The organism is Streptomyces sp. NPDC003042 (assembly GCF_053591315.1).
In genome coordinates this window covers 1-54,861 of the sequence record NZ_JBSFTP010000028.1, presented here as the reverse complement: position 1 = coordinate 54,861, position 54,861 = coordinate 1, and the positions used below count along the sequence as shown (strand labels likewise).

The following is a 54,861-nucleotide window of genomic DNA, read 5'->3' as shown; positions in this document are numbered from 1 at the left end:
CCCGCCGACAGGACGCCGATGAGGTTGCGGACGAGGCCGACGGTGTGCGCGTAGCCGGGGTCGCGGCTCATCGCGTACGTGACGACGGCGGGCAGGTTGAGGGTCATCGCGGCGGCGGCGGTGGCGACCGCGAGCCAAAGGCCGCGCTGGTGCGGGGAGCGCAGGGCGCCGGGGGCCCGCAGCAGGACCGCGATCCACAGGCACACCACGCTGGGGACGGCGAGCCAGTCGCCGATGGCCATGAGGTCAGCTGCCATCGCGCGGACCCCGCTCGTAGCCCATGGCCGACTCCAGCCGGGCGAGGGCGCCCCGGGGAGCGGTGGTGTGCCCGGAGCGGCCGGAGCCCGAGGTGCGGGTGCGGATCATGCTCGCGAGCATCTCCGCCTCCTGCTCCTGGCGGGTGCTGTAGTTGGTGCGGCCGAGGACGACGGGGGCCCGGCCGTCGATCTCCTCTCCTTCCAGCGAGTGGTGGCCGAAGAGGATGTGGCCGAGCTCGTGGAGCACGATGTGCTCCTGGTGCAGCGGGGTGGTCTGGGACTCGTAGAAGACGTAGTCGACGGTCGCGGTGCCGACCCACAGTCCGCAGACGCCGGATTCCGCCGCCTCCCGGGGCAGCGGATGCAGGCGTATGGGACGGGCCCGCTGGTCGGCCATCCGGGCGCACAGGCTGTCGAGGGAGAACGGATGCGGCAGATCCAGATGGCTGAGAATGATCTCGCATCGTTTGCGCAGGCTGAGATTCCGATAGGGCATGTGTTCCCTCTTCGGATCCTTTCTCGGGCAGCGTCGGTAGGCGTGCGTGGGCATCGACATAACGTCCTCTGCCTGGAGGCGGCCTCGGGAGTGCGGTCCCGGAGGGGAAATGCGGAAGCCCGTCCGCGCGTGACGAACGGGCGTTCCACCATCCCTACAGATCCTTTACGGGAGTTGGCAAGAGAAGTCCCCAGGTGGGGTGCCTATTCGGCCATTCCTGCCGACCCCGCTCACTACCGCTTGCGGCGCTCCTCGGGGCCGGTGAGACCGGCCCGGCGCAGGGCGTCGGCCATGGCGCTGTTGGCGGGCGCGGGGGCGCCGGAACGCTGCCCGCCCTGAGCCGGAGCACCTTGGCCGCCCTGCCCTCCCTGGCCTCCCTGCCGCTGTCCGCCGCCGGGCCGGCCCTGACCCTGGCCGCGCTGACCGCCCTCGCCACGCCGGCCGCCCTGACCGCTGCCCTGGCCGCCGCCCTGACCGCCCTGGGCCGCCGGGCCGCGCTGCTGCGGGGGCCGGCCGCCGCCCCGCCGCTCCTCCCGCTGCCTGGGGGCGCCGGCAACGGCACCGGCACCGCGCTCCGCCCCGGCCTCGTCCTCCAGCCGCAGCGTCAGCGAGATCCGCTTGCGCGGGATGTCCACCTCCATCACCTTGACCCGGACGATGTCGCCCGGCTTCACCACGTCCCTCGGGTCCTTGACGAAGGTCTTCGACAGGGCGGAGACGTGCGCCAGGCCGTCCTGGTGGACGCCGACGTCGATGAAGGCGCCGAAGGCGGCCACATTGGTGACGACACCTTCCAGGATCATCCCGGGGGCCAGGTCGCCGATCTTCTCCACGCCCTCCTTGAAGGTCGCGGTCTTGAAGGCGGGGCGCGGGTCCCGGCCGGGCTTCTCCAGCTCGCGCAGGATGTCCGTGACCGTCGGCAGGCCGAAGGCCTCGGTGACGAACTGCTCCGGCCGCAGGGAGCGCAGTACGGCGGTGTTCCCGACCAGGGACGCCACTTCGCCGCCCGCCGTCTTCCCCATCGCCCGGACCACCGGATAGGCCTCGGGGTGCACGGCCGAGGAGTCCAGCGGGTCGTCACCGTCACGGATCCGCAGGAAGCCCGCGCACTGCTCGTACGCCTTCGGACCCAGCCGGGCCACGTCCTTGAGCCCCTTGCGGCTGCGGAAGGGGCCGTTGGCGTCGCGGTGGGCCACGATGTTCTCGGCGAGCCCGCCGCTGATGCCCGACACCCGGGAGAGCAGCGGCGCGGAGGCCGTGTTGACGTCCACACCGACACCGTTCACGCAGTCCTCGACCACCGTGTCGAGCGAGCGGGACAGCTTCGTCTCGGAGAGGTCGTGCTGGTACTGGCCGACGCCGATCGACTTCGGGTCGATCTTGACGAGCTCGGCGAGCGGGTCCTGGAGGCGGCGGGCGATGGAGACGGCGCCGCGCAAGGACACGTCCATCTCCGGGAGTTCCTGCGAGGCGAAGGCGGAGGCGGAGTACACGGAGGCGCCCGCCTCCGAGACCATCACCTTGGTCAGGCCCAGGTCGGGGTGGCGGGTGATGAGGTCGGCGGCCAGCTTGTCGGTCTCGCGGGAGGCCGTGCCGTTGCCGATCGCGATCAGTTCGACCGCGTGCTCCTTGGACAGGCGGGCGAGCTTGGCGAGGGACTCGTCCCACTTGTTGGCGGGAACGTGCGGGTAGATCACGTCCGTGGCCACGACCTTGCCGGTCGCGTCGACGACCGCCACCTTGACGCCCGTACGGAAACCGGGGTCCAGGCCCAGCGTCGCGCGGGTGCCGGCGGGGGCCGCGAGCAGCAGGTCGCGCAGGTTCGCCGCGAAGACGCGTACGGCCTCCTCCTCGGCGGCGGCGCGCAGCCGGGTCCGCAGGTCGATGCCGAGGTGCACCTGGATCTTCGTACGCCAGGCCCAGCGGACGGTGTCGGCCAGCCACTTGTCGCCCGGACGGCCGCGGTCGCTGATGCCGAAACGGCGGGCGACCATCCCCTCGTAGGTGGAGGGGCCGGGGGTTGCCGTGTCTTCGCGGTCCTCCGGCTCCAGGGTGAGGTCGAGGACGTCCTCCTTCTCGCCGCGCAGCATGGCCAGGACGCGGTGCGAGGGCAGCGCGGTGAAGGCCTCGGCGAAGTCGAAGTAGTCGGCGAACTTGGCGCCCGCCTCCTCCTTGCCCTCGCGGACCTTCGCGGCGAGCCGGCCGCGGCCCCACATGCGCTCGCGCAGCTCGCCGATCAGGTCGGCGTCCTCGGCGAACTTCTCGGTGAGGATGGCGCGGGCGCCCTCCAGCGCGGCGGCCGGGTCGGCGACGCCCTTGCCGGCGTCCACGAACGCGGCCGCCGCCACGGCCGGTTCCACCGACGGATCGGCCAGCAGGCCCTCGGCGAGCGGCGCCAGGCCGGCCTCGCGGGCGATCTGGGCCTTGGTGCGGCGCTTGGGCTTGAAGGGCAGGTAGATGTCCTCCAGCCGGGCCTTGGTGTCGGCCGCGTTGATCCGGGCCTCCAGCTCGGCGTCGAGCTTGCCCTGCTCCCGTACGGAGTCGAGGATCGCCGCGCGCCGGTCCTCCAGCTCGCGCAGATACCGCAGCCGCTCCTCCAGGGTGCGCAGCTGGGCGTCGTCGAGCATCTCGGTCGCTTCCTTGCGGTAGCGCGCGATGAACGGGACGGTGGAACCGCCGTCGAGCAGCTCGACGGCGGCCTTGACCTGCCGCTCCCGTACGCCGAGCTCCTCGGCGATCCTGCCTTCGATGGACATCGTCACTGTGCGGTCCCGCCTGCCTTCGTTTGCGTGGAAGGCTGCCAATTGTGGCAGGTGACGGTGACGGACGTCGGGAACCGGTGCCCGTCACCGTCGGGTCCGGTGTCAGGCCCGGCGTCAGGCCCGGTGCCAGGCCCGGTGCCAGGCCCGGTGTCAGGCCTTGCCGAAGAGGTCGCGGGGGAAGGCCCCGGCGCCTATGGCCTTCTTGACGAAGGCGCCGCCCAGTTCGCCGAGCCGGGCCAGGCCCGCCGCACCGAGGTGTTCGTACGGGGCCGCGTCGAGGCGGTCGGTCTCGGCCTCCAGGTGCTCGCGTACGGCCCTGCCCTCATCGGTGAGCTCGCCGGCCGCGTCCAGGACGCCGCGGGCGCGGAGCCGGTCGGCGGCGGCGTCGAGGTCGCCCTGGTCCCAGCCGCGGATGGCCTTGACCCACTTCGGGGCCATGCCGCGGCCGGTGGCGGTGTGGCTGACCAGGGCTTCGAGCGGGTCGATGCCGGTGAGCAGCAGGGCGGCGAGGTGGCCGTCGCCACGGTGCTCGCGCAGCAGGGTGGCGGCGTGCCACAGCCGCAGGTGCGGCTCCTCGGGGACGGGGAGGTCGGCGTGGGCGGCGTAGAGGGGCCGGGCGTGCCGGGTGCAGCCCTCGGCCGCGCGGAGGGCCAGGTCGGCGGCTTCGGCCAGCTCCGGGGAGGCGATGGTCTCGGCCCCGAGCAGGCGGCGCAGGGTGGTGTCGACGGCGCGCAGCCGGGCGGCGAGGACCTGCTCGGGCGAGGCGGTGTCCCAGACGGCGGGGAGGTGCGCGGCGACCAGGTCGTGGCGGTAGTTGTAGAAGGTGGCGGTCACCGTGCCGGGGCCCACGGCGCCCATGGCGGCGGAGCGGGCGGCGAGGTTGACGGCGACGGGGTGCGTGATGCCGAGGCCGGCGAACTCCTTGGCGGTGTCCCGCGAGAAGTAGGCGGTCGAGTGCAGCGGGTTGATCGCGGCGTGCCAGCACTGCCGTGCGGCGAGCGGGGGAAGCGTCATGCGGGCCAGGTTACCGACTGCTCAGTATGTCGTGAAGGCGCGGCGGCCCGTGGGCGCGAGCGCCGCGTGCGGCACGGTCGTTCTCACGGGCGTTTTTCGGACGCGTGGCGATCATGTGTCGGCAGCGGCCATGGACATGACGTGGGGCGCCGCGCGTGAATACGGTCGACCGACGAGACCTTGAACCGACGTGTCTCCCCTATCACTTGGAGCCTTCGTGCACCGCAAAGTCATCGCCCCGAGCGTGCTCGCCGCTTCCCTGCTGCTGGTGATCCCGGCGTCGGCGGCGAGTTCCGGTCCGGGTGCCCCGGGTATCGGCGACCCCTATTACCCGGCCAGCGGCAATGGCGGATATGACGTGTCACATTACGATTTGCGCCTGAAGTACCAGCCCACCACCGACCTCCTCGAAGGCACCGCCACCCTCCTGGCCACCGCCCAGCAGGACCTGTCCCGCTTCAACCTCGACTTCGGGCTCAAGGTCAGCGAGATCCGGGTCAACGGGGCCACGGCGAAGTTCGCCACCTCCGGCACTCAGGAGCTGGAAGTGACCCCGGCCAAGCCGGTGGCACGCAACACGCCACTGACCGTGGTCGTCAAGTACGCGGGCAAGCCCTCGGAGTTGAAGGTGGACGGCTGGACGGCCTGGCACCGTACGCCCGACGGCGGCGTCGCCGCGCAGGAGCCGGATTCGGCCATCTGGTGGTTCCCGAGCAACGACCACCCGCTGGACAAGGCCACCTTCGACGTCTCCGTCAACGTGCCGGACGGCACCCAGGCGATCAGCAACGGCGTGCTCCAGTCGCAGACATCGCGCCTGGGCTGGACCCGGTACAACTGGCGGTCCAACAAGCCGCAGGCCACGTATCTCGCCACTCTGGCCGTCGGCAAGTTCGACATCACCACCGACAGGACGGCGAGCGGGCTGCCGGTCCTCAACGCGTACAGCAAGGACCTCGGCGACAACGCGGGCGCGGCGCGCGCCAGCGTCGAGCGGACGGCCGAGGTCGCCGAGTGGCTGGAGGGCCTCTACGGGCCGTACCCCTTCAACGCGCTGGGCGGCTACGTGCCGAACGTGAGCGCCGGCTTCGCGCTGGAGACGCAGACGCGGCCGTTCTACGGTCCGCGCCAGTTCCAGAACGGCGCCAACGTCTCCGTGGTCGTGCATGAGCTGGCCCACCAGTGGTACGGCGACAGCGTGTCCGTCGAGGGCTGGAAGGACATCTGGATCAATGAGGGCTTCGCCCGCTACAGCCAGTGGCTGTGGTCGGAGAAGGAGGGCGAGGGCACGGCGCGGGAACTGGCCGACTGGGCCTACTCCGTACGCCCGGCCGAGGACGCGTTCTGGCAGGTGAAGCCGGGTGACCCGGGCCCGGACAACCAGTTCCACCTGGCCGTCTACGACCGCGGCGCGCTCGCCGTGCAGGCGCTGCGCAACGAGATCGGCGACGAGAAGTTCTTCCGGATCCTGAAGGGCTGGCCGACCGAGCGGGCCTACGGCAACGCCGGGGTCGGGGACTTCGTCCGGTACGCGGAGAAGATCTCCGGCAAGCCGCTGGCCCAGCTGTTCGAGACCTGGCTCTACACCTCGGGCAAGCCGGAGGCTTCCGCGCTGAAGGGCGCGGCTGCGGATCCGACGGCCCGCTCGCTCCAGACGGCCCCGGCCCGGCCCGTCGAGCCGAAGTCCTGGAAGAAGATCGCCGAGACGAACACGGTCCACGACCACGGCCACGACGACGGCCACTGAGGTCTGAGGCCCGTCAGCGGGCGGCGGCGCGCCATCGGGCCCGCGCCGCCCGCGCGATCGGCAGGTACCGCAGCCGCTCCGGCAACAGCGGTACGAGGAGCCGTACGACCGTACTGAACCGCCGGAGCCTGCGCTCCTGGGCGGGGCTCCACTCCAGCCCGATCGCGGCGCGCGCCTCGGGCGGCATGTACCCGACGGTGACGAAGGCACGCAGGCGCAGGAACGCCGAGCGCAGTACCGGCCAGGTGAGCCGCAGCAGCAGCCGCACGGCCGGGGATCCGGCGTCGGGCCGGGGCAGGTCCACGTCGGTGGCGACGAGTTCACGGGCGACCTCGGTCGGCTCGATCTCCTCGGCCAGCATCCGGCGGTAGTACTCCCAGTACTCCTCGATGCTCCGCGGCATGTCCCGGTCGCGCAGCCCGAGGATCCGGCCGACCTGGAGCCACTCCTGGTAGAGCTGCCGTTCCTGGGCGGGGGTGAAGGGGCGCAGCAGGTAGCGCCCGGCGTAGAGGTAGACGGGGAAGCCGGTGGCGTGCACCCAGGCGTAGCAGGCGGGGTCGAGCGCGTGGTAGGGCCGTCCGCGGGTGTCGGTGCCCTGGATCCGCTGGTGGAGGCGGCGCACCCGGCGGCCCTCCTCGACGGCCTCGGTCCCGCCGTACACCCACAGCTGGACGGAGCGCAGTGAGCGTTCGCCGCGCCCCCAGGGGTCGGTGCGGAAGACCGAGTACTGGTCGACGCCGGCTCCGATGGCGGGGTGCGCGACCTGCATGGTGAAGGCGGCGGGCAGCATCAGCAGGGCGCGGACGTCTCCGGCGATCGTCCACAGCACGCCGCCGGGCGGCGGCGGCTCGGGATCGGTCCGCGGCTGCGCCTGCGCCTGCCCGCCGGGGCCGGCCCGCGTCGTCTTCTTCATGTCTCAAGTATGCGAGCGCGAGAAGTCCTCGGTCCCGACAGAAAGTCTTGTCCTGGGTGTTACCCGAAGGTAACCGCGGCTGCTTGGATGACGGAGCCGATCTTCCCCCCGCAGGAATGATGGAGACTCCATGCCGTACACCGAGTACCGCCGCCACCGTGCCGCCGCCGCGGCCGTCGCCGCGATCGCCGCCGGCGCCCTGGCGCTCACCACCGCGCCCGCCGCCACGGCCGCGGCCGGCGCAGCCACGGACAGTGCCGCCGCCCCGCGGCTCAGCGTCCTGTCGTACAACGTGTTCCTCATGAGCAAGAACCTCTACCCCAACTGGGGCCAGGACCACCGGGCGGCGCAGATCCCGCGGACCTCCTTCTACCAGGGCCACGACGTCGTCGTGATCCAGGAGGCCTTCGACAACGCCGCCTCGGACGCGCTGAAGGCCAACTCGGCCTCGCAGTACCCGCACCAGACCCCGGTCGTGGGCCGGAGCACGACGGGTTGGGACGCCACGGGCGGCGCGTACTCCTCCACCACCCCGGAGGACGGCGGCGTCACGATCCTGAGCAAGTGGCCGATCGTGCGCAAGGAGCAGGTCGTCTACAAGGACGCCTGTGGCGCCGACTGGTGGTCCAACAAGGGCTTCGCCTATGCCGTGCTGGACGTGAACGGCGCCAAGGTGCACGTCGTCGGCACGCACGCCCAGTCCACCGACCCGGGCTGCGGCGCGGGCGAGGCGGCCGAGATGCGCGCCCGCCAGTTCCGCTCCATCGACGCGTTCCTGGATGGGAAGAACATCCCGGCGGGCGAACAGGTCATCGTGGCGGGCGACATGAACGTCGACTCCCGCACCCCCGAGTACGCCTCCATGCTCGCGAACGCCGACCTGGCCGGCTCCGACACGCGCACGGGCCACCCGTACTCCTTCGACACGGCGATGAACTCGATAGCGTCCTACCGCTACCCGAGCGACCCGCGCGAGGACCTGGACTACGTCCTCTACCGCAAGGGCAACGCCCGCCCGGCGGGCTGGGAGAACAACGTGGTCAAGGAGCAGTCGGCCCCCTGGACGGTCTCCAGCTGGGGCACGTCCTACACCTACACGAACCTTTCGGACCACTACCCCGTCATCGGACGCTGACCTCGGGGCCAACTCGTCGCGACGGAGGTCAGCAGCACACCGCCCCCTTCCGCCTACGGGCGGGAGGGGGCCCTTTCGAGCGTCCGGGCCCGTGACTAGGCTGCATGCATGACGATTCGCGCTGTGGTTTTCGACGTCGGCGAGTGCCTCGTAGACGAGACACGGGAGTACGGCACGTGGGCCGACTGGCTCGGCGTCCCGCGTCACACCTTCGCCGCGATGTTCGGCGCGGTCGTAGCGCAGGGCCGCGACTACCGCGAGGTCTTCCAGGAGTTCCGGCCCAGCTTCGATCTGACCGAGCAGCGGGAGACTCGCGCGGCCGCCGGCCAGCCGGAGCACTTCGATGAGTCCGACCTCTACCCGGACGTCCGACCCGCCCTTGCGCAGCTGCGCGCCGACGGGCTGTGGCTCGGCATTGCCGGGAACCAGACCGTGCGCGCGGGCGGAATCCTGCGATCCCTCTTCACCAGGGACGTCGACCTGATTGGCACCTCGGACGACTGGGGGGCCAGCAAGCCCGACCCGGAGTTCTTCGTCCGCGTGGCCAAGGTCGTCCCGTTCGCGCCGGACGAAATCCTCTACGTCGGTGACCGCATCGACAACGACCTCCGCCCGGGAGCCGCTGCGGGCATGCACACCGCGCTGATCCGTCGGGGACCATGGGCCACCATCCAGTGGAACACCGAGGAGGCCCGAACGCTGCCGACATTCCGCATCGACAGCCTCGCCGAGCTGCCGGGCCTGATCTCCGAGTTCAATTCGCGAGCGCGCTGACCACCGCTCCCCACCCGTACAGCCGGTCATCGAGATTGCGGACGCACTCCTGGTGCTGCCACGGCACGAGGGCGCGCCGCACCTCGCGGACCCGCTCCAGGCCCGTGGCGTACCAGTGCCGCTCCAGCATCTCGAGTGCCCGAAGCGCGTACCCGGCGGCGGCTTCCGGCTGCCCTGCGGCGGCCTCGACCGTGCCGAGGTCGCCGAGGATGACCGTGCGCTGCTTGTCCGCGTCGGCCGGGAGTTCCTCCAGCACGCCGAGCAGCGTCGCACGGGCCTGCGGCAGATGCCCGGCGGCCAACTGGGTGTTGCCCTTGAACGCGGCCAGACGGACAGGGCTGAACCAGTCCATCCACTCCGGGTTCTGGTGCTCGCCGCCGGCCGCGAGAACGTCCTCTCCGTGCGTGATGAGGTTGAGCGCGGTGCGGGTGCTGCCGCACCGGGTCTCGCACTCGGCCTCGACCGCGTCCAGCCACGCCAGGAACTCGGGGCTCGCCGGGCCTCGCCGGGCGTACGTCCGGGCCGCGACCATCCGCTCAGCGGCGGCCTCACGCTGGCCAGCCCATCCGGGGATGAAGGCCATGTGCGCCAGGACGGCGGAACCGAGCAGCGCGTCGTCTGCCTCACCCGCGGCCTGGAGCGCCCGGACCCACGTGTCGCCCGCGCGGGACGGCTCGCGCAGGTCGAAGAATTCCACCCGCCCAGCCAGAAGCCACGACTCGGCGAGGGCGGCCGCGAGCATCTGTCGGGTCCGCCCGGCGGTGGCCGCCAACAGCTGCTCGCCCAGCGCCGCGTGTGCGCCGACTGCCGGGTGGAGTGTTGCCGGGGCGACAGTCCAGTACAGGCGCCGGTGTGCGCGGGTGACCGCAAGATAGTCGTCGGCCGCGCTGGCCGGCTGGGGCGCGTTCGAGGTCCGTACCGGACCGCGGTTGGCCGGGGCGAGGGAGCTGGCAGCGGTCCTGTGTTCGTGCTCACCGCCAGCCGCTGCTTCAAAGCCGAGCTGCTCGAGCGGCTGGCCGAGCAGGTCCGTGAGCGCGCGACGTACGTCCGGGTACGGAAGTGGCGGTGACGCTGATTCCCACCGGCCAACCTGCCGTCGGCCGACGACGATTCCACGGGCGCTCAGCGCGTCGATGAGATCCTGCTGCGAGCGGTAGCCAGCTGCGAGACGCGCGGCCCGCAGTTTCGGGTTGCCGGTCGGTCGCGGCATTCCAACCTCCTCATATCGGTGGGTAGATGTCCACTGTGACAGGAAGTCGCCTCGGCTGGGACTGTTCACCAAGACGGGCGCAAAGAAGTCCCATTCTGCGCCAGAGAAGTCTTGTCAGAAGTCCTCGCTTTGCGACTTCTTCGGGTACATGGTGTCCCTCACCACCCGCTAACGAAGGTCGGGAGTGACCCGTGACCAGCCGCATCGTGCACAGCTGCGCGCGCAACGTGCTCAGCATCGACACCCCGGACAGTGTCCGTTGGGGCGTCCTCACCGTGGGCGAGCCGAGTGCCGAGCTCCTCGACCGCGCGCTGGTCGGCTGGGAGCACTTCACCGGCGCCGACAGGAAGCCGTCCGATGGCTGAGGGGTACGCGTACGTACCCCACCGCCTGCTCCACAAGCGCGTCCGCGATATCGCGTCCGGCGCCGAGGGCGAGCTGATGGCCGTCGTCAACGAGAACGTCTCCGACAACGGCATCGAGCGCTGGATGGAACTGGCCTACATCCGCATCCCGTCCGGACGTGAGATCACGACCGTCGTTGACAACATCGAGCCGACGTGACCGAGCGACTCCGACAGCTTCTGTACGTCGTGATCCTGCTCGGCATCCTCGCCGTCATCGTCGTCGGCACTCGCTGAACCGCGCCTTCCTGCACACAACCAAGGGAGAAGCATGTCCAGTCCCAGTCCTCACCCCGTTCCCCCGCCGTGCAGCACCCGGCCCGGCAACCCGGTCCCTCCGTCCGCTCGCGGCCTCCTGTCCGACGCCCAGTTCAACGATGTCCGCGCCACCGTCCTCGACAACAACCAGGGCATGGAACCCGATATGGCCAGCCGTCTCGTGGTCGAGGCCCTGAAGTTCGTGACCGCGGCCTCCGTGTTCCCGACAGTTCGGATCGCCCCGACCCGCGAGGTCGACGAGGGCTGGCACGCTCTGATCCTGCACACCCATCTGTACGCGTCGCTGTGCAGCCGCCTTGGCCGCACCGTGCACCACTACCCGGAGCGACCCGACCAGTCCCGCCACGACCCGGACGTCCTGACCCGCACGGTCGCCCTGATCGAGCAGGCCGGGTACACCCCCGACGCCGAGCTGTGGACGGGCCCGGAGAAGGCACTCGTCACCGTGGCGGCGAACTGCTCGCACACCCCCGTCCCGGGCGGCTGCGGCCCGATCAACCCCGGGAACTGCGCAACGCACGGCGGCGGAGGCAAATAGGCTCACCGCACCCAACGAGAGGCGAGGACATGGACGGCAGCGAGGCCTGGCAGGTACACACCGCCATGAGGCAGTACGGAATCCCGGGGTTGGTAGCGCCTGAGACTCCGCAGAACCCGGAAGGCAGCTGGCGCGTGTACGACGTGGACGACCCTGATACCCGCCAGGACATCACCGCCTACGTCCTCGCCGAGGTCGCAACGGCGCGCGGGAGGCAGCCCGAGCGGGGCTTCGTCATCGCCCGCTGACACCGAGACCACCCCGGCCGGCCCCTTCCGGCCGGGGCTACTCCCTGACTGGTGCCGCTGGTCGAGTCTCACTACGTCTGGCTTGACCAGGTTTTCCAGTGGTTTCTACCGGACCACTACCCCGTGATCGGGCGCTGACCTCCGGCCGGTGCGGGTGCCCGCGCGGCGGGCACCCGGGCGGTCACGGGGCTTCGTACAGCCCTTCGATCAGTGCGCCGTACTTCTCCCGGACCACCCGGCGGCGCAGTTTCAGCGAGGGGGTGAGCTCTCCCGACTCCGGTCCCCACTCCTCGGCGAGGAGCCGGTAGCGCTTGATCTGCTCGGTGCGGTTGAGCCGGGCGTTCGCGGCGTCCACCGCGCGGGCTATCTCCTCCACGACGGCCGGGTGCTCGGCGAGGGCCGCCGGCGACGCGGCCTCGATGCCCCGGGCCGCGGCCCAGGCCGGGGCCAGCTCGGCGTCCAGGACCAGCAGGGCGACCAGGTAGGAGCGGCCGTCACCGTGCACCAGCGCCTGGCCGATCAGCGGGTGCTCCTTGACGGTGTTCTCCACCAGGGCCGGGGAGACGTTCTTGCCCGTGGAGGTGATGATCAGCTCCTTCTTGCGGTCGGTCAGCCAGAGGAAGCCGTCCTCGTCGAGCCGGCCTATGTCCCCGGTGGGGAACCAGCCCTCGGCGTCGGCCGCGCTCTCGACCGACCCGTCGGGCAGCAGGTAGCCGTCGAAGACGGTCGCGCCCCGGGTGAGGATCTCCCCGTCCTCGGCGAGTTTCAGCTCCAGCCCCTCGAGCGGACGGCCGACCGAGCCCAGCCGAAAGCCGTCCGGGCTGTTGATGGTGCACACGCCGCCGGTCTCGGTCAGCCCCCAGGCGTCCATGATGGTGATGCCCCAGCCCGCCCAGAAGCGGACCACGTCGATCGGCATCGGGGCGGTGGCGCTGGCCGTCCAGACGAGCCGGTCCAGCCCCGCCAGGCGCAGCAGCGGATCCAGCACCCGCTCCTTCGCCTCTGCGTACGAGGCTTCGAGCGCCGCCGGTATCTCTTCGCCGCGCTCCCGGTGCCCGGCCCGGGCGCGGGCCAGGTCCCCCGCGGCGTCGATGGCGCGCTGCTGCTCCTCGGGGAGCTGCGCCAGGACGGCCCGTACGGAGGCGGCGAGCTTCTCCCAGACCCGGGGCACCCCGAAGAACTGCACCGGGTGCAGCTCGCGGACCGCGCCCGACACGGCGGCGGGGTCGGCGCAGAGCCGCACGTGCGCCGCGCGCAGCAGGGGCAGGTAGATGCCGAGGATCCGCTCGGCGATGTGCGCGAAGGGCAGGTAGCAGATGTGCTCGGCGTGCTCGGGGAGTTGGACGTGCCGGTCGAGGCGGACGGCCTGGAGCATGATGTTGCGGTGGCTCAGCCGGACGCCCTTGGGGTCGCCGGTGGTACCGGAGGTGTAGACGACGGTCAGCGGGTCCTCGGGACGGCCCTCCCGCCAGGCCTTCTCGAAGGCGTCGGCGCTGTGCAGCCGGGCGCCGCTCGCGTACAGGGAGCCGTAGCTGCGGTGGGGTCCGGCCTGGGCGGCCTCGGCGACGACGAGGCGCTCCAGGGGGGCGGTGTCGTCGGCCAGCAGCGGTTCCCAGCGGGCCAGTTCGCGGGCGCCCTCGACGACGGCGACGCGGGCCCGGCTGTGGCGGGCGATGTGGGCGATCTGCTCGGGCGCGGAGGTCCCGTAGACGGTGACGGGGACGGCGCCGAGGTGGATGAGGGCGAGGTCGCTGAGCCAGTGCTCGGGGCGGTTGCCCATCATCAGCAGGACGTGCTCGCCGCGCTCGACGCCGAGGGCGGCGTAGCCCGAGGCGAGGATGGAGACCTGGCGGCGGACCTCGGTCCAGCTGAGGGTCTTCCAGTCCGGTGCGCCGGGGCCCGAGCGCCACGAGAGGGCGGGGAGGTCTCCGTACTCGGCGGCGTTGCGGGCGAGCAGGGCGGGCAGGGTGAGCTCTTCGGGTTGTCCGGGCAGTCGCAGGTTCGTGGTCATGGGCAGCTCCTGGCCGTTTCACATCGTTGGTGCGACAGCAATACTGTTGAACCCAAGCTGTGGAGCAGAGAGCGAGGCGCAGACGATGGCCGACCAGGCAACCGAGCCGATGCTCACCGTGGACGAGCTGGCGTCCAAGGCCGGTGTCACCGTCCGCACCGTACGGTTCTACAGCACGCGGGGGCTTTTGCCCCCTCCCGTGATCGGACCCCGTCGGGTGGGGCACTACGGCCGGGAGCATCTGTCGCGTCTGGCTCTGATCGAGGAGTTGCAGTACCAGGGCATGACCCTGTCGGCGATCCAGCGGTACCTGGACGCGCTGCCCGACGATCTGAGTGCGCACGATCTGGCGATCCACCGGGCGCTGGTGGCGACGTGGGCGCCCGACGCGGCGCAGGAGGTCTCGCGGGAGGAACTGGAGAAGCGGGCGGGGCGGAGCCTGTCGGACGCCGACGTCGAGCGGCTGACGGCGATGAACGTACTGGCCGCCGCCGGGGACGGGTTCCGGGTGGACGTGGGGCTGCTGCGGCTCGGGGTCGCGCTGCTCGACGTGCCGATCGCGTACGAGACGATCCTGGCGGCCCGGCGGATGCTGCTGGAGCACGCGCGGACGGCGGCGCACCAGCTGACGGAGCTGTTCCGGGACGAGGTGTGGAGCCCGTTCACGCGGGGCGAGAGCGATCCGGAGCGGGTGGAGTCGATGAAGGCGCTCTCGGCGCACATGCAGCCGATGGTGGTGCAGGCCTTGGTGACGGCTTTTCAGCGGTCGCTGAAGGAGGAGCTGCGGGCGGCGTTCAGCTCGCAGGCCCGGTAGGTTCACGGGACATGGCAGTCATTCACCGCACCACGATGTCCCCCGGCAAGCTCGAACTCCTCGCCGACTGGATGCCCTCGCGGCCCTGGTACCGGGGCGGCGCGGCCGTCCCGCGGCTCGCCGGGGCCGGCGGCTTCCGGCTCGACGACCCGGAGGGCGAGGTGGGCATCGAGTTCATGGTGGTCACCGACACCTCCGGGGCCGCGCCGGTCACCTACCAGGTGCCGCTGACCTACCGCGGAGCGCCGCTGGAGGGCGCCGACGACGGCCTGATCGGCACGTCCGAGCACGGTGTGCTGGGGAAGCGCTGGATCTACGACGGCGCCCACGACCCGGTCCTGGTCGGCCAGTTGCTGGCGCTGCTGGCGGGCCGGGTGACGGCGCAGGACCAGAGCGCGAGCGACACCCCGGACCCGACGGTCGAGGTGCGCACCGAGGGGGCCGGCGTAGGGGAGAACCTGATCGGCCCCGGCGCCGTGACGGACACCGCCGACGCCACCGTCCTCACCGTGGGCCCGGCCGGGCTTGAACGGCCGGTGCTGGCCCTGACCGTGTCCCGGGTGCTGCGCGCCAAGCCCGCCCCCGCCGGGGACGGTGTCCGGGGGCGGATGCTGGCACGGTGGTCCGCCCCGGACGGCGCCGAGGGGCGTGGGGTGTTCGCGCTCCTGCGCGACGGCGACCGGTAGGCACGAGGCGCCCCGGGCCCGCTCACGGGCGGGCCCGGGGCGGCCGTGCTCAGTCCGTGTACGTCTCGCCCCGCTCGGCCTTCGCGACCAGAGACGCCGGCGGGGTGAAGCGCTCGCCGTACTGCGCGGCCAGCTCACGGGCGCGGGCGACGAAGCCCGGCAGGCCGCCCTCGTAGCCGTTGATGTACTGGATCACGCCCCCGGTCCAGGCCGGGAAGCCGATGCCCAGGATGGAGCCGATGTTGGCGTCGGCGATCGAGGTGAGCACACCCTCGTCGAGGCAGCGGACGGTGTCCAGCGCCTCGGCGAAGAGCATCCGCTCCTTCATGTCGATGAACGGGATCTCGTAGCCCGGCTTGGCGAAGTGCTCCCGCAGGCCCGGCCACAGGCCGGTGCGCTTGCCGGACTCGTCGTACGCGTAGAAGCCGCCGCCGCCGCTGCGCCCCGGGCGGCCGAACTCGTCGACCATCCGGTCGATGACGGTGTCGGCGGGGTGCTCGGCCCACGTCCGGCCCTCGGCCTCGAAGGCCTTGCGGGTCTCGTCGCGGATCTTGCGCGGCAGGGTGAGGGTGAGCTCGTCCATCAGGGAGAGCACCTTGGCCGGGTACCCGGCCTGCGCCGCGGCCTGCTCGATCGAGGCGGGCTCGATGCCCTCGCCGACCATCGCGACGCCCTCGTTGATGAACTGGCCGATGACCCGCGAGGTGAAGAAGCCGCGCGAGTCGTTGACCACGATCGGGGTCTTGTTGATCTGGCGGACCAGGTCGAAGGCGCGGGCAATGGCCTCGTCGCCGGTCTGCTCGCCCTTGATGATCTCCACCAGCGGCATCTTGTCGACGGGCGAGAAGAAGTGCAGGCCGATGAAGTCGGCGGGGCGCTTCACACCCTCCGCGAGCCCGGAGATGGGCAGGGTGGAGGTGTTGGAGCAGAGCAGCGCGTCGGGCGCGATGACGTCCTGGACCTCCTGGAACACCTTGTGCTTGAGGGAGGTGTCCTCGAAGACCGCCTCGATGACGGCGTCGCAGCCGGCCAGGTCGGCCGGGTCGGCGGTCGGGGTGATCCGGGCGAGCAGTTCGGCACGCTTGGCCTCGGTCGTGCGGCCGCGCGCGAGCGCCTTGTCGAGGAGCTTCTCGGAGTACGCCTTGCCCTTCGCGGCGGCTTCGGCGGTGACGTCCTTGAGGACCACCTCGATGCCCGCGCGGGCGCAGGAGTAGGCGATGCCCGCGCCCATCATGCCCGCGCCGAGGACGGCGACCTTGCGAACCGTGCGGGGCTCCACGCCCTGCGGGCGGCTGCGGCCGGCGTTGACGGCCTGGAGGTCGAAGAAGAACGCCTGGATCATGTTCTTGGCGGTCTGCCCGGTGACCAGCTCGGTGAAGTACCGGGCCTCGATGGTCAGGGCGGTCTCGAAGTCCACCTGGGACCCCTCGACGGCGCAAGCCAGGATGTTGCGCGGGGCCGGGTACGGGGCTCCGTTGAGCTGCTTCTTCAGGTTGGCCGGGAAGGCCGGGAGGTTGGCGGCGAAGCGCGGGCTGGACGGCGTACCGCCCGGGATCTTGTAGCCGGGGACGTCCCAGGGCTGCTTCGACTCGGGGTTCGCGTCGATGAAGGCGCGGGCCTTGGCCAGCATCTCCTCGGGCGTCGCGGCCAGTTCGTGGACGAGCCCGTTCTCCAGGGCCCGCTCGGGGCTGTACTGGGTGCCCTGGAGCAGCACCTTGAGCAGCGCGTCGGCGATGCCCATCAGCCGCACGGTACGGGTGACACCGCCGCCGGCCGGCAGCAGGCCGAGGGTGACCTCGGGCAGGCCGATCTTGGAGCCGGGCGTGTCGAGGGCGACGCGGTGGTGGGAGGCCAGGCAGATCTCGTAACCGCCGCCCAGCGCCGCGCCGTTGATCGCGGCCACCACCGGCTTGCCGAGGGTCTCGATGCGGCGCAGCGAGCGCTTGATGGCGGTGCCGGCGTCGAAGGCGAGCCGCGCGTCCTCGGGTCGCAGCCGGATCATGTCCTTGAGGTCGCCGCCCGCGAAGAAGGTCTTCTTGGCGGAGGTGTAGATGATGCCGCGGATGGAGTCCTTCTCGGCCTCGGCGCGATCGGCGATCGCGGCGATGGAGTCCTTGAAGGCCTGGTTCATCGTGTTGGCGGACTGGTCGGGGTCGTCCAGGACCAGGGTGACGACGCCGGTCTCGTCCTGTTCCCAGCGGATGGTGGTGGACTCGCTCATGTCACTGCTTTCGTGTCGGTCCGTGTGGAGGAGGGTCTGGGGACAGGACGGTTCAGAGTCGCTCGACGATCGTGGCGACGCCCATGCCGCCGCCGACGCAGAGGGTGACGAGCCCGTAGCGCTTGTCCTGGCGCTCCAGTTCGTCGACGACGGTGCCGAGGATCATCGCGCCGGTGGCGCCGAGCGGGTGGCCGAGCGCGATGGCGCCGCCGTTGACGTTGACCTTGTCGAGGGAGACGCCCATGTCCTTGACGAAGCGCAGGACGACGCCGGCGAAGGCCTCGTTGATCTCGATCAGGTCGATGTCGTCGATGGTCAGACCGGCCTTGGCGAGGGCCTTGCGGGTCGCGGGGGCGGGGCCGGTGAGCATGATGGTGGGCTCGGAGCCGGAGACGGCGGCCGAGACGATCCGGGCGCGGGGCGTGAGGCCGCCCCGCTCCCCCGCCTCGCGGGAGCCGATGGCGACGAGCGAGGCGCCGTCGACGATGCCGGAGGAGTTGCCCGCGTGGTGGACGTGGTCGATCTTCTCGACCCAGTGGTACTTCTGCAGCGCGACGGCGTCGAAGCCGCCGAGGTCGCCGATGTCCGCGAAGGACGGCTTGAGCTTGGCCAGCGTGTCGGCCGTCGTCCCCGGGCGGATGAACTCGTCGTGGTCCAGGACGACCAGGCCGTTGCGGTCGGTGACGGGGACGACGGACTTGGCGAAGCGGCCCTCCTTCACGGCCGCTGCGGCGCGCTCCTGGGAGAGGGCGGCGTACTCGTCGACGTCGCGCCGGGAGAACCCCTCGATGGTCGCGATCAGGTCGGCGCCGATGCCCTGCGGGACGAAGCCGGTGTCCCAGTTGGTCATGGGGTCGGCGAACCAGGCGCCGCCGTCGGATGCCATCGGGACGCGGGACATCGATTCCACACCGCCCGCGAGGACGAGGTCCTCCCAGCCGGAGCGGACCTTGGCGGCGGCCATGTTGACGGCTTCCAGGCCCGACGCGCAGAAGCGGTTCTCCTGGACGCCCGCCACGGTGTCCGGGAGTCCGGCGGCGATGGCGGCGATCCGGGCGATGTCGGAGCCCTGGTCGCCGACCGGGCCGACGACGCCGAGCACGATGTCGTCGATGGTGGCGGGGTCCAGGCCGGGGTTGCGCTCGCGCAGGGCGTGGATGAGTCCGACGACGAGGTCGATCGGCTTGGTGCCGTGCAGGGCGCCGTTGGCCTTGCCTCGGCCGCGCGGCGTGCGGATCGCGTCGTACACGTAAGCTTCGGTGCTCACTGGTCAAGCCTTTCGCAGGTTCGGGTCGGAGGGGGAGCAGGAGAGGGAGGGGTTCAGCCGAGCAGGGAACGGCCGATGATCTCTTTCATGATTTCGGTCGTGCCGCCGTAGATGGTCTGGATGCGGCCGTCGGTGAAGGCCCGCGCGACCCGGTATTCGGTCATGTAGCCGTAGCCGCCGTGCAGTTGCAGGCATCGGTCGGCAACCCGCTTCTGGAGCTCGGTGGCCCACCACTTGGCCATCGAGGCGTGTACGTGGTCCAGCTCGCCGTTCGCGTGGTCGGTGATGCAGCGGTCGACGAAGGTGCGGGTGACGGCGCACTCGGTGGCCATCTCCGCCATCTCGAACCGGATGTGCTGGAGCTTGGAGAGCGGCCGGCCGAAGGCCTCGCGCTCCTTCACGTACTGCGTGGTGATCTCCACCAGGTGCTCGGCGGCGGCGATCCCGGCCATCGCGATGCCCATCCGTTCCTGCGCGAGATTGGTCATCAGGTGCACGAAGGCGCCGTTCGGCTCGCCGAGCAGGTTCTCCTTGGGGACGCGCACGTCGTGGAAGAAGAGTTCGGCGGTGTCCTGGGCCTTCTGGCCGATCTTGTCGAGGTTGCGGCCGCGCTCGAAGCCTTCGGTCCCGCGCTCGACGACCAGCAGGGACAGCCCGTGCGCCCCGCCCTCGGGGGTGGTCTTCGCGACGACGATCACCAGGTCGGCGAGGATGCCGTTGGAGATGAAGGTCTTGGAGCCGTTGAGCAGCCAGTGGTCGCCGCGGTCCTCGGCGCTGGTGCGGATCCCCTGGAGGTCGGAGCCCGCGCCCGGCTCGGTCATCGCGATGGCGGTGATCGTCTCGCCGGAGCAGAAGCCGGGCAGCCAGCGGCGTTTCTGTTCCTCGGTGGCCAGCGAGGTCAGGTAGGGGCCGATGATGTCGTTGTGCAGGCCGATGGCGAGGCCGGGGGCCCCGGCCCGGGTGAACTCCTCGGCGATCACGGCGGCGTAGCGGAAGTCTGGGTTCCCGCCGCCCCCCTGCTCCTCCGGCACCGCGAGGCCGAGCAGTCCCTGCCGGCCGGCGGCCCGCCATGCCTCGCGGCTGACGATGCCGTCCTTCTCCCACTGCTCGTAGTGCGGCAGCACCTCCTTGTTCAGGAAGGTGCGGACGGTCTCGCGGAACGCCTCGTGGTCGGCGTCGAAGATCTGGCGCTTCATCAGTGGGCTCCTGGGGCCGGTTCTTGACGGTTCCGGCCGGCCGGGTCGGCCGGGTCGGCCGGGTCGGCGTCGCCGGGCCGTGCGAGCAGGGCCGGCACGTCCCAGTCGGCGGCCACCGACTCGGTGTGGGCGCCCGGCTGCGCGGGGCCGCTGGTGACGGTGGCCGGGGTCGCGGAGAACCGGGGCGCGGGGGCGGGCTGGGTGATCCCGCCGAAGTCGGTGAAGGTGGCGCGGGCGGCGAGGTGCGGGTGGTGCGGCGCCTCGCGCAGGGACAGAACCGGTGCGACGCAGGCGTCGGTGCCCTCGAAGTGCGCCGTCCACTCCTCGCGCGTACGGGACTTGAAGCGGGCGGCGACGGCCTCGCGCAGTTCGCCCCAGCGGGCCAGGTCCTTGCGGGCGGGTGCCTGGTCGCTGATGCCGAGCAGGTCCACGAAGGTGTCGTAGAACTGCTGCTCCAGCGCGCCGACCGCCATGTACTGGCCGTCCGAGGTCTCGTAGGTGCCGTAGAAGGGGCAGCCGCCGTCGAGGAGGTTGGCTCCGCGCCGGTCCTGCCAGCCGCCGGCCGCGACCATGCCGTGGATCATGGCGGTGAGGTGGGCGGTGCCGTCGACGATCGCGGCGTCCACGACCTGTCCGGAGCCGCCGGGCGTGCGGGCGTGCTGGAGCGCGGCGAGGACGCCGATGACGAGGTAGAGCGAGCCGCCCGCGTAGTCGCCGACGAGGTTGGCCGGGACGGCCGGGGGCTCGCCCGGACTGCCGATCATGCCCAGCGCCCCGGTGACGGCGATGTACGCGATGTCGTGCCCGGCGGTGTGGGCGAGCGGTCCCTCCTGGCCCCAGCCCGTCATCCGGCCGTAGACCAGCTTCGGGTTGCGGGCGTGGCAGTCGGCCGGGCCGACGCCGAGCCGCTCGGCGACCCCGGGGCGGAACCCCTCGATGAGGACGTCGGCGCGTTCCACCAGGTCCAGCACCCGGGCGGGGCCCTCGGCGGACTTGAGGTCGAGCAGCACGGACCGCTTGTTGCGGTTGGTGACGTCATAGGCCGGGTCGACGGCGAGAGCGCCGCCGCCGGGCCGGTCCACGCGGACGACGTCCGCGCCGAGGTCGGCGAGGAGCATGGCGGCGAACGGGCCGGGGCCGATGCCCGCCAGTTCGACGACGCGCACTCCCGCGAGGGGGCCGCTCCGTGTCGCTGCCCCTGCCGTCGGCCCCGCCCCCGCCCCTGCCCCTGCCCCTGTCACTGCCATCGAGCCCCCAGCGTCCTGGTGCGAGTGTGTGACACAACTGATGTCACACCGGTGATGCTAGGAACGTGTTCCACTCAGCACAAGAGCAAGCGCTTAGCCGGTTTCCCCTTCGGCTCGTTCCGGGATGCGCTCGTCGAGTTCTCTGATGTGCCGCTTGAGCGCCACCGTCCGGTAGCTCTCCTCGACCCATTCGCACAGCACCTCGGCCGACGGCGCCCCCTTCTCCCCCAGCGGCACGGAGACCCAGCCCGCCTTGCCCAGGCCGTACCCGGTGGGCTCCGCCCCGGGGGCGGTCATGGCGTGGCCGTGCAGCGCCTCGTCCTTGAGCTTCACGGAGAGGCCCGGCGGCTCGGGACCGTCGGCGTTCCCCAGGAAGACGAAGATCTTCTTGTTGACCTTCACCACACCGTCCTCGGGCCCCCACGGATGCTCTTCCACCGCCTCCGGCAGGCTCAGCGCGAACTCCCGCACCTTCTCCCACTTGCGCACAGCAGCCTTCATCGACGCCTCCCAGTCACCGCAGGTCACACCTGCTCGCACGGACAGCCGTCTCCCACGCTAGCCTCAGCCACCGACATCAGCAGGGAGGAGCGGTTCATGAGCGAGCACGTCCGCCACGGCGGCCCGCAACGGGCTTACGACGTCGTACTCTTCGGCGCGACCGGGTTCGTCGGGGCGCTGACCGCTGAGTACCTCGCCACGCACGCTCCGGCCGGTTGCCGCTGGGCACTCGCCGGGCGCGATCCCGGCAAGCTGGAACGGCTGCGCGAACGGCTGGCCGCCATCGACCCGGCCTGCGCCGACCTGCCGCTGCTGCGGGCCGACGCCGGGGACCCGCGGGCGCTGCGCGAACTGGCCGCCGCGACACGGGTGCTGGCCACGACCGTCGGGCCGTACGTCTGGCACGGCGCGGAACTGGTCGCGGCCTGCGCCGAGGAGGGCACCGACTACGTGGACCTCACCGGCGAGCCCGAGTTCGTCGACCGGATGTACGTCGAGCACGACGCCCGCGCCCGGGAGACGGGCGCACGGCTGGTGCACGCGTGCGGCTTCGACTCGATCCCGGCCGACCTCGGCACGTACTTCACGGTGCACCGGCTACCCGCCGGGGTGCCCCTGCGCGTGGACGGCTTCATGCGGTCCAACGCCCTCGCCTCCGGCGGCACCGTCGCCTCCGCCCTCACCGCCCTGGGCCGGGGACCCCAGACCCTGGCCGCCGCGCACGCCCGCCGACTGCACGAGCCCCGCCTGCTGGGACGCCGCGTACGAAGCCCCCTGGGCGCCCCGCGCTACAGCCGCGAGACCGGGACCTGGGCCCTGCCGCTGCCCTCCCTGGACCCGCGGATCGTGACCCGGTCGGCGGCCGCGCTGGAGCGGTACGGGCCGGACTTCCGCTACCGGCACTACGCCTCGGTGCGGCACCTGCCGGTCGCGGTCGGCGGCACGGCCGCCCTGGGGGCGACGGTCGCGCTGGCGCAGGTCCCGGCGGCCCGGCGGTGGCTGATGAGCCGCTGGGAGCCGGGCCGGGGCCCGGACGCGGAGCGGCGGGCGCGCAGCTGGTTCACCGTCCGGTTCGTCGGCGAGGGCGGCGGCCGACGGGTGTTCACCGAGGTGTCGGGCGGCGACCCGGGGTACGGGGAGACGGCGAAGATGCTGGCCCAGTCCGCGCTGTGCCTGGCCTACGACGCCCTCCCGGAGGCCGCCGGCCAGCTCACCACGGCGGTGGCGATGGGCGACGCCCTGCTGGACCGGCTCCAGAAGGCGGGCATCCGCTTCCGGGTGGCGGCGGCCGACTGAAACCCCGCCGCCACCTACTGCGCCTCAGCCGGCCGCCTCGCGCAGGGCGCGCCGGCACAGCGAGTCGGCGTGCCGGGTGGTCTCGGGGATCCGGAAGCGGGGGCTCAGCGCGAGGGCGTGGGCGCAGGCGTTGTCCAGCGAGACGCGGTGGCCCACGGAGACGTACACGGGTTTGACGCCGTCCTGCGTACGCAGCGCCCGGCCGACGACGGCTCCGTCGGCCGCGAGCAGCGGGGCCGCGTCCCCGCGCCGGGTGCCCGGTTCCTCGTACGAGAAGGTGAACGGGTTCTTCGCGACGCCCATGCTCGGCAGGCCGGTGACCACCCCGAGGTGGCAGGCGAGGCCGAAGCCCCGGGGGTGGGCGAGACCGTAGCCGTCACAGACGACGAGGCCGGGGGTGACCGGGAGAGCGTCGAGGGCGGCGAGCACGGTCGGCAGCTCACGGAAGGCGAGCAGGCCCGGGACGTACGGGAAGCTGACACGGCCGACGGCGGTGGCCCGCGCCACCACGTCGAGGGTCGCCGCGTCGAGCACGACGGCGGCGGCCGCGACGAGGTCGCGCGCGTCGTCGTAGGCCACGTCCACTCCGGCGACGAGGCCGGCGCCGGGCGGGGGGCCGGTCTCGGTGAGCACGACCTGGTGGCGCAGTTCGTCCTGTATCGCGCGGGCTTCGGCCTCGTCTGCGGGGGTCTTCACACTCGTCATGAGGTGCGAGGGTAGCCTGGCGATCATGTTCGTCATGGAGCTCACCTACACCGCGCCCGTCGAAGCCGTCGAGGAAGAGATGGACGCGCACATCGCCTGGCTGGACGGCTACTACGCCTCCGGCGTGTTCCTCGCCTCCGGCCGCAAGGTCCCGCGCGACGGCGGCGTCATCCTGGCCGGCGGGGTCTCCCGCGCGGAGATCGAGAAGATCGCGGCCGAGGACCCCTTCACGGTGGCGGGCGTCTGCGCCTACCGCATCACCGAGTTCATCGCCACGAAGACCTCGGCGGACCTCGCGACGGTCCGCGAATCCCCGACCGTCTGACCCTGCCCGGGGGCTGGGCGCGGCGCCGCTTCAGCCCGGCCGCTGCTTGAGCCCCGGGGCCGTTTCCCGTGCCGCTTCAGCCCACCGGCGCTTGAGGCGCGAGTCCCGGGGCCGTCCGCCGCGCCACTTCAGCCTCACCGGCGCTTGAGGCGCGGGTCCGGGGCGCAGCCCCAAGGCCGCCTCCCGCGACCCTCCAGCCCCACCAGCGCTTGAGGCGCTGGTCCGGGGCGCAGCCCAGCCCCGAGGCCGTTCCCCGTACCCCTCCAGCCCCGCCGGCGCTTGAGGCGCTGGTCCGGGGCGCAGCCCCGAGGCCGTCTCCCGCGACCCTCCAGCCCCACCGGCGCTTGAGGCGCGGGGTCCGGGGCGGAGCCCCGGTTTCGGGAAGGGGCGGGGCGGGGGGAGGGCCCCGCGCAGCGGCCCACCCCCGGCCCGGACCCGGCGGCCACCGCCGCCCAGGCGGCCGACCCCGACAGACCGACCCGCATACCGGACCCCTTGGAGCACGCATGCACCGGCAGCCGCGCCCCGCAACCCCGGCCGACATCCCCGAACTGATACGCCTGCGCGCCGTCGCCCTCGCCTCCCTCGGCGTAGACCCCGGTCCCACGGACGCCCCCTGGCGGAACGTCGCCGCCGACTGGTTCCGCGAACGCCTCACCGAACGGCCCGACGTACATTGCCTGGTCGCCGGCGGCGAGCCCGGCGAGCCCCTGCTGGCCACCGGCATGGCCTGGGTGACGTACCACCTGCCCAGCCCCCGCTGGACCGACGGCCGGCGCGGCTACCTCGACGGCATCGTCACCGACGAGGCCGCGCGCGGCCGGGGCCACGGCCGCCGCATCGTCGACGGGCTCGTCGCCTGGCTGAACGGCACCGGCATCCACTACATCCAGCTGCACGCCAGCGCCGACGGTGAACCCGTCTACAAGGCCGCGGGGTTCGAGACGGGCGCCTACCCGGGCATGGACCTCTTCACCGAACCCGAGCCCGAACCCGCACCTGCGCCCCCGTCCCCGTCCCCCTCCGCGTCCTGATCAGCGCCGCTCCAGCCGGGCCACCCGCCCCTTCTCCCCCGCCGCCCAGCAGCCCCCGTCGGGCACGCAGTCGACGGTGTCGAAGGAGCCGGTCTCCAGGGTCCGCCAGGTACGCCCCGCGTCCGTGGTGACGTCCGTACCGGTCGGGCCCACCGCGAGGGCCGTCGAGCGGCCGTACGGGTACCAGGCCGCGCCCGAGCGGTAGGCGGGCGGCGGCGTCGCCGCCTGGCTCCAGCTGTGGCCGGCGTCCACCGAGCGGGCCGCCGCCTGCGGTGAGGCCTGGCCGGTGCGGTAGTCGCCGCCGACCGCGAGGCCCGTCGTACGGTCGCGGAAGGCCAGGGCGAACACCCCGCGCGCCGGGTCGCCGGCGGGGACGGTGGATTCGGCGACCCGCCAGGTCAGGCCCCGGTCGGCGGAGTGCAGCACCCGCGCGACCGGACCCCCGCCGGTGGCCAGCCAGACGTCGCGCGGGCCGGCGCCGACCAGGCACTGCCCGCTCGCGGCGAAGCCCGCCTCGCCCGGCAGCGCCTGCGGCATGCCCTCGCTCGGGAGCACCCGCCAGTTGCGTCCGCCGTCGTCCGTGGCGAGGATGCGGAACTTCCCGTCCACCGGGTCGCTCATGGCCACCCCGTGGCGGGAGTCGAAGAAGGTCAGGCAGTCGTAGAAGGCGCGCGGGTCGGGGTTGCGGAAGGTCTCGGTCCAGGTGGCGCCGCCGTCCTCGGTCCGCAGCACCCGGGATGCCTCGCCCTCGCCGATGGACAGGGCCACCGCCCGCCGCGCGTCGAAGGCCTCGATGTCGCGCAGCTCCAACTGCTCGGCGACCGCCCCCGGCGGGGAGACGTCCCGCCAGGTCCTGCCGCCGTCGGCCGTGCGCAGCACCGTTCCCTTGGAGCCGGCCACCCAGGCCGTGGTGCGGCTGACCGCCGCGAGCCCCCGGAAGCGGGAGTCCTTGCCGCTTTCCTTCAGGGCCCAGCCGATGTCCCGCAGGCCGCTCCCCGAACCGGCGCGGGCGGGGTCGGCGGCCTCGCCGGTCTCCGCCCGCACCGGCGCGGCCAGTACCCCCACCAGCAGGGCTGCCGCGCACATGCCAACTCCCAGAAGTCTCATGGCGCCGGAAGCTAACGCACCCCGCATGTCCCGTCCAGGGTGCGTCCCGGCCGCGGGTTCCTGTGCGGCGAACTGAGCGTGACGACCCCGGACGGCCGCGCGCCCGGCGCGATCCGCGCGGTGCTTCGCGCTGGTGGAGTAGCGGTAACCAGCCTTCTTGGGACCACTTCCGGGTCTGCGGCGGCGGCTGTGTCACCTGAGGCCGCACCATTTCACCGGTCACACTGTGCGATCACACAGCAAAGAACAAGCCAACCGGTGACACAGCTCACGTCACTTCGCATGCACTGATGTGCCGATTCCGGCGTCTATCCGGTTGCCGGGCTCCACCCCCCAACCCGGCAGCAGATCCGCCGCAAGGGAGTGAGCCTTGATCACTGTCATCGAGCAGGCCGTACAGGCCCGACTGGTCGCCACCGCGCCGAAGGTCGAGACCGTGCCCGTCACCCTCTGCTACGACCGGGCGGATCCCTTCGCCGTCCGCATGGCCTTCCCCGCGCTCGCCACGCTCGAGGGTGTCGAGGTCTCCTGGACCTTCGCGCGTGAGCTGCTGGTCTCCGGGATCCAGCACCCGGCCGGCTGCGGCGACGTACGCGTGCGCCCGTACGACGGGGACCGGACCACGATCGAGTTCCACGCGCCCGAGGGGGTCGCGATCGTGCTGGTGGCGACAGCCGAGTTGCAGCGGTTCCTGGAACGGGCCTCCACGGTCGTGCCACCAGGGCTGGAACACCTCTACCTCGACATGGACCACAGCCTGGCCGAGCTGATGCGCGACCCCCGCTGATTCTTATTCGATTGCGGGCGGCTCCGGCCGCCCGTAGCTTCGTAGACGCCCCATCGCCGTCGAAACGGAGCAGGACATTGCTCGTCTGAGGTTCGAGACACCGACCACCCTCACGACCACGACCACGTGAAGTCGGCTGTCTCCCCGCGTTGCACGCACCACTCACGCAACCTGGAGGCCTCCATGAGTCATGCCCCTTCTTTCGTCACCTGCTCCGCCCTGTCCTTCGACTGGCCCGACGGCACTCCCGTCTTCGACGGGTTCGACCTCGCCGTCGGCCCGGGCCGTACCGGCCTCATCGGACTCAACGGCTGTGGGAAGTCCACCCTGTTGAAACTGCTGGCAGGTGAACTGAGCCCCACCGGCGGCCGGATCACCATCGCCGGCACCATCGGCCACCTGCCGCAGAACGTCACCCTCGACACAACCCTGCGGGTGGACGAGGCTCTTGGCATCCACGCCACCCGCACGGCCCTGCACGCCATCGAGGCGGGCGAGGCCACCGAGGACCACTTCGCCGCCGTCGGCGACGACTGGGACGTGGAGGAACGCGCCCTGGCCACGCTCGACCAGCTGGGGCTCGCCCGCATCGGCCTGGACCGCACCGTCGGCGAGCTGTCGGGCGGCGAATGCGTCCTGCTGCGGCTTGCGGCCTTGCTGATCGCCCGCCCGGACGTCCTGCTGCTCGACGAGCCCACCAACAACCTGGACCTGCGCGCCCGGCGCCGCCTGTACGCGGCGGTCGAGTCCTGGTCCGGGGTGCTGGTGCTCGTGAGCCACGACCGCGAGCTGCTGGAGCGGGTCGACCAGATCGCCGACCTGCGGGACGGCGAAGTGCGGTGGTACGGAGGCGACTTCACCCACTACGAGGACACGCTCGCCGCCGAGCAGGAGTCAGCCGAACGGATGGTCCGGGTCGCGGAGGCCGACGTACAGCGCCAGAAGCGGGAACTGGCCGACGCCCACGTCAAATTGGCCCGGCGCAAGCGCTACGGGCAGAAGATGAACGACAACAAGCGCGAGCCGAAGATCGTCATGGGTGCCCGCAAACGCGCCGCCCAGGAATCGGCGGGCAAGCACCGCATCATGCACACGGAGAAGCTGGCGGACGCACGCGAGCGGCTGGACCAGGCGGTGGAGGCGGTGCGCGACGACGCCGAGATCCGGGTCGAGCTGCCCGCCACCCAGGTGCCGCGGGGCCGGCGCGTGCTCACCCTGAGCGATCTGCGGCTGCCCCACGGCGCGACGGTGGCGGGCGAGTGGGAGGTGCGCGGCCCGGAGCGGATCGCCCTGGTCGGCGGCAACGGCTCGGGCAAGACCACGCTGCTGCGGACGATCGCCGGGCTGATCCGGCCCCTCTCGGGGGAGGCCTTGACGCACGTGCCGACGCGCTTCCTGCCCCAGCGCCTCGACGTACTGGACGACGACCGATCGGTGGTGGAGAACGTCGCGCGGTTCGCCCCGCACGCCACGAACAACCTGATCCGGGCGCGGCTCGCGCACTTCCTGTTCCGGGGTGCGCGGGCGGAACGGGCGGCCGGCACCCTCTCGGGCGGTGAACGCTTCCGGGCGGCCCTCGCGGCGCTGCTGCTGGCGCAGCCGGCTCCCCAGCTGCTGATGCTGGACGAGCCGACGAACAACCTGGACCTGGCGAGCGTACGGCAGCTCACCGACGCCCTGGAGTCGTACGAGGGCGCCCTGCTGGTGGCCAGCCACGACGTGCCGTTCCTGGAGTCGATCGGCATCACGCGCTGGCTGCTGCTCGACGGCGACCTGCGGGCGACCACGGCGGAGGAGGTCCGGGAGTCGCTCTGGCACGAGTGACACTGCCACACGGTTGCGGGGGCATGACGGCGGGGAGCGGCGGGCATGACTGCGGGGGCGCCGGCGGCCCCGGCGCCCCCCTCGGCCGTCAAGCCGGGAGCCCCGGACCACCTTCCGGCGTGATTCTTGCCCCGCCTGCCCCGCTCCGCACCCCTTCAAACTGCATAGATAACCGGATGTAACCGGACACAAGCATGCCTGGGGCTTGGCTGGCGTTGATGTCGCGCTTAACCTACGACTCCGTAGGCTACGGAACCGTAGGTATTCGCTTTTCCCCCAGGAGCACCCGTGACGATCACCTCTCCCCACCTCGGCAGCTCACAGGCGTGGACTGACGCCAAGCTGCTGTTCGCGCTGGAAGAGGTGGTCGAAAAGGAACTAAACCGCCATCTGAAGGTCACCAAGGACTGGATGCCCCACGAGTACGTCCCGTGGAGCGACGGCCGGAACTTCCCCGGTTTCTTCGAGGACGGCGAAGCCTGGGACCCGCAGCAGTCCAAGGTCACCGACATCGGCAAGATCGCGCTGGTCGTCAACCTGCTGACCGAGGACAACCTCCCCAGCTACCACCACGAGATCGCGACGCTTTTCGGCCGCAACGGCGCGTGGGGCACCTGGGTGCACCGCTGGACCGCCGAGGAGGGCCGCCACGGCATCGTGATGCGCGACTACCTGCTGGCCTCGCGCGCCGTGGACCCGGACAAGCTGGAAGCGTTCCGCATGCAGCACATGTCGGAGGGGTTCGAGTCCGACAACAGCCACTCGATGCTGCACTCGATCGCGTACGTCGCCTTCCAGGAACTCGCGACCCGCATCTCGCACCGCAACACCGGTCACCAGTCCGGCGACCCCGTGTGCGACCGGATGCTCGCCCGCATCGCGCAGGACGAGAACCTGCACATGGTCTTCTACCGCAACCTGCTGGGCGCGGCCTTCGAGCTCGCCCCGGACCTGACGATGCAGGCCGTACGGGACGTCGTCGTCAACTTCCGGATGCCCGGCCACGGCATGCCCGGCTTCGAGCGGATGGCCGCGCAGATGGCGATCGGCGGGGTCTACAACCTGCGGATCCACCACGACGACGTACTGGCCCCCGTGATCCGGTTCCTCAAGATCATGGACATGGACGGGCTGGGCGCGGACGGGCTGAAGGCCCAGGAGGAGCTCGGGCTGTTCATGAACGGCCTGGACTCCGAGGCCCGCAAGTTCGACGAGCGCCTGGCCGCCCGCGCCGCGCGCCTCGCGGCCCGCCGGGCCTCCTGACCGCGATCCGCCCGCTCGACCGCCCTGGCAGAGCCCCGCTCCGCCAGGGCTTCGCGCGCTCCCGGTACCCCGCCCGCCTCGTCGGCCCCCCTCGGGAAGGCCGGCCCGGCGAGCCCGGACCGTCAGCCGCGGGGGCGCAGGGCCTGCCGCTCCGACTCCGAGAGGCCGCCCCAGACGCCGAAGCGCTCGTCGTTCGCGAGCGCGTACTCCAGGCACGCCGCCCGCCCCTCGCACGCCCCGCACAGCCGCTTCGCGTCGCGCAGCGAGGACCCCGGCTCGGGGAAGAAGAAGCTGGGGCCCGTCTGGGCGCACAGGGCGAGGTCGTACCAGGCGGGGGTGACAGTGGTGGTGGTGTTCATCGACATGCGCCGATCGTGACCCCCGCCGATGTACGTCCGATCAACGCCCGATCAACACGGGCAGCCTTAGTGAACGATCGTGCGTTCGGTAAGATGGCGACATGGCAGACGGACGCGTGGAGCGCGGAAACCAGACGCGGCGGGCGGTCCTCGACCGGACGATGGAGATCGCCTCGGTGGACGGCCTCGAAGGCCTGTCGCTGGGGAAGATCGCCACGGATCTGGGCCTGAGCAAGAGCGGGGTGTTCGCTCTGTTCGGGTCCAAGGAGGAACTCCAGCTCGCCACCGTCCGCGCGGCCGTCGAGGTGTTCGTCGAGCAGGTCGTGCGGCCCTTGCGCGCGGAGCCCGGCGGCGTGGCCAAGGTGTGGCTGCTGTGCGAGCGCTGGCTCGACTATTCCGGGCGCCGGATCTTCCCCGGCGGCTGCTTCTTCTACTCCGTCTCCGCCGAGTTCGACGCGCGCCCGGGCCCCGTCCGTGACGAGATCGCCAAGGCGCGGTCGGACTGGACGCGTTACGTGGAACGGCTCCTGGACGAGGCCCGGCTGGCGGGCGGGTTCCGCGAGGAGGTCGACGCCGCGGACGTGCCGCAACTGGCCTTCGAGTTCATCGCGTTGATGGAACTGGCCAACGCCCACTCCGTCCTGCACGAGGACCCCACGGTGTACGAGCGAGCCGGCCGGGGCATCCTCGACCGGCTGCGCGCGGCCGCGGCCGCCCCGGACGAGCTCCCGAAGCGGCCGCCTGCCGTCAACTACGCCGCCTGACCGGCCTCTTGCCCGGCCGGGGCCTGCACGCGCATCGACCAGCCCGCGACCGCCGCACCCAGCGCGGTCAGGGCCGCCAGCAGGAAGATCCCACGCCAGTGGTCGCCCCCGGCCCCGGCGCCTGTCAGCAGGGCGGCCGTGGCCGCGACCCCGAGCGCCCCGCCCAGTTGACGGGCCGTCATCAACAGGCCCGTACCCGCGGCGAACCGCTCCGGAGGAAGTGTCGCCGAGGCCGCCGCGGAGAGCGCGGTGAGCGCCACCCCGATACCAAGGCCTCCCAGCAGGCCTGCCGGCAGGAAGATCTGGGCGTACGAGGTCGAGTGCCCGGCCCAGCCCCACAGCAGCAGGGCGTTGGCGGCGAAGAGCAGGGATCCGACGGTGACGGCCGCCCATTGCAGCCGGGCCGGCACGCGTCGGCCCACGACCAGCGCACCCGCCGTCGCGAGAACGGCGCCCGGGGTGACTCCGAAACCGGCCTCCAGGACGGAGTAGTTCCACCGGGCGATGAGGTACGAGGGGCCGGTCAGCAGCCACGCGTACATGCCCGCCCCGAAGAGCAGCGCACTGATGTTGGCGCGGGCGAACACCGGATCACGCCACAGCTCCCGGTCGACGGCCGGGGCGGGATGGCGGCGCGAGCGGCGCAGCGCGACGGCGCCCAGCAGCAGACCGGCGCCCGCGAGGCCGAGCACGGTGGGGTCGGTCCAGCCCCGTTCCTCACCCTGGGAGAGGGCGGCCACCACGCCCCCGATGCCGAGCGCGAGCGCGATCGTACCGACGGCGTCGGGCAGTTGACGTGCCACGGGAGGCTGCCGGGGGACGGCCCGGCGGCCGACCCAGCAGATCACCAGTCCGAGTGGCACGTTGATCAGGAAGATGGCGCGCCAGTCCCACACCTCGACGAGCAGTCCGCCGAGGCTCGGCCCGACGGCGGCGGCGAGTCCGCCCGCCGCTCCCCAGGCGCCGAGGGCCGCGGCCCGCCGGGCGGGCGGCGTGTGCGCCAGTACGAGTCCCAGCGCTGCCGGGATCATCCCGGCCGCGGCGGCTCCCTGGAGGGCGCGGGCGAGGATCAGCAGCTCGGCGGTCGGCGCCACGCTCGCGGCGAGTGACGTGACGGTGAAGGCGAACGCCGAGCCGAGGAACAGGGCGCGGCGGCCCAGGGTGTCCGCGAGGCGCCCGGCCGCGGCGAGCAGGGCGGCGAACAGGACGGCGTAGCCGCTGATCACCCAGGTCAGCCGGGCGGACGAGACCTCGGGAAAGGCGCGCCGCAGGTCGGGGAAGGCCACGTTGACCACGGTGGAGTCGAGGAAGGCGAGGAAGGTGACGGCGCACGAGAGCACGAGGACGCGCCCGGCGGCGGCCCCCGAGTCCGCGGGGGCGGCCACCGGGGCCTCGTACCGGGTAGCGCTCACCGGGCCGCCGCCGGCTTCGGCATCGGCTTCGGCATCGGCTTCGACATCGGCGTCGACTCGGCGAGGAACGCGGCCGCTGCGGCGATGACTTCGGCGTCGTTCAGAATGCGCCGGTGCCCGAGCCCCCGGGTCTCGATCAGCCGGGCGCGGTCCCCGTAGGCGGCGGCGATCCCCCGGGACTGGCCGGGAACCGCCATGTCGTCGTCGACGTCGTGCACCAGCAGGATGTGCGCCGGACTCTGCCCGGGGTCCAGGCGGGAGTCGAGGCGTCGCCAGATGTCGGGGGTGCCCGCGAAGAGCCGGTGCTCGACATGGTCGCGCAGAGCCCGTACGACGGCCGGTCCGACGTCCAGGGTGCGGCCGAATCCATCCACGAGGTAGTCGAAGTCGGCGATGCCCCCGATCCCGACCACGCGCTCCACGCGGATGCCGTCCCGCAGCGTGAAGAGGGTGGAGAGCACGCCGATGGAGTGCGCCACGACGGCGGAGAACTCCCCGTGCTCGGTGTGGAGGGCGCGGATGATCTCGCGGAAGTCCCGGATCGAGGCGGCCCGGCCGCCGGACTCCCCATGGCCGGGGGCGTCGAAGGCCACCACGGTGTGCCCTTGGGCGCGGAGCGCCTGGACGAGCCCGGCGAACCGGGAGGCGCGCGAGGACCAGCCGTGCACCAGCAGGACGGGGCGGGCGCCGTCGCCCCAGCGGTAGGTGGTGACGGATATGCCGTCCACGGTCAGCCGCCCGGTCTCGGCGCCCCCCATCACCTCCGCTTCCTCCGCCCGCAGCCGTGCCCGGCCGAGGGGCCGGATGAACAACCGGAACGCAACCCGCCCGGCGGCCCCCGGGGCGATGCGGGCGGCGATGTCGAGGGTGACGCTCAGGAGTGAAGCCATGGGATGCATGCCCGGTTCTCCGGATCTCCTCAGAAGGCCAGCGCCTGGCACTGGCAGGATTGGGTGAGGAAACATTAGCACGATCGTTCGTACTGTCAGTTGGACGCGAAGGACGCACGGAAGGAAGCCGATCGCATCCACCGGCTGCTTCGAACCGCCCTACGGCCACTGGCAGACGGACCTGGGGCCTCCTCGGCCATCTCACGCCGCCACGGCCGCCATCCACCGGGCCAGGATCTCGAAATCCGCGTCGGTGAGGCCCGTTCGGGCGTCGATGCGGTGGAGGAGGGTGGGTTCGGGGTGGTGGGCGGCGGCCCAGTCGCGGTCGGCGGAGGTGATTTCATCGTCGACCCAGGCGAAGGGGCGACCGGTCGCCCAGGTCAGGAGGGGGCGGGTCTTCCAGTGGAGGCCGTGGCGGCCCTCCTCGGAGGACGGCTCCGGCCAGCTCACCACCGGCAGTTCCGGCAGGCCGATCCTCGGCCCGACAGATTCGTTCGCCTCCGACATCCACGTCGTCGCCCACACCAGATCGCACGGCAGTGCCAGCAGCCGGGGCCCGAGCGCCGGGTCGAGCCGGGCCAGCAGGGGATTGCCCGCGTCGGTGGCGCTGCCCACGCGGTAGCCGCTGCCGCCGAAGGGAATCAGCGGTCCGTCGACATCGAGGAACAGCAAGGGGCGGTGCTTGAAGGGACGGTGCGGCGCGGAAGCGGACATGGGCGCACCGTAGCGGCCGGCTCCGCGGCGCCGCCGGACACGACCTACCCCTCGTGCTTCGCGCGGCTCGGCTGGACGCGCTTGGGTTCGCCGGGCATCTTCGGGTAGTCGGGGGGATACGGCATGTCGCCCATGCCTTGGTCGTGTTCCTGACGGTCCGCGAGCTCCAGCACGGCATCGAGCAGGAAGGCGTGGTCGTCCATGTCGGCGTGCAGGTCGCCCAGTTCGGCGAAGCGTGCCGGCATCGTCACGATGTCGAAGTCGCGCGGGTCCGCGGCGTCCACCTCGTCCCAGCGCAGCGGCGCCGAGACCGGGGCGTGCGGGCGCGGGCGGACGGAGTACGCCGAGGCGATGGTCCGGTCCCGCGCGGTCTGGTTGTAGTCGAAGAAGATCCGCTCGCCGCGCTCCTCCTTCCACCAGGCCGTGGTCACCTTGCCGGGCATCCGGCGCTCCAGCTCACGGCCGATGGCGATCGCGCACCTGCGGACCTCGGTGAAGGTCCAGCGCGGCGCGATCGGCACGAAGACGTGCAGGCCGCGGCCGCCCGAGGTCTTGGGCCAGCCCCGCAGCCCCAGCTCCTCCAGCAGTGGGCGCAGCTCGTGAGCGGCCGCCACCGCGTGGTGGAAGTCGGTGCCCGGCTGCGGGTCCAGGTCGATGCGCAGTTCGTCGGGCCGGTCGGTGTCCTCGCGGCGTACGGGCCAGGGGTGGAAGGTCAGGCAGCCCAGATTGGCGGCCCACAGGACGGCGGCCGGCTCGGTCGGGCAGATCTCGTCCGCCGTGCGGCCGCTGGGGAAGGAGATGTGGGCGGTCGGAATCCAGTCGGGCAGGTTCTTCGGGGCCCGTTTCTGGAAGAAGGACTCTCCCTCCACCCCGTCCGGGTAGCGCTCCAGGGTGGTGGGACGGTTGCGCAGCGCGCGCGTGATGCCGTCGGCGACGGCGAGGTAGTACTCGGCGACGTCCCTCTTGGTGAGGCCCCGCTCCGGGAAGTACACCTTGTCCGGGCTGGACAGCCGTACGGTCCGCCCGCCCGCGTCGAGCTCGATCGCACCATCCGCAGCACCCATGAACGCCACGGTAGGCGGGCTCGGCGGGGCGCGCACACCGGGCGGGTCGGGACGTACCACCGCAGAATCTGAGGTATGGACCTGCCAGTGATGCCCCCTGTCAAACCGATGCTCGCCAAGTCCGTGACGGCCATCCCCCCGGGGATGCAGTACGAGGCCAAGTGGGACGGCTTCCGCGCGATCGTGCACCGCGACGGCGAGGAGGTCGAGATCGGCAGTCGCACGGGCAAGACGCTGACCAGGTACTTCCCGGAGTTGGTGACCGCGCTGAAGGACAATCTGCCACCCCGGTGCGTGGTGGACGGAGAGATCGTGATCGTCCATGGCGGGCGGCTCGACTTCGACCGGCTGACCGAGCGGATCCATCCCGCCGCGTCCCGCGTGAAACTGCTCGCCGAGACGACTCCGGCCGGCTTCATCGCCTTCGATCTGCTCGCCCTCGGCGACGAGTCTCTTCTCGACACCCCGCTCGCCGACCGCCGTACCGCCCTCACCCGCGCACTGTCCACCGCTCGGCCCCCCGTGTATCTGGCGCCCGCCACCACGGATCACGCGCTCGCGCAGGAGTGGTTCGAGCGATTCGAAGGCGCCGGTCTGGACGGGGTGATCGCCAAACCTCTCGATCTCCCCTACCGGCCGGACGCCCGCCTCATGTTCAAGATCAAGCACGAGCGTACGGCGGACGTCGTCGTCGCGGGATTCCGTTTCCACACGAGCGGTCCGATTGTCGGATCGCTGCTCCTCGGCCTGTACGACGCCCATGGCGCCCTCCAGCACGTGGGAGTGTGCGCCGCCTTCCCCATGAAGCGCCGCGCCGAGCTGGTCGAGGAACTGCAACCCCTGCGCATGCCGGATCCCGCGGGTCATCCCTGGGCCGCCTGGGCCGAGGCGTCCGCACACGAGAGCGCCCGGCTGCCCGGCGCGCAGAGCCGCTGGACGGGGAAGAAGGACTTGTCCTGGGTACCGCTGCGCCCCGAGCGGGTCTGCGAGGTGAAGTACGACCACATGGAGGGCGACCGCTTCCGGCACACCGCCCAGTTCCACCGCTGGCGGCCCGACCGGGTGCCGGAGAGCTGTACGTACGCCCAGCTGGAGGAAGTCGTCCACTACGACCTCGACGAGGCACTGGGGACCGCCGGCTGACGGCCCCGTCCGAACAGCCCCAGGCACCGCGCCCGCCCCGACAGGACGGGCCTCACCCCGCCGTCAGCTTCTCCCACTCGCCCCGGTCGGGCCCCACCGCGTTCGGCGCGTAGTCGGGCCGGTCCGCAAGCCAGCGCGCCACCCGCGCCCGGATCCCGGGATCGGCGTAGGCCCGCTTCGGAGCTTCGGCCAGGTGCCGGACCCTGGCCCGGGCCCGCATGACCTCCGGGTCCTCCAGCGCGCAGTCGAACAGCGCGGCCATCTCGCGCGCTGTTCCCGTACGGCCCGCCCTGGTCGCGAAACGCTTCCCGACGGCCTCGTCCGCGACGGTCTGGAAGTCGAACCAGGGTTTCAGCGTGCGCAGCGCCCAGTCGTGGTACCCGGCGGCGAAGCGGGCCGAGCCCGGATCCTCGTGCGCCGTCCGGGCCACCCGGTCCGCGGCCCACAGTGCGAGTGAAGTGCCTTGCGCCAAGGTCGGGTTGGTGTGCGTGAGCGAGTCCCCGACAGGGACCAGCCCGCTCACCACCGGGCCGCGCTCGTCGGCCAGGGGGCTCCACCGGTTGTCGAGGCCCGCGGTGGCCAGTACGCCGGACAGTGCCTCGGCGCCCAGTTCCAGCCAGGCCGCACCGGGCGGGAAGGCGCGGGCGGCGGCCTCGAAGACGGCTGGGTCGCGCAGCGCGGAGCGGGTGGGGTCCCCGGTGTGCACGATCAGGGTCACGGCGAAGACCCGGTTGTCGGCCGGGAAGACGGCGCACCCGGCGAAGCCACCGCCGGTCACGGACCAGGGCCGGCGCGGCCCCTGGTCCATGCCCTCGGGCAGGCGGTACCAGCGGCAGTAGTACGCGAGCCCCGTCCGGTGGCGTTCGACGGCGGCGGGGCGGCAGCCCGCCGCGGCCAGCCAGCGCTCGACGGCTCCGCGCCGCCCGCTCGTGTCCACGACCAGGTCCCCCTCGTAGGCGCCGCCCGACGTGGTCAGCCCGGTCACCCGTGTCCCGGTCAGCGGGGCGGAAACGGGAACGGTGAGGAGCCCGGTGACCGGTTCCCCGTAGCGCGCGATTACGCCAGGCTCGGCGCGCAGGGCGGTGGACAGCGCGCTCTCCAGCACGATGCGACGACCCTGGAGCATCACCAGGTCCTCGTCGCCGGGGCGCACGGGCGGCCGTACGTCGAACCAGTCCAGCTCGTGCCGCTCCCGGGCGCCGAGCCGCAGCATCTCGGCGTGGACGTCGGGCAGTCGGGTGAGCAGCACCTTGCGCGCGGCGCCGAGCAGAACGTGCGGCTGGGCCGCCTGCGGCACGCCCGGGCGGCGCCAGCCGAAGAAGTCGCGGTCGAGGGCGGTGCCGGGGGCGCGGGTGTCCCGTTCGAACAGTTCCACCGTGTGTCCCCGGCGGGCCGCGAGCAGGGCGGCCGCCAAACCGGCCACACCTCCGCCGATGACCATCACATGTGCCATTGCGCGCCCCCCTGAGCCGACCCCGGCCACACCGAGCCGACGAACGTACGACGATCAGACCGCCCAGAGCCTGCGCGGACGCGCCCTGCCCGAAACCCGCACGGTTGTCCGAGTCGTTACGGTCGGACCTCTCCGCCGCCCGCCCGCCAGGCCTCCACCGCGTCCCGCGTCTCCGCCTCGATCAGGTCGGCGTTGATCGCGGCGGCGGCGCGTGCCCCCTGGGCTGCCGCACCGGCCACCTGCTCCGTCAGGGACGTCACGTTCCCCGCGGCCCATACGCCCGCCAGGGCCGTGGCCCCGGTGGCCGGATCGGACTCGACGCACGTGCCGACCGCCACCCCGGCCCGCTCCACGGCCGTGACGGGCAGGCCCAGGCTGGTCAGCACCCCGGAGCGGGCGGTGAAACGCGGAGCCACCACCAGCGCCCGGCACTCCACGGACCCGCCGCCCGCCAAGGTCACCGCGGACAGTCGGTCCCCGCTGACGACCAGGCCCGTCGCCTCGCCCTCCACCACCGCCACGCCCCGCGCGGCAAGCTGTTCCGCGTCCTGCGCAGTAGGCCGCCACGTGTGACCGAGCAATGTCACCTGTGCACTCCACTGCCGCCACAGCTGCGCCTGGTGCACCGCGAGCGGGCCGGTGGCCAGCACCACCAGCGGCTGGTCCCGCACCTCCCAGCCGTGGCAGTACGGGCAGTGCAGCACGTCCCGCCCCCAGCGTGCGCGCAGCCCCGCCACCGCCGGCAGCTCGTCCACCAGCCCGGTGGCGACCAGCAGCCGCCGCGCCCCCACGGCCGAACCGTCGCCGCAGCGCACCAGGAACCGCCCCTCGCCCTCACGGTCGGCGGCGATCGCGGTCCCGGCCGGACCGGACCGCAGCTCGGCGCCGTACCCGGCCAGCTCGGCCCGCCCCCGGGCCAGTAGCCCGGCCGGGCTCACCCCGTCGTGACCGAGGTATCCGTGCACGTGGGCCGCCGCGGCGTTGCGCGGGCTGCCGGAGTCCAGCACGAGGACCGATCGGCGCGCCCTGGCCAGGGTCAGGGCGCCCGCGAGCCCGGCGGCTCCGCCGCCCACGACCACCACGTCGACGTCTGTTCTCATCGCGTTGTCCATGCCGGTCAGCCTGCGCCGGGCTGGGCACGGTTGACAAACAGCCTTGCCGAAGCGGCAAATGGAGCCATGGCTAGCGACGAAGAGGAATCCGACGCGGACCTCGCCGGGGTGCTCACCGCGGTGGGCCCCCGGCTGCGCGCGCTGCGGCGACAACGCGGCATGACGCTGGCGCAGCTCAGCGAGACCACGGGCATCTCGGTCTCCACCCTGTCCCGGCTGGAGTCCGGACAGCGCCGCCCCACCCTGGAGCTGCTGCTTCCGCTGGCCAAGGCGCACCGGGTGGCGCTGGACGAACTCGTCGGCGCCCCCGAGACAGGGGATCCGCGGATTCGCCCGCGCCCCTTCGTCCGCCACGGCAGCACGTACATCCCGCTCACCCGCAGCCTGGGCGGGTTGCAGGCCTTCAAGATGATCATCCCGCCGCAGGAAGGGCCGCCGACAGAGCCCGAACTGGGCGTGCACGAGGGCTACGAATGGCTGTACGTGCTGTCCGGGCGGATACGACTGCTGCTGGGCGAGCACGACCTGGTGCTCGGCCCCGGCGAGGCCGCCGAGTTCGACACGCACGTCCCGCACGCCTTCTTCAACGCGGGACCGCAGGCGGCCCAGATCCTCAGCCTGTTCGGCCCCCAGGGCGAACGCATCCACGTACGGGCCAAGCCCACCCCCCGACCGGAAGCAGGAGAGCGCGCATGACCACCCCGAGCGACCGCATCGAACAGCCGGAGCCCGACAGCCCCGAGCGCCCCCAGCGGGCCGTCCCGCAGCCCAACGCCGTCGTCGGCGTGGGCCTGGTCGTGGTCGGCCACGACGGCCGGGTGCTGCTCGGCCAGGCCCACGACGGCCGCTGGGAACTGCCCGGCGGAAAGGTCGACCCGGGCGAGGGCTTCGAGCAGGCCGCCGCCCGGGAGCTCGCCGAGGAAACGCGGCTGCGGGCCGCCCCCGAGGGCATCGAGGTGCTGGCCGTTCAGATCGAGGGCAAGTCGGACGTCACCCGGCTGACGGCCGCCGCCGTCGCCCGCTCCGTCGAGGGCACACCTGTCGTGACCGAGCCCCACAAGATCGTCCGCTGGGAGTGGTTCAGCCCGGCCGAGATCCCCGAGGCGCTCTACGCCCCCTCGGCGGCGGTCCTGCGCACCTGGCGTCCGGGGCTCACGATGCTGCCGCACGTGCCCTCGTACGACTACCCGACGACTACGGCGGCGGCCACGGCCACGCCGGCACCCACGACCACGCCCACGTCCACGCCCCCCTCAACCAGCGGCTGAGGCCCGGGCCGGGCCCCGCGGCGCGAAGTTGCCCTCGCTCAGGTCCTCCGCCAGCAGCCGCTTGGCGATCGCGTCCGCCGCCACCCTCAGTTCGGCGCTCCGCGGCCGGCCCCGGTCCTTCTCCAACTGGTCGCCGAGCCAGCGCGACCAGGCGGCCGAGATGACGTCGGCTTCCCGCTCTCCGGCCTCCGTGAGGGCGAAGAAGCTGTCCTCGTGGCTCAGGAAGCCCTCCTCCACCATCCGGTCGAAGACCGGGACCAGCACCTCCGGCGGCAGTGAGCGGCGCCCGGCGATCAGGCCGAGGCTGGCGTAGCCGACGGTCCGGGTCATCAGGTGCACCTGCATGACCGCCCACGCGGCCGCCATGTCCAGCCGGGTGTCGGAGGCGTTGACGATCTCGCGGGCGGTCTGCGGGCCCATGTTCCGTACGAGCTTGCCCACCGCCAGCTCCAGCAGTTTGGCGGAGTCCCCCGAGGAGGTGACCGGTGAGGCGAAGCCGTCGCCCATGTCCGTCGAGCCCGCCCGGGCGCTGTCGCGCAGTTTGACCTCCTTGAGGGAGAACGCGACGACCAAGCCGATCACGGCCACCGGGACGGTCCACAGGAACACCGTGTGCAGGGCCTCGGCGTACGCGTCGATGATCGGACCGGCCGCCGCCGGGTCGAGATCGTGCAGCCCCTGCGGGCTCTGCGCGATGTCGCCCAGCCGCGCCGGGTCGTCTCCGGTCACCCGCGCCGCTTCCTCGACTCCGCTCGTCAGCGCGGGTGTCAGGCTGTTGGCGTAGATCGTGCCGAAGACGGCGGTGCCGAAGGAACTGCCGAGCGTACGGAAGAAGGTGACACCTGACGTTGCAGTGCCAAGGTCGGCATAGTCCACCGTGTTCTGGACCGCGATCGTCAACACCTGCATGCACAGGCCGATACCGACACCCAGCACGAACATGTACAGCGATTCGAGCCAAGCGCCGGTCTGCGGCCCCATCCGCGACAGCAGGTAGAGCCCGACGCCCATCACCGCGCAGCCCACGATCGGGAAGATCCGGTAACGGCCCGTCCTGCTCGTGACGTTGCCGCTGAAGACGGAGGCGATCAGCAGGCCGATGACCAGCGGCAGCGTCCGTACGCCCGACACCGTGGCCGAATCCCCGTCCACGTACTGCAAGTAGCTCGGCAGGAAGGTCATCGCGCCGAGCATGGCGAAGCCGACGACGAAGCTGAGCACCGAGCACACCGTGAAGACGGGATTGCGGAACAGCCGCATCGGCAGCATCGGTTCGGCGGCCCGGGTCTCCACCACGCAGAACAGCGCCAGGGCCAGGACGCCGACCGCGAACAGCGTGACGATGACCCAGGAGGTCCAGGCGTACTCGTTCCCGCCCCAGCTCGTGGCGAGGATGAGCGCGCCGGCGCCCAGCGCGACCAGCGCGATGCCGAGGTAGTCGATGGCGGGCCGTCCGGCGGCCCGTACCGAGGGGATCGTGCGGGCTGCCGCCACGACGACCAGGATCGCGATCGGGACATTGACGTAGAAGGCCCAGCGCCAGCTGAGGTGGTCGGTGAACAGCCCGCCGAGCAGCGGCCCGATGACCGTCGCGACACCGAAGACGGCGCCGATGGCGCCCTGGTACTTGCCGCGCTCGCGCAGCGGCACCACGTCGGCGATCAGCGCCATGGAAGTGACCATCAGCCCGCCCGCGCCGATGCCCTGCACACCCCGCCACAGGATGAGCAGCGTCATGTTGCCCGCGAGGCCGCACAGGAACGAGCCGGTGATGAACACGACGGCGGAGATCTGGAAGACGACCTTCCGGCCGAAGAGGTCGCCGAACTTGCCGACCAGCACCGTCGCGACGGTCTCCGTGAGGAGGTAGGCGGTGACGACCCACGACATGTGGGCCGCGCCGCCGAGATCGGCCACGATCGTGGGCAGGGCGGTGCCCACGATCGTCTGGTCGAGTGCGGCCAGCAGCACGCCCAGCATGATGGTGCCGAAGATGACATTGCGCCGCCGCCGGTCGAGCACGGGAGGCGCCGCATACGGTGCGGCGGGGGCGTCAGCGGGGGCAGTGGTCACATCTCGCACTCTCACAGCGTCCCTGCCCCACCGCATGCGGCACGGGGCCGTACGAGGGACCGCACGCGGGGCCGGTACGGGGGCCGCCGCGCGGGCCCGCCGCTGGGCCGCGCGGGCGCGTCAGCGCAGGTAGGCCAGGCCGGGGTGCTCCGCCGCGTACCCGTCCAGCAGGCGCCGGGCCACCCCCACCGAGTCCACCAGCGGGTGCAGCGCGAACGCCTTCACGGCGTCCGCCCGCGACCCGCTCGCCGCGGCGGCGAGGACTTCCCGCTCCACCGCCTTCACCGACGTCACCAGGCCCACCGCGTGCAGCGGCAACGGGGCCACGGACACCGGGTGGGCGCCGTTCGCGTCGACCAGGCAGGGCACCTCGATCACCGCCTCCGCGTCGAGCACCGTCAGCGTGCCGCGGTTGCGGACGTTGAGGATCAGCGTGGCCCGCTCGTCCCGGGCGATGGCCCGCATCAGGGCCAGCGCGACCTTCTCGTACCCGCCGGACTCCAGGTCGCTGTCCTCGCGCCCGCCGACGCCCGCCGCCTCGCGGTTCTCGGCCATGTACGTGGCCTCGCGCTCGGCCCGGGTCCGGTCCCAGGCGGCCAGCGCCGCCCCGGCGGACTGCCCGGGCCGGCCGGCCTCGGCGTAGAAGCCGCGCTGCTGGTCGCGCAGGAACGCGCCGCGCGTCTGCTTGGCCTCCTGATAGGCCCGTACAGTGTCACGGTTGAAGTAGTAATAGTGCAGGTACTCGTTCGGGATCGCTCCCAGCGAGCGCAGCCACTCCGCCCCGAACAGCCGGCCCTCCTCGAAGGACTCCAGCGCCTCGGTGTCGGCCAGCAGGCGCGGCAGTTCGTCGCGGCCGGCGATGCGCAGGCCGCGCACCCAGCCCAGGTGGTTGAGGCCGACGTAGTCGATCCAGGCCTCCTGCGGACCGGCGCCCAGCAGCCGCGCCACACGACGGCCCAGCCCCACCGGCGAGTCGCAGATGCCGATGACCCGGTCGCCGAGTTCCTCGGCCATCGCCTCGGTGACCACCCCGGCCGGGTTGGTGAAGTTGATGACCCAGGCCTCAGGAGCACCGCGCGCGATCCTGCGTGCGAGCTCACGGACCACGGGCACGGTCCGCAGGCCGTACGCGATGCCCCCCGCGCCGACCGTCTCCTGGCCCAGCACTCCCTCGGCCAGGGCGATCCGCTCGTCCGCGGCCCGGCCCTCCAGCCCGCCGACGCGGATGGCGGAGAAGACGAAGTCGGCTCCGCGCAGGGCCTCGTCCAAGTCCCCCGTGGCCGTGACGGCCGGGGCGTCCGGCACCCCGGCGGCAGCGGCCTGGTCCGCGAGCACCCGGGCCATGGCGGTGAGCCGGCCGGGATCCTCGTCGTACAGCGTCACATGCGACACCCGACCCTCGGCGTGGTCCCCGAGGAGTGCTCCGTAGACGAGCGGTACGCGAAATCCGCCCCCGCCGAGGATGGTCAACCGCACGCCTCTTACCGCCCTTCGCCGTCACGACCGGCGCCGCGCCCGCAGCCGCCGACGCCACGGCCGGTGTCACCGACCGTGGCATGCGCCCGCCGTGCTTCCACCGCGGCGCGCACCCTTGCGGGCTCCAGTGTCCCCCGCCCGCTCAGTCCCCCAGCGACGGCACGGCGCGCAGTCGCGCCCCCTGCTGCTGCGCGTTGCCCGCGACGCCCCCGCGCACGGGACCCGACGGCACACCCTGCGGCGCCGACAGTACGAGGGTGATCCGGTTAAGTCCCATCCCCTCCAGCATGCGACTGGATTCGGCCACCATGCGGCACCGCATGACGCCCCAGCCCGGATCGGGGTGGCGTACCGTGCGCACCGCTCCGTCCTGCTCGGCGGCCAGTTCCCCGTGGGTGCTCAGCCAGTGCGGCACTCCGTACCGGTAGGCCGCCTCCATGAACGGGTCGCGGGCCACCTCCTGGCGGATGCTCCGCAGCCCCTCGTCGTCCGGGGCAGCGGCCAGCGCGGTCGCGAACTGGGCCAGCAGCGGCACGCACCAGGCCGGTTCGTGGTCCTCCAGCACGGCCGCGGCGTCCGGGTGGAACAGCACGAAGCGCAGGAAGTTGTCGTCCGGCAGGGCCGTCGGGTGCGGGCGAACCGACTGGAAGAGCCGGTCGAACGCCGAGTTGGTGAGGGCCACGTCCCATCGGTGGTCCACCAGGAAGCTCGGGTAGGGCACGGCTTCCATCAAGGCCGCGTAGTCACACAGGTAGTCGCGCTGGGCGGGGTCCTGGGGCAGCCGGTTCTCCTCTGCCGCACGCCACGTGGGCGGCGGGTCCCTGTCGACCATGACTCTGAAGAGCCAGAAGCACTGCCGCTCGCTCATCTCCAGCGCCTCGGCCAGGGCGAGGAGTTTGCGGTCGGTCCACTCCTTGACGAGCCCGCGCTCCCAATTTCCGTACGCGCGCACGCTGATGCGCAGTCGCGACGCGAGGTCTTCCTGGCTCAGTCCCAGTTCCTCGCGGCGCTGGCGCAAAATCTCCTTGCGTCGTTCCGACCGCACTGCGCCACGGGCGGACTCCTCGCCCGCCAGGCGCTCCTCACCGGCTCGGACGAGGCCAACGGATGGGCCCACCGCTGCGAGATGTGGCACCGAGAGCTCCCCCTCCTCACGGTCTGATCTTCTTTTCGTGTGGCGATCCTGCTACCGACTTCATTCGAGTGTCAACTATTGTGGCAATTCCGGCCGAGCGACAGCTTATTCCCGCCACAGCTGTGGCAAGTTCTGGCTCTCCCGAGGCAGACCGGATAGATTCCCTGAGGCCGACCACGTGCCCACTGACCTCGCGCGATCTAGGAGAACCACTGGTGACAGACGGCTTCCCGGCTCCCGTCGCGGTGGCCAACGCGCCCCTGGCAGCGACCGTCACGCGGGTCGCCGAACTCGCGAACAAAATGGGCCGCGACCCGAGCCAGGTCTTCGACCTGCGACGGCTCTCGGAGGCCTCCGGAGTTCCCACGGACGTGGTCAGGACCCTGCTCGACGGTCGGCGGGCCGGTGAACCCGACCTCCAGGCACGCTTCCTCCAGCGCCTCGACCTGCTCCGCAGGACCCGGGTCAAACCCAACGGCCGCCGGTACACGCAGCAGGAGATCGCCGACGGCGCCGGGATGTCGCGCCAGCAGGCCGGAGCACTGATCAACGGCGACCGACGCCCCACCATGGAGCACTGTGACGCGATCCAGCGCTTCTTCGGGGTCCACGCCGGCTTCCTCACCGCCCACGACGCCGACGCCCTCACGGACGCGCTCCAGCGCACCGAGCAGCAGCTGCTCCAGGACTTCGCGGGGCGCGAGCGGCAAACCGTACCGGCGGAAGCGGCTTCGGCGGGCGATCCGCTGGCAAGACTCCTGCAGAACCACGGTGTACGCGGCATCGCCTGGCGCGCCGCCCAACTGCCCAGCGACAAGCACCGGGACAAGGTGACCGAATGGCTGGACATGCTTCTCGAAAGCGTCAAACCGAACGAATCATGACCCAGTCGAAAGTCTGGATCTGAATCCTTGAGTCCTGATCCGGATCCGCGCCGACGGGGAGAACGGTGAGCATAGGCAGAGCGCAGCGGCGGTTGTGCGGGGAGCTCGTGGCCGGCATCAGGCTGACCGCCCCCGTGGAACCCGTGGAACTCTACGCCGCCCTCTGCGAGGGCATGAGCAGGCACCGCGGCCGCCCGGTGGAGTTCCGGATGGCCTCGTTCCCGCAGGGAACGGCCAGCGGCCTGTGGCTCGACATGGCGGACCGAGATCTGGTGGTCATCGAGGAACGCACGGCGCCAGACCACCAGTTGGTGATCCTCGGCCACGAGCTGTGGCACATGAAGGCCGGCCACTGCAGTCACCACGTCGACGGCGCCGCCGTCGCCGCCCGGCTGCTGAGCGACGAGGCCGACATCGGCGAGACCCTCCGCCGGGTCGCCGCACGTACGCGCGCCGACGTCCAGGAGGAGACGGAGGCCGAGACCTTCGGCTTACTACTGGGCAGCAAGTGCCGCACCTGGCTGGCCGGATCCTCCGGTCACCGGGCCCCGGCGCAGCGCGACGAACTGGCGGGTCGGATCGAGACCTCGCTCGGCTACCGGGGGCACAGGAACGACCGTTGAAAGGACAGGACTACTACATCCCGGCAGCCGCGATGGCGATCGCGCTCCTCTTCAAGCTGCCCGCCCTGCGCACCGACTGGCGCGATCCGCTGCTGCGGTCGGTCTGTGTCCTGCTGATCCTCGCCGGATCGGTGTTCACCTTCGCCGCCCCGCCCACCATCGAGGCCGTCAACCGCTGGACCGGCGTCGCCAACGTCTCCGCCCCGCTGGTCTACTGCCTGATGACCGCCTTCAGCGCCTCCTGCCTGGTGCTGGTGTTCAACTGGCGCGGGGGGCCGCCGAAGGAGACCCGGCGCACCTCACGGCGCTGGATCGCGGGCTACTCCGTCGTCATCGCGGTGATCCCCGTGCTGTTCGTCCTCGGTGACGCGCCGGTCGAGCGGCTGCGCGACTTCGACACGTACTACGCCAACACCCCGTACATCCGGCTGATGATCGCCTTCTACCTGATGGCGCACAACGTGGCCGCCGTGACCATGGTCGCGATGTGCTGGCGCTGGTCCCTGCAGGTGCGCGGCTGGCTGCGGACCGGTCTGGTCATCATCGTGTCGGGCTACGCCTTCAGCCTCACCTACGACGCCGCCAAGTTCACCGCGGTCACCGCCCGTTGGGCCGGCCACGACCTCGACCACCTGAGCACCTACGTCGCCCCGCCGCTGGCCGCGGCCGGCGCCCTGGTCAGCGCGGTGGGCTTCGTACTGCCCTTGGTGTGTCAGCGACTCTCGGACAGCTGGCGCACCTGGACGACGTACCGGCGGCTCGGCGCGCTGTGGCACGAGGTGCAGAGCACCGCGCCCAGCGGCAGCCCGTGCGTGCGGATGTCCTGGTGGTCGCCGGCCGAGATCCGGGTGATCCAGCGCGAGTCGGACATCCACGACGGGTTCCTGCGGCTCGGGCCCTGCTTCGACCGCACCCACCGGGACCGCGCCTACGAGCGGGCCCGCGCGGGCGGCGCCGACGAGACGACGGCCCGCGCGGTCGCCGACGCGGCCATGGTGGCGGCCGCCGTACGGGCGAGCGCGATCGACCCCGAGGGGGCGCGCGGCGGCGAGGACGGCGACGGGGAGCGGGTGCTCGTCCTGGCCGACGGGCCGCGTGATCTCGTACGGATCTCCCACGCCCTGCGGCATTCGCCGGTGGTCGCGGCGGCCCGCCGGCAGGCGGCCCTGACAGCCGCGAGCTGACCGGGCCCGCCCGCCCCGCGGCTCAGCGCGAGGCCGTCACCGACACCGTCGGGAACAGGTCCTCGAACGGTCCGGCGGAGTCCTTGCCGTCCCGGCCGTACGGCGCGTCGAAGCTCCACACCATGAACAGCAGGAACACGATCAGCGCACTGAACAGCCCCGCCAGCAGCAGCTCGCGGCCGGAGCGGCGGATCTGCAGGGTGAAGATCAGGCCGATCGTGACCACTCCGCCGACCATCAGGCCGAACCAGACCACCCCCGGCAGGGTCGTCTCGGAACTCTGGGTACGGGAGTGCCGGGCGTCGTCGGCGGCCGCGATGTGGTCGAGCAGCGGCTGGTAGGCCTGCGCCTGGAGTTCGGTGGCGGGGCTCTGGTGGGTGACGTCGCTGCGCAGCTTGCCGAGCAGCTGCCCGCCCTCGGTGGAGGCGGCCTCGCCCGAGGTCAGGCGCGGCCAGTCCACGCTGACGGTGTGGGAGACGTACGCGTCCACCTCGCCCCGGATCCGGTCGCGGACGGGAGCCGGGTAGACGTCGGCGCGCTGGGTGACCTCGTACAGGGACTGCGCCTCGCGGCGCACGCTGTCCTCGGCGGCGCTGCGCGCCTCCCAGACTCCCGCGATGGCCAGGCCCAGGACGATCGCGTACACCACGCCGACCATCATCGTCATGTACTCGATGACGTCGGGGGTTTCGCTGGTGTCCTCGTCGTCCGCGACCCGGCGGTGCCGGATCGCGGTGATGGTGAGGACGAGGGCGCAGACGAGCGCCATGGCGATGGCCAGGACCAGCCATTCGGACACGAGAGATCTCCCGTTCGTGGGTCGGTGAGCGGTGGGTCCGCGGGTGGGTCCGCTGCGGGTGGAACACCCCTGGCCGCGGCTAGCCGCGACCCTTGGAGCGGGGGCGCAGCGCGGCGGCGGCGAGAACGGCCGGGGTGGTGACGACCACCATGAGCATCATGGTGCTCATGCCGTCCGGGCCCCGCCGCGCCAGGGCTGCCGAGCGGTACGGGCGCACGTGGAAGGCGCTCGCGCGCGCGGCGGCCGCCCCGCGCGGGGGCGGGGCGGAAGCTTCGGCGGGTGCCGGCTCCGGATCGGGCACGGCGTCCGGCGCAGCCTGCGGCGGCTTCGGATCGTCGGCCGGAGCGGGGGCGGCGGGCTCGGGGAGCCCCGGGAGGCCGGGTGCCCGCCCGGGGTGGTGCGCGGTGGGCCGTCCGGCGCCGGACACGGTGATCCGCAGGGAGGGGGACGGCGTGGGCGGCGCCGTCCCGGGCCGCTCGGCGGCGGGAGGCCGGGCAACGGGCGGGCGGGCGGCGGGAGGCCGGGGCGCGGGCCGCTTGGGCTGCCCGCCCGGTACGCACACGTCCACCCGGGCCCCGCGGCCTTCTCCGTCACCCGCGACGGCCACATGGCCGTGCAGCGGGCAGAGCGCCGCCACCAGACCCGCCCCGGCGAAGTAGTGCCAAGCCGTCACCGCGGTCCTCCGATTCGGCAGCCGATATGAGGGTTACGCCTGAAGAAACGATCAAGGCGCCGCTTCGACACGCGGCAGACAGGTCAAGATCCTTGTTCGGGGGGTCACTTCAGGCCACGTCGGCACTACCCTGCCCGGATGGAGCAGTGGGAGCGCTGGGAGCGGCGCGTGCAGACGGCCGCGCATCCGGTCGTCTACCGGCTGCTGCGTGCCGTCGCGGCGCACGGCCCGGCGGTACGGGTGCCGCGCGTCGGTGTGGTGGTGAGCGATGCCCGGCTGGCCAGGGAGGTGCTCCTCGACACCCGGGGATACCCGAAGACGGCGCCGGGCGCGGCGGCCGGGCTCTGGACGCCGGTCCTCGGTCCGCGCGTGCTGATCAACATGGAGGGCGCCGACCACGCGGAGCTGCGCCGACGCCTCGCCGGACTGTTCACGCCGGGCCACGTGGCGGCGGTCTGCGAGCGCGTGCTGCGCGTTCCGCTCGGCGAACTGGAGCGGCGCCTGACGGCGGGTGAGGAGGTGGACCTGGTCCCGGTCGTCCGGGACGGGGCCGCGGCCGTGATCCGCGAACTGGCCGGACTGCCCCCGACGGCGGCGCCCGACTTCGCCGAGGCGTCGGCGGTACTGGCCTCCGTACGGCTGTGGCGCACGTCACTGACCGCTCGTCAGGCGGCCCGCTCCAGGGCGGCCTTGACCCGGCTGAGCGACGCCGCGGTGGCCGCGTACCGGACCGGGGACGAGTCGACCGTACCGGGCCGGCTGCGGGCCTTGGGCCTGGACGAGGCCGAAGCGCGGGGCGCGGTCGGGGTACTACTGCTGACCGGGACGGAGACCCTGGCCTCCTTCGTGCCCCGGCTGGTCGCGCTGGCCCACGACACCGGCCGGGGCCCGGACCGGATCACCGACGCGCTGGTGGAGGAGGCGCTGCGCGTCACCTCGCCGACACCCGTGATGCTGCGCGGCGCCGCCGAGGCGGGGCGGATCGGCGGAGTCCGGGTCGAGGCCGGGGACCGGGTGGTGATCGCCACGCTGCTGTGCACGGGGGCCTACGGGCCGTACGGGCCCTTCGCGCCGGAGCGCGACCCCGCCGGGACGCAGGAGCTTCGGCGGCTGTGGTTCGGGGCGGGCCCGCACTTCTGCCTGGGGATGCCGCTGGCCACGGCCGAGATCCGGGCGGTGGTCGGGGCGCTGCGCGCCTTCCCCGAGCTGGGCATCACCGGCCGGAGCCCCGCCCGGGGGGTGCTGATCCCGTCCTACGCGCGGCTGTCGCTGCGCGCCGAGGGCTGATCCGTGCCGCCGGTGGACGCGGCGGTCGAGGACGCGGCCGTGGCGGCCGTGGCGGCCGTGGCCAGGATCCGCAGCGCGGCCTCGGAGGGCGAGCCGGCTGCCGCCGTGTAGGTGATCAGGGTCTGGTCCGGATCGGCCGGCAGGCCGAGGCTCTCGTAGGCGAGGGTGATGTCGCCGGTCAGCGGGTGGCGCAGGTGGTAGCCGCCGTGGGCCTTCTCGGCCACCTCCTGGGCCCGCCACAGCGGACCGAACTCCGGGCTGCGCTCGGTCAGTTCCTCGATCAGGGCGGCGAAGCGGATGTCGTTCGGGTGGCGTGCGAGGTCGTACCGGAGGTAGGCGACCAGGTCCCGGGCCTTGGTCTCCCAGTTGACGAACCGGCCGCGCACCTCGGGGTGCAGGAAGACCAGCCAGGCCTTGTTGCGCCGCTCCGGCGGCAGGGCGGCGAAGTCGGTCACGAGCGCCGCGAAGAGCGGGTTCCAGGCGAGGATGTCCGTGCGGCGGCCCAGGACGAAGGCCGGGGTGTCGGGCATCGACTCCAGCAGCCTGCGCAGTCCCGGACGGACCTCCTGCACGTCGTCGGAGCGGCTCCCGGCCGCCGCGCCGGAGCCCGCGCGCCCGGCGTTGCGTACCAGGCGGGTCAGGTGGGCGGTCTCGGCCTCGCCCAGACGCAGCGCGGTGGCCACGGCGCCCAGGACGGCCGGGGAGACGTTCTCGGCACGCCCCTGTTCGAAACGGGTGTAGTAGTCCACGCTGACCCCGGCGAGCTGGGCCAGCTCCTCACGGCGCAGACCCGGCACCCGGCGGCGGCCACCGAAGGAGACCAGGCCCGCGTCCTCGGGGCGGATCCGCGCGCGGCGGGAGCGCAGGAAGTCGCCGAGTTCCGCTTTGGGGCCTGTCTGGTTCATGTCCAAATCCTAAGGGCCTGGCCGGTCAGCTGATCGAGAGGAGCGGTCCGGTGATCATCAGGCCGAGATCGTGGCCCGCTCCGCCACGGCAGGTCCGGCGCGTAGCCGGATACGTACGCTGGTACCCGGCGCGCGCACCGTGCCGTCCGGTACGACGAGGAGACTCATGTGAACCCGCTCGTGGCCGACGCCCCCGGGGTGCGACCGCCGACCGAGCCGCCCGCTGCCGTGTGGGGCGCGCTGCGCGGGCCCGTGCGGTTCCTGTGGTCGTGGTGGCCCTGGCGGTGCTGGGCGTATCTCGGGAGCGGGTTCGTGATCGGGTACGCGGTACTCGTCGCGCTGGCGCTGCTCGTCGGGCTCGGGGTGCTGTTGTCCGTGGTCGGGATCGGGCTGGTACTGCTGCTCGCGGCCGTGGCCGGCGGGGTGCCGCTCGGGGAGCTGGAGCGGCGGCGGCTGAGGTGGGTCGAACCGGTGCGGATCGGCGATCCGCACACCTCGCTCGCGGGGGCCGGCGCGGCGGCCTGGCTGCGGACACGGCTGCGGGAGCGGGCCACTTGGCGGGAGTTCGGGTACGCCGCCCTGCTCGGGCCGGTCTTCGGCGCGGCCGGGTTCGGGGTCCTCGCGATGCTGGCGTTCTCGCTGATCCTCGTGTCGACCCCCGTCATCGTCTGGGCCATCGCGCCGGACAGCGTGATGCTGATCCCCGGGCGAGCGGTCTCCGGCCCGTGGGAGGCCTTGGCAGGGACGGCCGCAGGCCTGGCTGGGCTGGTGGTGACGGCGTACGCGGGCGCTCTGATCGCCGGGGCGCAGGTGAAGGCCGCCCGGCTGCTGCTCGGACCGCGCGAGGAGGACGACCGGGTGCTGGAGCTGACCCGGTCGCGGGTCCGGCTGGTGGACGCCTTCGAGGCCGAACGCCGACGCATCGAACGGGACTTGCACGACGGTGCGCAGCAGCAGCTGGTCGCGCTCAGCATGACCCTGGGGCTTGCCGAGATGGAGCTGCGCAGGTCCGGGGTGGCGGGCGACGCGCCCGCGCTGGTGAGCCGGGGACGCGGCGAGGCGAAGAAGGCCCTGGAGCAACTGCGGGACCTCGTACGGGGAATCCACCCGCAGGTGCTGACCGACCACGGCCTCGCGGCGGCCGTCGCCGAGGTGGCGCTGCGCCATCCCGTGCCGGTCACGGTGGACCTGGACCTGCCCCGGCTGCCCGAAGCGGTGGAGATCACCGCCTACTTCACCGTCACCGAGGCCTTGGCCAACGCGGCGAAGCACAGCGGCGCCTCGCACGTCGGCGTCACCGGTAGGGTCGAGGGCGGCCGGCTCGCGCTCACCGTCACCGACGACGGCCGCGGCGGGGCCGATCCCGGCGCGGGAGCGGGTCTGGCGGGTCTCGCGGACAGGGTGGCGATGCTGCGAGGGAGGCTGGTGGTGTCCAGTCCGGTGGGCGGACCGACGCGGCTGCGGGTGGAGGTGCCGTGCTCCGGGTGATCCTCGCCGAGGACTCCGTCCTCCTGCGGGCCGGGCTGACGGAACTGCTGGCCCGCGGCGGCCACCGCGTCCTCGCCGCCGTCGGCGACGCCCCCGGACTGCTGGCGGCGGTGGAGGCGGAGCGGCCGGACGTGGTCGTCACCGACGTACGGATGCCGCCGGAATTTCGGAACGAGGGGCTGCGGGCCGCGCTCGAACTGCGTTCCCGGGACGCCTCGTTGCCGGTACTCGTGCTCTCGCAGTACGTGGCCACCGCGTACGCGACCCAGCTGTTCACCGGAGCTTCGGCAGCCGGTCTGGGCTACCTGCTCAAGGACCGGGTCGGCGAGGTCACCGAGTTCCTCGACGCCCTCCAGCGGGTCCACGAGGGCCGGACGGTCATCGACCCCGAGGTGGTGCGGGTCCTACTGAGCCCCCGGTCGGGGGACCAGCCACTGGCCCGCCTCACCCCGCGCGAGCGCGAGGTGCTCGCCCTGATGGCCGAGGGCCTCAACAACCAGGCTTTGGCGGGGCGGCTGTTCATCACGGAGGCCTCCGTGGTCAAACACGCGAGCAGCATATTCACGAAGCTGGACCTGGATCCCACCGAGGGCAACCGCCGCGTCCTGGCCGTCCTCGCCCACCTCCGCGGCACCGAACGCCCCTAGCAGACCTCATGCTTGAGTGCGCGCCGTAGGCTACAAGGCCCCCGCCGGGCGGGGATCCAGGGTCCGCGACCGGGCCACGACGCGGGAGACACCGGGGGTGGTCGTGGAGCGGGCCCAGGCCACGAGCAGGACCGGCAGGGCGAGGTAGCCGAAGCGGCCGGCCGGAGCGAGCAGGAAGGCCAGGGTGAGGCCGATCGCGAGGCGGTCGGCGGCGGCCACCACGGTGCGTGGCGGGCGGATCACCAGCGAGAGCGCCACCACGAGGCCCCCCAGCGCGAGCAGACCAACCGTCAGGTACCAGCCCCATGGCCCCAGCTCTGCCAACAGGTGCCCCGGCAGGGGGCTGCTCGCCGGGGTCGGCACCTCCGCCCGCCCCGTGGGGAAGGCGAACACCTGACGCCACAGCTCGGCGGGCTGGAGCAGCGCGCTCGGCAGCACCAGCACGGTCGTGCCCAGCGCCGCCACCACCGCGCAGCGCACCGCCGCCCGCGCCCCCAGCGCCGCTCCCAGCAGGGCGACCGCCACCGCCACCGCGGGCAGCGCGGTCCACTTGAGGGCGCACGCCGCGGCCAGTACCAGCCCGGCCGCCACCGGCCGCCCCGAACCGGCCGCCGCGAGCGCCAGGCAGCACAGCCCCGCCAGCGGCAGATCCACCCCGCTCACCGCCAGCGGGAGCGCCACCACCGGCGAGGCCACCAGCACGGGCAGCAGCGGTGAGCGGGCGCCGCCGAGCAGCCGGCGCCCGGCCCACATGCCGCCGAAGAGGACCGCCGCGCACCAGATCCGGGCGTCGCCCAGCAGCCGCACCGCCCAGCCGTCGCCTCCGCCGTCTCCGCCGCCCAGCAGGGCGCGCGGGATGCCGAGGAGCGCCATGCCCGGGAGGTACGGGGTGTACTCCTCGACCCCGGCGGGCTGGTCGACGTAGAGGCGCCCGGACTCCAGCAGCAGCCGCGCGGAGCGTTCGATCACGCTCACCTCGGACTGGCCCCTGCCGGTCAGGACGAGGTACAGGAGCGGTACGGCGACGGCCCCCAGCAGGGCCGCGCCCAGCGCCGCCCGCCGGCGGCCCAGGGCGGTGGCCCCGGCGGCGCCGAGGTATCCGGCGGCCGCGCACCATCCCCACAGCCGGTGCGGTCCGAGCGAGGAGAACAGCGGGAAGGAGAGCGCCCAGGCGGCCGCGAGCAGCCAGCCCGCGGTCCACCGGGCAGTACGGGAAGGGGTCATGGGTCCATTCCAGCCGCGCGACCCCGTCCGGGTCTGCACGGCCAGGTCGACCCTTCGTGGTGGGGTTTTCCCTACCACCGCGGACGCCTTCGGGGCCGGCCGGGGAACGCCGGAGGGGCGCGACCTCGGTCGCGCCGCTCAGGCGGCATCGCACCTCCCGGTCGCCGGAGTTTCGAACAGCTCCCGAGGCTTATACGGGTGAAGATCCTGGACGAGATCCCGA

At 72.4% G+C, this 54,861-nt stretch carries 53 protein-coding genes (1 of these 53 only partly in view); 25 read left to right on the top strand and 28 right to left on the bottom strand.

Translation table 11 applies throughout. The features are described 5' to 3' along the window. The 4 genes from ACWDYJ_RS16590 to ACWDYJ_RS16575 form a co-directional block, all read right to left on the bottom strand. Nucleotides 1–257, bottom strand: the start of a protein-coding gene (locus ACWDYJ_RS16590; protein ID WP_451566258.1) for an MAB_1171c family putative transporter. Its footprint begins 952 nt before the window's first position; the window shows 257 of its 1,209 coding nt (coding positions 1–257); the start codon lies at nt 255–257; the stop codon falls past the left edge of the window. Beyond that, entirely contained in the window at nt 247–753 is a 507-nt protein-coding gene (locus ACWDYJ_RS16585) for a hypothetical protein (RefSeq protein ID WP_451566257.1), read from the bottom strand. The genes ACWDYJ_RS16590 and ACWDYJ_RS16585 overlap by 11 nt, the downstream gene beginning before the upstream one ends. A gap of 233 nt (nt 754–986) precedes the next feature. Next, nucleotides 987–3,515: a Tex family protein gene (locus ACWDYJ_RS16580; RefSeq protein WP_451566256.1), complete on the bottom strand. Its 2,529-nt coding sequence runs from the start codon at nt 3,513–3,515 to the stop codon at nt 987–989. 150 nt (nt 3,516–3,665) lie between these two features. After that, nucleotides 3,666–4,529 carry an SCO6745 family protein gene (locus tag ACWDYJ_RS16575; protein WP_451566255.1) on the bottom strand — a complete coding sequence of 288 codons (864 nt, stop codon included), beginning with the start codon at nt 4,527–4,529 and terminating at the stop codon, nt 3,666–3,668. Nucleotides 4,530–4,746: 217 nt separating this feature from the next. Between ACWDYJ_RS16575 and ACWDYJ_RS16570 the strand changes: the two genes are divergently transcribed. Next, complete coding sequence (locus tag ACWDYJ_RS16570; RefSeq protein ID WP_451566254.1) at nt 4,747–6,276, top strand: M1 family metallopeptidase; 1,530 nt, start codon at nt 4,747–4,749, stop codon at nt 6,274–6,276. A 13-nt stretch (nt 6,277–6,289) separates the two neighbouring features. Here ACWDYJ_RS16570 and ACWDYJ_RS16565 read toward each other — a convergent pair whose 3' ends face one another. Next, entirely contained in the window at nt 6,290–7,189 is a 900-nt protein-coding gene (locus ACWDYJ_RS16565) for an oxygenase MpaB family protein (RefSeq protein WP_451566253.1), read from the bottom strand. 130 nt (nt 7,190–7,319) lie between these two features. On the opposite strand from ACWDYJ_RS16565, the gene sph reads away from it, so the two are divergent. Together sph and ACWDYJ_RS16555 are read left to right on the top strand one after the other, a co-directional pair. Continuing rightward, a complete protein-coding gene (gene sph / locus ACWDYJ_RS16560) occupies nt 7,320–8,324 on the top strand; it encodes a sphingomyelin phosphodiesterase (protein ID WP_451566252.1) in 1,005 nt (334 codons plus the stop codon). 108 nt (nt 8,325–8,432) lie between these two features. After that, nucleotides 8,433–9,098: an HAD family hydrolase gene (locus ACWDYJ_RS16555; protein ID WP_451566251.1), complete on the top strand. Its 666-nt coding sequence runs from the start codon at nt 8,433–8,435 to the stop codon at nt 9,096–9,098. Here the strand turns inward: ACWDYJ_RS16555 and ACWDYJ_RS16550 are convergent. Continuing rightward, complete coding sequence (locus ACWDYJ_RS16550) at nt 9,079–10,308, bottom strand: transcriptional regulator (RefSeq protein WP_451566250.1); 1,230 nt, start codon at nt 10,306–10,308, stop codon at nt 9,079–9,081. The two genes, ACWDYJ_RS16555 and ACWDYJ_RS16550, sit on opposite strands and share 20 nt — an antisense overlap. A gap of 191 nt (nt 10,309–10,499) precedes the next feature. Here ACWDYJ_RS16550 and ACWDYJ_RS16545 point away from each other — a divergent pair, with 191 nt between their 5' ends. From ACWDYJ_RS16545 to ACWDYJ_RS16530, 4 genes are all read left to right on the top strand, one after another. Next, a complete protein-coding gene (locus tag ACWDYJ_RS16545) occupies nt 10,500–10,673 on the top strand; it encodes a hypothetical protein (RefSeq protein WP_451566249.1) in 174 nt (57 codons plus the stop codon). Continuing rightward, nucleotides 10,666–10,872 carry a hypothetical protein gene (locus ACWDYJ_RS16540; RefSeq protein ID WP_451566248.1) on the top strand — a complete coding sequence of 69 codons (207 nt, stop codon included), beginning with the start codon at nt 10,666–10,668 and terminating at the stop codon, nt 10,870–10,872. Before ACWDYJ_RS16545 ends, ACWDYJ_RS16540 begins: the two co-directional genes overlap by 8 nt. A 111-nt stretch (nt 10,873–10,983) precedes the next feature. Next, nucleotides 10,984–11,529, top strand: a complete 546-nt coding sequence (locus ACWDYJ_RS16535; protein ID WP_451566247.1) for a glycine-rich domain-containing protein — start codon at nt 10,984–10,986, stop codon at nt 11,527–11,529. A 29-nt stretch (nt 11,530–11,558) separates the two neighbouring features. Beyond that, a complete protein-coding gene (locus ACWDYJ_RS16530; RefSeq protein WP_451566246.1) occupies nt 11,559–11,777 on the top strand; it encodes a hypothetical protein in 219 nt (72 codons plus the stop codon). Between the two features lie 181 nt (nt 11,778–11,958). On the opposite strand, the gene ACWDYJ_RS16525 is transcribed toward ACWDYJ_RS16530, so the two are convergent. Next, nucleotides 11,959–13,788 (bottom strand): AMP-dependent synthetase/ligase, encoded by a 1,830-nt coding sequence (locus tag ACWDYJ_RS16525; protein ID WP_451566245.1) that lies wholly within the window; start codon nt 13,786–13,788, stop codon nt 11,959–11,961. An 85-nt stretch (nt 13,789–13,873) separates the two neighbouring features. On the opposite strand from ACWDYJ_RS16525, the gene ACWDYJ_RS16520 reads away from it, so the two are divergent. Next, nucleotides 13,874–14,602, top strand: coding sequence for a MerR family transcriptional regulator (locus ACWDYJ_RS16520; protein ID WP_451566244.1), 729 nt, complete (start codon nt 13,874–13,876; stop codon nt 14,600–14,602). Nucleotides 14,603–14,613: 11 nt separating this feature from the next. Then, nucleotides 14,614–15,288 (top strand): maltokinase N-terminal cap-like domain-containing protein, encoded by a 675-nt coding sequence (locus ACWDYJ_RS16515; RefSeq protein WP_451566243.1) that lies wholly within the window; start codon nt 14,614–14,616, stop codon nt 15,286–15,288. Nucleotides 15,289–15,337: 49 nt separating this feature from the next. Here the strand turns inward: ACWDYJ_RS16515 and ACWDYJ_RS16510 are convergent, their stop codons facing one another. From ACWDYJ_RS16510 to ACWDYJ_RS16490, 5 genes are all read right to left on the bottom strand, one after another. Further along, nucleotides 15,338–17,509 (bottom strand): 3-hydroxyacyl-CoA dehydrogenase NAD-binding domain-containing protein, encoded by a 2,172-nt coding sequence (locus ACWDYJ_RS16510; RefSeq protein WP_451566242.1) that lies wholly within the window; start codon nt 17,507–17,509, stop codon nt 15,338–15,340. Nucleotides 17,510–17,561: 52 nt separating this feature from the next. Beyond that, nucleotides 17,562–18,776, bottom strand: coding sequence for an acetyl-CoA C-acetyltransferase (locus ACWDYJ_RS16505; protein ID WP_451566241.1), 1,215 nt, complete (start codon nt 18,774–18,776; stop codon nt 17,562–17,564). A 53-nt stretch (nt 18,777–18,829) separates the two neighbouring features. After that, nucleotides 18,830–19,972: an acyl-CoA dehydrogenase family protein gene (locus ACWDYJ_RS16500; protein WP_451566240.1), complete on the bottom strand. Its 1,143-nt coding sequence runs from the start codon at nt 19,970–19,972 to the stop codon at nt 18,830–18,832. Next, nucleotides 19,972–21,138, bottom strand: coding sequence for a CaiB/BaiF CoA transferase family protein (locus ACWDYJ_RS16495; RefSeq protein ID WP_451566239.1), 1,167 nt, complete (start codon nt 21,136–21,138; stop codon nt 19,972–19,974). Before ACWDYJ_RS16495 ends, ACWDYJ_RS16500 begins: the two co-directional genes overlap by 1 nt. Nucleotides 21,139–21,312: 174 nt before the next feature. After that, the gene (locus ACWDYJ_RS16490) at nt 21,313–21,720 is read right to left on the bottom strand and encodes an MmcQ/YjbR family DNA-binding protein (RefSeq protein ID WP_451566238.1); all 408 of its coding nucleotides are present in this window, start codon (nt 21,718–21,720) and stop codon (nt 21,313–21,315) included. 96 nt (nt 21,721–21,816) lie between these two features. Here ACWDYJ_RS16490 and ACWDYJ_RS16485 point away from each other — a divergent pair, with 96 nt between their 5' ends. Next, on the top strand, nt 21,817–23,016 hold the full coding sequence (locus ACWDYJ_RS16485) for a saccharopine dehydrogenase family protein (protein WP_451566237.1): 1,200 nt from the start codon (nt 21,817–21,819) through the stop codon (nt 23,014–23,016). Nucleotides 23,017–23,040: 24 nt separating this feature from the next. On the opposite strand, the gene ACWDYJ_RS16480 is transcribed toward ACWDYJ_RS16485, so the two are convergent. Then, entirely contained in the window at nt 23,041–23,721 is a 681-nt protein-coding gene (locus ACWDYJ_RS16480) for an endonuclease V (protein WP_451566236.1), read from the bottom strand. 25 nt (nt 23,722–23,746) lie between these two features. Between ACWDYJ_RS16480 and ACWDYJ_RS16475 the strand changes: the two genes are divergently transcribed. Together ACWDYJ_RS16475 and ACWDYJ_RS16470 are read left to right on the top strand one after the other, a co-directional pair. Next, a complete protein-coding gene (locus ACWDYJ_RS16475) occupies nt 23,747–24,046 on the top strand; it encodes a YciI family protein (protein ID WP_451566235.1) in 300 nt (99 codons plus the stop codon). Nucleotides 24,047–24,552: 506 nt separating this feature from the next. Beyond that, nucleotides 24,553–25,080: an N-acetyltransferase family protein gene (locus ACWDYJ_RS16470; RefSeq protein ID WP_451566234.1), complete on the top strand. Its 528-nt coding sequence runs from the start codon at nt 24,553–24,555 to the stop codon at nt 25,078–25,080. Here the strand turns inward: ACWDYJ_RS16470 and ACWDYJ_RS16465 are convergent, their stop codons facing one another. After that, on the bottom strand, nt 25,081–26,187 hold the full coding sequence (locus tag ACWDYJ_RS16465; protein WP_451566233.1) for a WD40/YVTN/BNR-like repeat-containing protein: 1,107 nt from the start codon (nt 26,185–26,187) through the stop codon (nt 25,081–25,083). Between the two features lie 370 nt (nt 26,188–26,557). Between ACWDYJ_RS16465 and ACWDYJ_RS16460 the strand changes: the two genes are divergently transcribed. From ACWDYJ_RS16460 to ACWDYJ_RS16450, 3 genes are all read left to right on the top strand, one after another. Next, on the top strand, nt 26,558–26,974 hold the full coding sequence (locus ACWDYJ_RS16460; RefSeq protein WP_451566232.1) for an SsgA family sporulation/cell division regulator: 417 nt from the start codon (nt 26,558–26,560) through the stop codon (nt 26,972–26,974). Between the two features lie 183 nt (nt 26,975–27,157). Beyond that, the gene (locus tag ACWDYJ_RS16455; RefSeq protein ID WP_451566231.1) at nt 27,158–28,798 is read left to right on the top strand and encodes an ABC-F family ATP-binding cassette domain-containing protein; all 1,641 of its coding nucleotides are present in this window, start codon (nt 27,158–27,160) and stop codon (nt 28,796–28,798) included. Between the two features lie 288 nt (nt 28,799–29,086). After that, nucleotides 29,087–30,061 (top strand): acyl-ACP desaturase, encoded by a 975-nt coding sequence (locus tag ACWDYJ_RS16450; RefSeq protein WP_451566230.1) that lies wholly within the window; start codon nt 29,087–29,089, stop codon nt 30,059–30,061. A gap of 122 nt (nt 30,062–30,183) precedes the next feature. On the opposite strand, the gene ACWDYJ_RS16445 is transcribed toward ACWDYJ_RS16450, so the two are convergent. Beyond that, a complete protein-coding gene (locus tag ACWDYJ_RS16445; RefSeq protein ID WP_451566229.1) occupies nt 30,184–30,426 on the bottom strand; it encodes a WhiB family transcriptional regulator in 243 nt (80 codons plus the stop codon). A 95-nt stretch (nt 30,427–30,521) separates the two neighbouring features. Here ACWDYJ_RS16445 and ACWDYJ_RS16440 point away from each other — a divergent pair, with 95 nt between their 5' ends. Further along, nucleotides 30,522–31,184: a TetR/AcrR family transcriptional regulator gene (locus tag ACWDYJ_RS16440; protein WP_451566228.1), complete on the top strand. Its 663-nt coding sequence runs from the start codon at nt 30,522–30,524 to the stop codon at nt 31,182–31,184. Here the strand turns inward: ACWDYJ_RS16440 and ACWDYJ_RS16435 are convergent. From ACWDYJ_RS16435 to ligD, 4 genes are all read right to left on the bottom strand, one after another. Continuing rightward, nucleotides 31,172–32,596, bottom strand: a complete 1,425-nt coding sequence (locus ACWDYJ_RS16435; RefSeq protein WP_451566227.1) for a DHA2 family efflux MFS transporter permease subunit — start codon at nt 32,594–32,596, stop codon at nt 31,172–31,174. The genes ACWDYJ_RS16440 and ACWDYJ_RS16435 overlap by 13 nt on opposite strands. Continuing rightward, on the bottom strand, nt 32,593–33,486 hold the full coding sequence (locus tag ACWDYJ_RS16430) for an alpha/beta hydrolase (protein ID WP_451566226.1): 894 nt from the start codon (nt 33,484–33,486) through the stop codon (nt 32,593–32,595). Before ACWDYJ_RS16430 ends, ACWDYJ_RS16435 begins: the two co-directional genes overlap by 4 nt. A 201-nt stretch (nt 33,487–33,687) precedes the next feature. Then, nucleotides 33,688–34,200 carry an HAD domain-containing protein gene (locus ACWDYJ_RS16425; RefSeq protein ID WP_451566225.1) on the bottom strand — a complete coding sequence of 171 codons (513 nt, stop codon included), beginning with the start codon at nt 34,198–34,200 and terminating at the stop codon, nt 33,688–33,690. 44 nt (nt 34,201–34,244) lie between these two features. After that, nucleotides 34,245–35,264, bottom strand: a complete 1,020-nt coding sequence (ligD, locus tag ACWDYJ_RS16420) for a non-homologous end-joining DNA ligase (RefSeq protein ID WP_451566224.1) — start codon at nt 35,262–35,264, stop codon at nt 34,245–34,247. Between the two features lie 75 nt (nt 35,265–35,339). On the opposite strand from ligD, the gene ACWDYJ_RS16415 reads away from it, so the two are divergent. Next, on the top strand, nt 35,340–36,407 hold the full coding sequence (locus tag ACWDYJ_RS16415; protein WP_451566223.1) for an ATP-dependent DNA ligase: 1,068 nt from the start codon (nt 35,340–35,342) through the stop codon (nt 36,405–36,407). A 52-nt stretch (nt 36,408–36,459) separates the two neighbouring features. On the opposite strand, the gene ACWDYJ_RS16410 is transcribed toward ACWDYJ_RS16415, so the two are convergent. Together ACWDYJ_RS16410 and ACWDYJ_RS16405 are read right to left on the bottom strand one after the other, a co-directional pair. Next, nucleotides 36,460–37,890, bottom strand: coding sequence for an NAD(P)/FAD-dependent oxidoreductase (locus ACWDYJ_RS16410; RefSeq protein WP_451566222.1), 1,431 nt, complete (start codon nt 37,888–37,890; stop codon nt 36,460–36,462). 86 nt (nt 37,891–37,976) lie between these two features. Next, nucleotides 37,977–38,972: an NAD(P)/FAD-dependent oxidoreductase gene (locus tag ACWDYJ_RS16405; protein WP_451566221.1), complete on the bottom strand. Its 996-nt coding sequence runs from the start codon at nt 38,970–38,972 to the stop codon at nt 37,977–37,979. A gap of 66 nt (nt 38,973–39,038) precedes the next feature. Here ACWDYJ_RS16405 and ACWDYJ_RS16400 point away from each other — a divergent pair, with 66 nt between their 5' ends. Together ACWDYJ_RS16400 and ACWDYJ_RS16395 are read left to right on the top strand one after the other, a co-directional pair. Next, a complete protein-coding gene (locus ACWDYJ_RS16400; RefSeq protein WP_451566220.1) occupies nt 39,039–39,668 on the top strand; it encodes a helix-turn-helix domain-containing protein in 630 nt (209 codons plus the stop codon). Beyond that, entirely contained in the window at nt 39,665–40,240 is a 576-nt protein-coding gene (locus ACWDYJ_RS16395; protein ID WP_451566219.1) for a nucleotide triphosphate diphosphatase NUDT15, read from the top strand. The genes ACWDYJ_RS16400 and ACWDYJ_RS16395 overlap by 4 nt, the downstream gene beginning before the upstream one ends. On the opposite strand, the gene ACWDYJ_RS16390 is transcribed toward ACWDYJ_RS16395, so the two are convergent. From ACWDYJ_RS16390 to ACWDYJ_RS16380, 3 genes are all read right to left on the bottom strand, one after another. After that, the gene (locus ACWDYJ_RS16390) at nt 40,226–42,349 is read right to left on the bottom strand and encodes an MDR family MFS transporter (protein WP_451566218.1); all 2,124 of its coding nucleotides are present in this window, start codon (nt 42,347–42,349) and stop codon (nt 40,226–40,228) included. The genes ACWDYJ_RS16395 and ACWDYJ_RS16390 overlap by 15 nt on opposite strands. A gap of 84 nt (nt 42,350–42,433) precedes the next feature. After that, the gene (locus ACWDYJ_RS16385) at nt 42,434–43,789 is read right to left on the bottom strand and encodes a 6-phospho-beta-glucosidase (protein ID WP_451566217.1); all 1,356 of its coding nucleotides are present in this window, start codon (nt 43,787–43,789) and stop codon (nt 42,434–42,436) included. Nucleotides 43,790–43,931: 142 nt separating this feature from the next. Continuing rightward, nucleotides 43,932–44,807 (bottom strand): MmyB family transcriptional regulator, encoded by an 876-nt coding sequence (locus ACWDYJ_RS16380; RefSeq protein ID WP_451566216.1) that lies wholly within the window; start codon nt 44,805–44,807, stop codon nt 43,932–43,934. Between the two features lie 332 nt (nt 44,808–45,139). Here ACWDYJ_RS16380 and ACWDYJ_RS16375 point away from each other — a divergent pair, with 332 nt between their 5' ends. The 3 genes from ACWDYJ_RS16375 (at nt 45,140) to ACWDYJ_RS16365 (ending at nt 47,615) form a co-directional block, all read left to right on the top strand. Then, nucleotides 45,140–45,808 carry a helix-turn-helix domain-containing protein gene (locus tag ACWDYJ_RS16375; RefSeq protein ID WP_451566215.1) on the top strand — a complete coding sequence of 223 codons (669 nt, stop codon included), beginning with the start codon at nt 45,140–45,142 and terminating at the stop codon, nt 45,806–45,808. A 65-nt stretch (nt 45,809–45,873) separates the two neighbouring features. Next, nucleotides 45,874–46,431 carry a toxin-antitoxin system, toxin component gene (locus ACWDYJ_RS16370; protein ID WP_451566214.1) on the top strand — a complete coding sequence of 186 codons (558 nt, stop codon included), beginning with the start codon at nt 45,874–45,876 and terminating at the stop codon, nt 46,429–46,431. Next, complete coding sequence (locus ACWDYJ_RS16365) at nt 46,428–47,615, top strand: MAB_1171c family putative transporter (RefSeq protein ID WP_451566213.1); 1,188 nt, start codon at nt 46,428–46,430, stop codon at nt 47,613–47,615. Before ACWDYJ_RS16370 ends, ACWDYJ_RS16365 begins: the two co-directional genes overlap by 4 nt. 22 nt (nt 47,616–47,637) lie before the next feature. Here ACWDYJ_RS16365 and ACWDYJ_RS16360 read toward each other — a convergent pair whose 3' ends face one another. Then, a complete protein-coding gene (locus ACWDYJ_RS16360; RefSeq protein ID WP_451566212.1) occupies nt 47,638–48,414 on the bottom strand; it encodes a bestrophin-like domain in 777 nt (258 codons plus the stop codon). Between the two features lie 79 nt (nt 48,415–48,493). Further along, nucleotides 48,494–49,087, bottom strand: coding sequence for a hypothetical protein (locus ACWDYJ_RS16355; RefSeq protein WP_451566211.1), 594 nt, complete (start codon nt 49,085–49,087; stop codon nt 48,494–48,496). 138 nt (nt 49,088–49,225) lie between these two features. Between ACWDYJ_RS16355 and ACWDYJ_RS16350 the strand changes: the two genes are divergently transcribed. Further along, complete coding sequence (locus ACWDYJ_RS16350) at nt 49,226–50,374, top strand: cytochrome P450 (protein WP_451566210.1); 1,149 nt, start codon at nt 49,226–49,228, stop codon at nt 50,372–50,374. Here the strand turns inward: ACWDYJ_RS16350 and ACWDYJ_RS16345 are convergent. Continuing rightward, complete coding sequence (locus ACWDYJ_RS16345; RefSeq protein ID WP_451566209.1) at nt 50,341–51,279, bottom strand: helix-turn-helix transcriptional regulator; 939 nt, start codon at nt 51,277–51,279, stop codon at nt 50,341–50,343. The genes ACWDYJ_RS16350 and ACWDYJ_RS16345 overlap by 34 nt on opposite strands. Before the next feature lie 168 nt (nt 51,280–51,447). Here ACWDYJ_RS16345 and ACWDYJ_RS16340 point away from each other — a divergent pair, with 168 nt between their 5' ends. After that, on the top strand, nt 51,448–52,767 hold the full coding sequence (locus tag ACWDYJ_RS16340) for a sensor histidine kinase (protein WP_451566208.1): 1,320 nt from the start codon (nt 51,448–51,450) through the stop codon (nt 52,765–52,767). Further along, nucleotides 52,755–53,414 (top strand): response regulator, encoded by a 660-nt coding sequence (locus ACWDYJ_RS16335; RefSeq protein WP_451566207.1) that lies wholly within the window; start codon nt 52,755–52,757, stop codon nt 53,412–53,414. Before ACWDYJ_RS16340 ends, ACWDYJ_RS16335 begins: the two co-directional genes overlap by 13 nt. A 30-nt stretch (nt 53,415–53,444) precedes the next feature. Here ACWDYJ_RS16335 and ACWDYJ_RS16330 read toward each other — a convergent pair whose 3' ends face one another. Continuing rightward, on the bottom strand, nt 53,445–54,638 hold the full coding sequence (locus ACWDYJ_RS16330; RefSeq protein WP_451566206.1) for a glycosyltransferase 87 family protein: 1,194 nt from the start codon (nt 54,636–54,638) through the stop codon (nt 53,445–53,447). Nucleotides 54,639–54,861: the final 223 nt, after the last annotated feature.

What these genes read in the sequence shown, in the direction of transcription:
- ACWDYJ_RS16585 (WP_451566257.1), bottom strand. Translation starts at nt 753, where the DNA reads ATGCCCTATCGGAATCTCAGCCTGCGCAAACGATGCGAGATCATTCTC.
- ACWDYJ_RS16575 (WP_451566255.1), bottom strand. Translation starts at nt 4,529, where the DNA reads ATGACGCTTCCCCCGCTCGCCGCACGGCAGTGCTGGCACGCCGCGATC.
- ACWDYJ_RS16565 (WP_451566253.1), bottom strand. Translation starts at nt 7,189, where the DNA reads ATGAAGAAGACGACGCGGGCCGGCCCCGGCGGGCAGGCGCAGGCGCAG.
- sph (WP_451566252.1), top strand. Translation starts at nt 7,320, where the DNA reads ATGCCGTACACCGAGTACCGCCGCCACCGTGCCGCCGCCGCGGCCGTC.
- ACWDYJ_RS16555 (WP_451566251.1), top strand. Translation starts at nt 8,433, where the DNA reads ATGACGATTCGCGCTGTGGTTTTCGACGTCGGCGAGTGCCTCGTAGAC.
- ACWDYJ_RS16550 (WP_451566250.1), bottom strand. Translation starts at nt 10,308, where the DNA reads ATGCCGCGACCGACCGGCAACCCGAAACTGCGGGCCGCGCGTCTCGCA.
- ACWDYJ_RS16540 (WP_451566248.1), top strand. Translation starts at nt 10,666, where the DNA reads ATGGCTGAGGGGTACGCGTACGTACCCCACCGCCTGCTCCACAAGCGC.
- ACWDYJ_RS16535 (WP_451566247.1), top strand. Translation starts at nt 10,984, where the DNA reads ATGTCCAGTCCCAGTCCTCACCCCGTTCCCCCGCCGTGCAGCACCCGG.
- ACWDYJ_RS16530 (WP_451566246.1), top strand. Translation starts at nt 11,559, where the DNA reads ATGGACGGCAGCGAGGCCTGGCAGGTACACACCGCCATGAGGCAGTAC.
- ACWDYJ_RS16525 (WP_451566245.1), bottom strand. Translation starts at nt 13,788, where the DNA reads ATGACCACGAACCTGCGACTGCCCGGACAACCCGAAGAGCTCACCCTG.
- ACWDYJ_RS16520 (WP_451566244.1), top strand. Translation starts at nt 13,874, where the DNA reads ATGGCCGACCAGGCAACCGAGCCGATGCTCACCGTGGACGAGCTGGCG.
- ACWDYJ_RS16515 (WP_451566243.1), top strand. Translation starts at nt 14,614, where the DNA reads ATGGCAGTCATTCACCGCACCACGATGTCCCCCGGCAAGCTCGAACTC.
- ACWDYJ_RS16510 (WP_451566242.1), bottom strand. Translation starts at nt 17,509, where the DNA reads ATGAGCGAGTCCACCACCATCCGCTGGGAACAGGACGAGACCGGCGTC.
- ACWDYJ_RS16500 (WP_451566240.1), bottom strand. Translation starts at nt 19,972, where the DNA reads ATGAAGCGCCAGATCTTCGACGCCGACCACGAGGCGTTCCGCGAGACC.
- ACWDYJ_RS16490 (WP_451566238.1), bottom strand. Translation starts at nt 21,720, where the DNA reads ATGAAGGCTGCTGTGCGCAAGTGGGAGAAGGTGCGGGAGTTCGCGCTG.
- ACWDYJ_RS16485 (WP_451566237.1), top strand. Translation starts at nt 21,817, where the DNA reads ATGAGCGAGCACGTCCGCCACGGCGGCCCGCAACGGGCTTACGACGTC.
- ACWDYJ_RS16480 (WP_451566236.1), bottom strand. Translation starts at nt 23,721, where the DNA reads ATGACGAGTGTGAAGACCCCCGCAGACGAGGCCGAAGCCCGCGCGATA.
- ACWDYJ_RS16475 (WP_451566235.1), top strand. Translation starts at nt 23,747, where the DNA reads ATGTTCGTCATGGAGCTCACCTACACCGCGCCCGTCGAAGCCGTCGAG.
- ACWDYJ_RS16470 (WP_451566234.1), top strand. Translation starts at nt 24,553, where the DNA reads ATGCACCGGCAGCCGCGCCCCGCAACCCCGGCCGACATCCCCGAACTG.
- ACWDYJ_RS16465 (WP_451566233.1), bottom strand. Translation starts at nt 26,187, where the DNA reads ATGAGACTTCTGGGAGTTGGCATGTGCGCGGCAGCCCTGCTGGTGGGG.
- ACWDYJ_RS16455 (WP_451566231.1), top strand. Translation starts at nt 27,158, where the DNA reads ATGAGTCATGCCCCTTCTTTCGTCACCTGCTCCGCCCTGTCCTTCGAC.
- ACWDYJ_RS16445 (WP_451566229.1), bottom strand. Translation starts at nt 30,426, where the DNA reads ATGTCGATGAACACCACCACCACTGTCACCCCCGCCTGGTACGACCTC.
- ACWDYJ_RS16440 (WP_451566228.1), top strand. Translation starts at nt 30,522, where the DNA reads ATGGCAGACGGACGCGTGGAGCGCGGAAACCAGACGCGGCGGGCGGTC.
- ACWDYJ_RS16430 (WP_451566226.1), bottom strand. Translation starts at nt 33,486, where the DNA reads ATGGCTTCACTCCTGAGCGTCACCCTCGACATCGCCGCCCGCATCGCC.
- ACWDYJ_RS16425 (WP_451566225.1), bottom strand. Translation starts at nt 34,200, where the DNA reads ATGTCCGCTTCCGCGCCGCACCGTCCCTTCAAGCACCGCCCCTTGCTG.
- ligD (WP_451566224.1), bottom strand. Translation starts at nt 35,264, where the DNA reads ATGGGTGCTGCGGATGGTGCGATCGAGCTCGACGCGGGCGGGCGGACC.
- ACWDYJ_RS16415 (WP_451566223.1), top strand. Translation starts at nt 35,340, where the DNA reads ATGGACCTGCCAGTGATGCCCCCTGTCAAACCGATGCTCGCCAAGTCC.
- ACWDYJ_RS16405 (WP_451566221.1), bottom strand. Translation starts at nt 38,972, where the DNA reads ATGGACAACGCGATGAGAACAGACGTCGACGTGGTGGTCGTGGGCGGC.
- ACWDYJ_RS16400 (WP_451566220.1), top strand. Translation starts at nt 39,039, where the DNA reads ATGGCTAGCGACGAAGAGGAATCCGACGCGGACCTCGCCGGGGTGCTC.
- ACWDYJ_RS16395 (WP_451566219.1), top strand. Translation starts at nt 39,665, where the DNA reads ATGACCACCCCGAGCGACCGCATCGAACAGCCGGAGCCCGACAGCCCC.
- ACWDYJ_RS16390 (WP_451566218.1), bottom strand. Translation starts at nt 42,349, where the DNA reads ATGCGGTGGGGCAGGGACGCTGTGAGAGTGCGAGATGTGACCACTGCC.
- ACWDYJ_RS16350 (WP_451566210.1), top strand. Translation starts at nt 49,226, where the DNA reads ATGGAGCAGTGGGAGCGCTGGGAGCGGCGCGTGCAGACGGCCGCGCAT.
- ACWDYJ_RS16345 (WP_451566209.1), bottom strand. Translation starts at nt 51,279, where the DNA reads ATGAACCAGACAGGCCCCAAAGCGGAACTCGGCGACTTCCTGCGCTCC.
- ACWDYJ_RS16330 (WP_451566206.1), bottom strand. Translation starts at nt 54,638, where the DNA reads ATGACCCCTTCCCGTACTGCCCGGTGGACCGCGGGCTGGCTGCTCGCG.